The organism is Nocardia jejuensis NBRC 103114, from assembly GCF_001613145.1.
Lineage (GTDB): Bacteria > Actinomycetota > Actinomycetes > Mycobacteriales > Mycobacteriaceae > Nocardia > Nocardia jejuensis.
Map to the genome: position 1 here is coordinate 1 of NZ_BDBU01000043.1, position 56,660 is coordinate 56,660.

General features: G+C 68.4%; 56 protein-coding genes (1 of these 56 running past the window's edge). 26 read left to right on the forward strand and 30 right to left on the reverse strand.

Annotated features, from left to right (window positions below):
* Positions 1-251: 251 nt before the first annotated feature.
* Positions 252-554 carry a DUF4193 domain-containing protein gene (locus NJ1_RS28870; protein WP_067700165.1) on the reverse strand — a complete coding sequence of 101 codons (303 nt, stop codon included), beginning with the start codon at positions 552-554 and terminating at the stop codon, positions 252-254.
* A 391-nt stretch (positions 555-945) separates the two neighbouring features.
* On the opposite strand from NJ1_RS28870, the gene cei reads away from it, so the two are divergent.
* Positions 946-1,623, forward strand: coding sequence for an envelope integrity protein Cei (gene cei, locus NJ1_RS28875; protein ID WP_067700486.1), 678 nt, complete (start codon positions 946-948; stop codon positions 1,621-1,623).
* Positions 1,624-1,747: 124 nt separating this feature from the next.
* Here the strand turns inward: cei and NJ1_RS28880 are convergent, their stop codons facing one another.
* A complete protein-coding gene (locus tag NJ1_RS28880) occupies positions 1,748-2,770 on the reverse strand; it encodes an inositol monophosphatase family protein (RefSeq protein WP_067700168.1) in 1,023 nt (340 codons plus the stop codon).
* Between the two features lie 424 nt (positions 2,771-3,194).
* Between NJ1_RS28880 and ppgK the strand changes: the two genes are divergently transcribed.
* From ppgK to NJ1_RS28900, 4 genes are all read left to right on the forward strand, one after another.
* Positions 3,195-3,953 (forward strand): polyphosphate--glucose phosphotransferase, encoded by a 759-nt coding sequence (ppgK, locus tag NJ1_RS28885; RefSeq protein ID WP_067700489.1) that lies wholly within the window; start codon positions 3,195-3,197, stop codon positions 3,951-3,953.
* Positions 3,954-4,101: 148 nt separating this feature from the next.
* On the forward strand, positions 4,102-5,490 hold the full coding sequence (locus NJ1_RS28890; protein ID WP_067700170.1) for an RNA polymerase sigma factor: 1,389 nt from the start codon (positions 4,102-4,104) through the stop codon (positions 5,488-5,490).
* Positions 5,491-5,829: 339 nt separating this feature from the next.
* On the forward strand, positions 5,830-6,855 hold the full coding sequence (locus NJ1_RS28895; RefSeq protein WP_157574302.1) for an MHYT domain-containing protein: 1,026 nt from the start codon (positions 5,830-5,832) through the stop codon (positions 6,853-6,855).
* A gap of 83 nt (positions 6,856-6,938) precedes the next feature.
* Entirely contained in the window at positions 6,939-8,534 is a 1,596-nt protein-coding gene (locus NJ1_RS28900; protein ID WP_084478958.1) for a Na+/H+ antiporter, read from the forward strand.
* Positions 8,535-8,576: 42 nt separating this feature from the next.
* Here the strand turns inward: NJ1_RS28900 and NJ1_RS28905 are convergent, their stop codons facing one another.
* The 3 genes from NJ1_RS28905 to NJ1_RS28915 all read right to left on the reverse strand — a co-directional run bounded on the left by NJ1_RS28905 (position 8,577) and on the right by NJ1_RS28915 (position 12,734).
* A complete protein-coding gene (locus NJ1_RS28905) occupies positions 8,577-9,641 on the reverse strand; it encodes a YdcF family protein (protein WP_067700178.1) in 1,065 nt (354 codons plus the stop codon).
* 696 nt (positions 9,642-10,337) lie between these two features.
* A complete protein-coding gene (locus tag NJ1_RS28910; protein ID WP_084478959.1) occupies positions 10,338-11,267 on the reverse strand; it encodes an ethanolamine ammonia-lyase subunit EutC in 930 nt (309 codons plus the stop codon).
* A gap of 51 nt (positions 11,268-11,318) precedes the next feature.
* On the reverse strand, positions 11,319-12,734 hold the full coding sequence (locus tag NJ1_RS28915; RefSeq protein ID WP_067700181.1) for an ethanolamine ammonia-lyase subunit EutB: 1,416 nt from the start codon (positions 12,732-12,734) through the stop codon (positions 11,319-11,321).
* Positions 12,735-12,953: 219 nt separating this feature from the next.
* Here NJ1_RS28915 and NJ1_RS28920 point away from each other — a divergent pair, with 219 nt between their 5' ends.
* A complete protein-coding gene (locus tag NJ1_RS28920; RefSeq protein WP_067700184.1) occupies positions 12,954-13,817 on the forward strand; it encodes a rhomboid-like protein in 864 nt (287 codons plus the stop codon).
* Positions 13,818-13,839: 22 nt separating this feature from the next.
* Here the strand turns inward: NJ1_RS28920 and NJ1_RS28925 are convergent, their stop codons facing one another.
* The 4 genes from NJ1_RS28925 to NJ1_RS28940 form a co-directional block, all read right to left on the reverse strand.
* Positions 13,840-15,027, reverse strand: coding sequence for a cation:proton antiporter (locus NJ1_RS28925; protein ID WP_067700187.1), 1,188 nt, complete (start codon positions 15,025-15,027; stop codon positions 13,840-13,842).
* A gap of 4 nt (positions 15,028-15,031) precedes the next feature.
* Positions 15,032-15,514 (reverse strand): cation:proton antiporter regulatory subunit, encoded by a 483-nt coding sequence (locus tag NJ1_RS28930; RefSeq protein ID WP_067700497.1) that lies wholly within the window; start codon positions 15,512-15,514, stop codon positions 15,032-15,034.
* A 139-nt stretch (positions 15,515-15,653) separates the two neighbouring features.
* Positions 15,654-16,028 carry a DUF952 domain-containing protein gene (locus NJ1_RS28935; RefSeq protein WP_067700500.1) on the reverse strand — a complete coding sequence of 125 codons (375 nt, stop codon included), beginning with the start codon at positions 16,026-16,028 and terminating at the stop codon, positions 15,654-15,656.
* Between the two features lie 246 nt (positions 16,029-16,274).
* Positions 16,275-17,600, reverse strand: coding sequence for an aldehyde dehydrogenase family protein (locus tag NJ1_RS28940; protein WP_067700189.1), 1,326 nt, complete (start codon positions 17,598-17,600; stop codon positions 16,275-16,277).
* 134 nt (positions 17,601-17,734) lie between these two features.
* Here NJ1_RS28940 and NJ1_RS28945 point away from each other — a divergent pair, with 134 nt between their 5' ends.
* The 3 genes from NJ1_RS28945 (at position 17,735) to NJ1_RS28955 (ending at position 21,224) form a co-directional block, all read left to right on the forward strand.
* On the forward strand, positions 17,735-18,769 hold the full coding sequence (locus NJ1_RS28945) for an AraC family transcriptional regulator (RefSeq protein ID WP_084478960.1): 1,035 nt from the start codon (positions 17,735-17,737) through the stop codon (positions 18,767-18,769).
* Between the two features lie 119 nt (positions 18,770-18,888).
* The gene (locus tag NJ1_RS28950) at positions 18,889-20,694 is read left to right on the forward strand and encodes an acyl-CoA dehydrogenase (RefSeq protein ID WP_067700192.1); all 1,806 of its coding nucleotides are present in this window, start codon (positions 18,889-18,891) and stop codon (positions 20,692-20,694) included.
* 335 nt (positions 20,695-21,029) lie between these two features.
* Positions 21,030-21,224, forward strand: a complete 195-nt coding sequence (locus NJ1_RS28955; protein WP_067700195.1) for a DUF7455 domain-containing protein — start codon at positions 21,030-21,032, stop codon at positions 21,222-21,224.
* Positions 21,225-21,390: 166 nt separating this feature from the next.
* Here the strand turns inward: NJ1_RS28955 and NJ1_RS28960 are convergent, their stop codons facing one another.
* Positions 21,391-21,951 carry a class I SAM-dependent methyltransferase gene (locus NJ1_RS28960; RefSeq protein ID WP_067700506.1) on the reverse strand — a complete coding sequence of 187 codons (561 nt, stop codon included), beginning with the start codon at positions 21,949-21,951 and terminating at the stop codon, positions 21,391-21,393.
* A 62-nt stretch (positions 21,952-22,013) separates the two neighbouring features.
* On the opposite strand from NJ1_RS28960, the gene NJ1_RS28965 reads away from it, so the two are divergent.
* The 4 genes from NJ1_RS28965 (at position 22,014) to NJ1_RS28980 (ending at position 24,852) form a co-directional block, all read left to right on the forward strand.
* A complete protein-coding gene (locus NJ1_RS28965) occupies positions 22,014-22,781 on the forward strand; it encodes an AraC family transcriptional regulator (RefSeq protein ID WP_218025280.1) in 768 nt (255 codons plus the stop codon).
* Positions 22,782-23,004: 223 nt separating this feature from the next.
* Complete coding sequence (locus NJ1_RS28970) at positions 23,005-23,478, forward strand: excalibur calcium-binding domain-containing protein (protein ID WP_067700198.1); 474 nt, start codon at positions 23,005-23,007, stop codon at positions 23,476-23,478.
* A gap of 365 nt (positions 23,479-23,843) precedes the next feature.
* A complete protein-coding gene (locus NJ1_RS28975) occupies positions 23,844-24,185 on the forward strand; it encodes a PASTA domain-containing protein (RefSeq protein WP_245717626.1) in 342 nt (113 codons plus the stop codon).
* Positions 24,186-24,552: 367 nt separating this feature from the next.
* On the forward strand, positions 24,553-24,852 hold the full coding sequence (locus NJ1_RS28980) for a DUF1905 domain-containing protein (RefSeq protein ID WP_067700201.1): 300 nt from the start codon (positions 24,553-24,555) through the stop codon (positions 24,850-24,852).
* Between the two features lie 333 nt (positions 24,853-25,185).
* On the opposite strand, the gene NJ1_RS28990 is transcribed toward NJ1_RS28980, so the two are convergent.
* The gene (locus NJ1_RS28990; RefSeq protein WP_067700207.1) at positions 25,186-26,895 is read right to left on the reverse strand and encodes a DEAD/DEAH box helicase; all 1,710 of its coding nucleotides are present in this window, start codon (positions 26,893-26,895) and stop codon (positions 25,186-25,188) included.
* A gap of 122 nt (positions 26,896-27,017) precedes the next feature.
* Here NJ1_RS28990 and NJ1_RS28995 point away from each other — a divergent pair, with 122 nt between their 5' ends.
* Both NJ1_RS28995 and NJ1_RS29000 read left to right on the forward strand, forming a co-directional pair.
* Positions 27,018-28,241, forward strand: coding sequence for a YihY/virulence factor BrkB family protein (locus NJ1_RS28995; RefSeq protein ID WP_245717627.1), 1,224 nt, complete (start codon positions 27,018-27,020; stop codon positions 28,239-28,241).
* Between the two features lie 128 nt (positions 28,242-28,369).
* On the forward strand, positions 28,370-28,774 hold the full coding sequence (locus NJ1_RS29000) for an SgcJ/EcaC family oxidoreductase (RefSeq protein WP_067700210.1): 405 nt from the start codon (positions 28,370-28,372) through the stop codon (positions 28,772-28,774).
* 50 nt (positions 28,775-28,824) lie between these two features.
* Here NJ1_RS29000 and NJ1_RS29005 read toward each other — a convergent pair whose 3' ends face one another.
* Positions 28,825-30,063, reverse strand: coding sequence for an RNA polymerase sigma factor (locus tag NJ1_RS29005; protein ID WP_067700518.1), 1,239 nt, complete (start codon positions 30,061-30,063; stop codon positions 28,825-28,827).
* On the reverse strand, positions 30,053-30,403 hold the full coding sequence (locus NJ1_RS29010; RefSeq protein ID WP_067700213.1) for a YciI family protein: 351 nt from the start codon (positions 30,401-30,403) through the stop codon (positions 30,053-30,055). The genes NJ1_RS29005 and NJ1_RS29010 overlap by 11 nt, the downstream gene beginning before the upstream one ends.
* Before the next feature lie 209 nt (positions 30,404-30,612).
* Here NJ1_RS29010 and NJ1_RS29015 point away from each other — a divergent pair, with 209 nt between their 5' ends.
* A complete protein-coding gene (locus NJ1_RS29015; RefSeq protein ID WP_067700216.1) occupies positions 30,613-31,236 on the forward strand; it encodes a class I SAM-dependent methyltransferase in 624 nt (207 codons plus the stop codon).
* A gap of 125 nt (positions 31,237-31,361) precedes the next feature.
* Here NJ1_RS29015 and NJ1_RS29020 read toward each other — a convergent pair whose 3' ends face one another.
* The 3 genes from NJ1_RS29020 to NJ1_RS29030 form a co-directional block, all read right to left on the reverse strand.
* Entirely contained in the window at positions 31,362-31,994 is a 633-nt protein-coding gene (locus tag NJ1_RS29020) for a class F sortase (protein ID WP_245717628.1), read from the reverse strand.
* Positions 31,991-32,914 (reverse strand): hypothetical protein, encoded by a 924-nt coding sequence (locus NJ1_RS29025; RefSeq protein WP_157574305.1) that lies wholly within the window; start codon positions 32,912-32,914, stop codon positions 31,991-31,993. The genes NJ1_RS29020 and NJ1_RS29025 overlap by 4 nt, the downstream gene beginning before the upstream one ends.
* A gap of 223 nt (positions 32,915-33,137) precedes the next feature.
* The gene (locus tag NJ1_RS29030; protein WP_067700222.1) at positions 33,138-33,596 is read right to left on the reverse strand and encodes a MarR family winged helix-turn-helix transcriptional regulator; all 459 of its coding nucleotides are present in this window, start codon (positions 33,594-33,596) and stop codon (positions 33,138-33,140) included.
* A gap of 120 nt (positions 33,597-33,716) precedes the next feature.
* Here NJ1_RS29030 and NJ1_RS29035 point away from each other — a divergent pair, with 120 nt between their 5' ends.
* Together NJ1_RS29035 and NJ1_RS29040 are read left to right on the forward strand one after the other, a co-directional pair.
* On the forward strand, positions 33,717-34,088 hold the full coding sequence (locus NJ1_RS29035; RefSeq protein WP_067700225.1) for a VOC family protein: 372 nt from the start codon (positions 33,717-33,719) through the stop codon (positions 34,086-34,088).
* A gap of 255 nt (positions 34,089-34,343) precedes the next feature.
* Positions 34,344-34,712, forward strand: a complete 369-nt coding sequence (locus NJ1_RS29040; RefSeq protein WP_067700228.1) for an SH3 domain-containing protein — start codon at positions 34,344-34,346, stop codon at positions 34,710-34,712.
* Between the two features lie 112 nt (positions 34,713-34,824).
* Here NJ1_RS29040 and NJ1_RS29045 read toward each other — a convergent pair whose 3' ends face one another.
* Both NJ1_RS29045 and NJ1_RS29050 read right to left on the reverse strand, forming a co-directional pair.
* The gene (locus NJ1_RS29045) at positions 34,825-35,133 is read right to left on the reverse strand and encodes a hypothetical protein (RefSeq protein ID WP_169813221.1); all 309 of its coding nucleotides are present in this window, start codon (positions 35,131-35,133) and stop codon (positions 34,825-34,827) included.
* 172 nt (positions 35,134-35,305) lie between these two features.
* A complete protein-coding gene (locus NJ1_RS29050) occupies positions 35,306-35,548 on the reverse strand; it encodes a DUF3039 domain-containing protein (RefSeq protein WP_067700234.1) in 243 nt (80 codons plus the stop codon).
* 198 nt (positions 35,549-35,746) lie between these two features.
* On the opposite strand from NJ1_RS29050, the gene NJ1_RS29055 reads away from it, so the two are divergent.
* Positions 35,747-36,100: a DUF3099 domain-containing protein gene (locus NJ1_RS29055; protein ID WP_067700524.1), complete on the forward strand. Its 354-nt coding sequence runs from the start codon at positions 35,747-35,749 to the stop codon at positions 36,098-36,100.
* Here NJ1_RS29055 and NJ1_RS29060 read toward each other — a convergent pair.
* Positions 36,071-37,384 (reverse strand): MFS transporter, encoded by a 1,314-nt coding sequence (locus NJ1_RS29060; RefSeq protein ID WP_422615795.1) that lies wholly within the window; start codon positions 37,382-37,384, stop codon positions 36,071-36,073. The genes NJ1_RS29055 and NJ1_RS29060 overlap by 30 nt on opposite strands.
* Positions 37,385-37,608: 224 nt before the next feature.
* Here NJ1_RS29060 and NJ1_RS29065 point away from each other — a divergent pair, with 224 nt between their 5' ends.
* Positions 37,609-38,703 (forward strand): GlxA family transcriptional regulator, encoded by a 1,095-nt coding sequence (locus NJ1_RS29065; protein WP_422615792.1) that lies wholly within the window; start codon positions 37,609-37,611, stop codon positions 38,701-38,703.
* A gap of 159 nt (positions 38,704-38,862) precedes the next feature.
* The gene (locus NJ1_RS29070) at positions 38,863-39,588 is read left to right on the forward strand and encodes a VOC family protein (RefSeq protein ID WP_067700533.1); all 726 of its coding nucleotides are present in this window, start codon (positions 38,863-38,865) and stop codon (positions 39,586-39,588) included.
* A gap of 34 nt (positions 39,589-39,622) precedes the next feature.
* Here the strand turns inward: NJ1_RS29070 and NJ1_RS29075 are convergent, their stop codons facing one another.
* Genes NJ1_RS29075 through NJ1_RS29095 form a run of 5 tightly spaced genes read right to left on the reverse strand, consistent with a single transcriptional unit; the run spans position 39,623 to position 42,174 of the window.
* A complete protein-coding gene (locus NJ1_RS29075) occupies positions 39,623-40,198 on the reverse strand; it encodes a F0F1 ATP synthase subunit B family protein (RefSeq protein ID WP_067700236.1) in 576 nt (191 codons plus the stop codon).
* Positions 40,195-40,701, reverse strand: coding sequence for a F0F1 ATP synthase subunit B (locus NJ1_RS29080; protein ID WP_067700239.1), 507 nt, complete (start codon positions 40,699-40,701; stop codon positions 40,195-40,197). The genes NJ1_RS29075 and NJ1_RS29080 overlap by 4 nt, the downstream gene beginning before the upstream one ends.
* A gap of 7 nt (positions 40,702-40,708) precedes the next feature.
* Positions 40,709-40,960 carry a F0F1 ATP synthase subunit C gene (locus NJ1_RS29085; protein ID WP_067700242.1) on the reverse strand — a complete coding sequence of 84 codons (252 nt, stop codon included), beginning with the start codon at positions 40,958-40,960 and terminating at the stop codon, positions 40,709-40,711.
* A gap of 45 nt (positions 40,961-41,005) precedes the next feature.
* On the reverse strand, positions 41,006-41,767 hold the full coding sequence (gene atpB, locus NJ1_RS29090; protein ID WP_067700536.1) for a F0F1 ATP synthase subunit A: 762 nt from the start codon (positions 41,765-41,767) through the stop codon (positions 41,006-41,008).
* A 26-nt stretch (positions 41,768-41,793) separates the two neighbouring features.
* Complete coding sequence (locus NJ1_RS29095; protein WP_084478983.1) at positions 41,794-42,174, reverse strand: hypothetical protein; 381 nt, start codon at positions 42,172-42,174, stop codon at positions 41,794-41,796.
* Between the two features lie 581 nt (positions 42,175-42,755).
* On the opposite strand from NJ1_RS29095, the gene NJ1_RS29100 reads away from it, so the two are divergent.
* Positions 42,756-44,273: a DUF7782 domain-containing protein gene (locus tag NJ1_RS29100; RefSeq protein WP_067700247.1), complete on the forward strand. Its 1,518-nt coding sequence runs from the start codon at positions 42,756-42,758 to the stop codon at positions 44,271-44,273.
* Positions 44,274-44,768: 495 nt separating this feature from the next.
* Positions 44,769-45,737 (forward strand): sigma-70 family RNA polymerase sigma factor, encoded by a 969-nt coding sequence (locus NJ1_RS29105; protein WP_067700250.1) that lies wholly within the window; start codon positions 44,769-44,771, stop codon positions 45,735-45,737.
* Positions 45,738-46,049: 312 nt separating this feature from the next.
* Here the strand turns inward: NJ1_RS29105 and NJ1_RS29110 are convergent, their stop codons facing one another.
* Positions 46,050-46,502: a VOC family protein gene (locus NJ1_RS29110; protein ID WP_067700253.1), complete on the reverse strand. Its 453-nt coding sequence runs from the start codon at positions 46,500-46,502 to the stop codon at positions 46,050-46,052.
* A 352-nt stretch (positions 46,503-46,854) separates the two neighbouring features.
* Here NJ1_RS29110 and NJ1_RS29115 point away from each other — a divergent pair, with 352 nt between their 5' ends.
* Complete coding sequence (locus NJ1_RS29115) at positions 46,855-47,739, forward strand: helix-turn-helix domain-containing protein (protein WP_245717629.1); 885 nt, start codon at positions 46,855-46,857, stop codon at positions 47,737-47,739.
* Here the strand turns inward: NJ1_RS29115 and NJ1_RS29120 are convergent.
* Together NJ1_RS29120 and NJ1_RS29125 are read right to left on the reverse strand one after the other, a co-directional pair.
* Positions 47,736-48,179, reverse strand: a complete 444-nt coding sequence (locus NJ1_RS29120; RefSeq protein WP_067700259.1) for a TIGR03618 family F420-dependent PPOX class oxidoreductase — start codon at positions 48,177-48,179, stop codon at positions 47,736-47,738. The two genes, NJ1_RS29115 and NJ1_RS29120, sit on opposite strands and share 4 nt — an antisense overlap.
* Positions 48,180-48,381: 202 nt before the next feature.
* Complete coding sequence (locus NJ1_RS29125; RefSeq protein ID WP_067700539.1) at positions 48,382-49,194, reverse strand: helix-turn-helix domain-containing protein; 813 nt, start codon at positions 49,192-49,194, stop codon at positions 48,382-48,384.
* Positions 49,195-49,289: 95 nt separating this feature from the next.
* Here NJ1_RS29125 and NJ1_RS29130 point away from each other — a divergent pair, with 95 nt between their 5' ends.
* Positions 49,290-50,141, forward strand: coding sequence for an SDR family oxidoreductase (locus tag NJ1_RS29130; protein ID WP_067700262.1), 852 nt, complete (start codon positions 49,290-49,292; stop codon positions 50,139-50,141).
* Here the strand turns inward: NJ1_RS29130 and NJ1_RS29135 are convergent.
* On the reverse strand, positions 50,131-50,703 hold the full coding sequence (locus tag NJ1_RS29135) for a TetR/AcrR family transcriptional regulator (protein WP_067700265.1): 573 nt from the start codon (positions 50,701-50,703) through the stop codon (positions 50,131-50,133). The two genes, NJ1_RS29130 and NJ1_RS29135, sit on opposite strands and share 11 nt — an antisense overlap.
* 134 nt (positions 50,704-50,837) lie before the next feature.
* On the opposite strand from NJ1_RS29135, the gene NJ1_RS29140 reads away from it, so the two are divergent.
* Complete coding sequence (locus tag NJ1_RS29140) at positions 50,838-52,376, forward strand: MDR family MFS transporter (protein WP_067700268.1); 1,539 nt, start codon at positions 50,838-50,840, stop codon at positions 52,374-52,376.
* A 160-nt stretch (positions 52,377-52,536) separates the two neighbouring features.
* Here NJ1_RS29140 and ppc read toward each other — a convergent pair whose 3' ends face one another.
* Both ppc and NJ1_RS29150 read right to left on the reverse strand, forming a co-directional pair.
* Positions 52,537-55,299, reverse strand: coding sequence for a phosphoenolpyruvate carboxylase (ppc, locus tag NJ1_RS29145; RefSeq protein WP_084478985.1), 2,763 nt, complete (start codon positions 55,297-55,299; stop codon positions 52,537-52,539).
* A 103-nt stretch (positions 55,300-55,402) separates the two neighbouring features.
* A protein-coding gene (locus NJ1_RS29150) for a bifunctional acetate--CoA ligase family protein/GNAT family N-acetyltransferase (protein ID WP_067700542.1) crosses the window boundary here: on the reverse strand, positions 55,403-56,660 show its end. 1,421 nt of this gene lie beyond the right edge of the window; 1,258 of the gene's 2,679 nt are visible here — the last part of the coding sequence; its start codon lies beyond the right edge, outside the window; it ends in the stop codon at positions 55,403-55,405.

Below are 56,660 nucleotides of genomic sequence, written 5' to 3' on the forward strand. Positions count from 1 at the left end.
TCGCCGACCGCCCTCACCGTCGGGCAAGGTTGGCCGGGCAGGGTCGATGGGCCCGAACGAATCGGCCCGCGTCGGTGTCACCCGGCGCGCGCTGAAAGACTTACCGCGCCGGTGTGATCCGGCGCGGACGGTACTGCACTCCCGCGACGGGCTGATATGACGCGGGACGTGGACGTGCGGCTGTGCGAAGTCTGACCGCGCTCGGGGACACCGAGCGCGGGCTGACGGATTTCCTTATCGGAGACTGCGCCCTACGCGGCGCAGTCCATGCAGATCAACTGGCCGCCATGCTCATTGGCCAGTCGGCTGCGGTGGTGCACCAGGAAGCAGCTGGAACACGTGAACTCGTCGGCCTGCTTCGGGATGACCCGAACCGAGAGCACCTCCTCCGAAAGGTCCGCGCCGGGAAGCTCGAACGACTCCGCGGTATCGGATTCGTCGATATCCACGACGGCGGACGCGGCCTCGTTGCGACGAGCCTTCAGCTCCTCGAGCGAGTCCTCCGACACTTCGTCGGTTTCACTGCGCCGCGGTGCGTCATAGTCGGTTGCCATGTCGTCTTCCCCTCGTCCTTACTCCATAGATCCCGGACCGACGTCCCCTCCCGATCCCTGAGGAATCGGTCCGGTTCGCCGCCCCGCCCGTGGTGTACGTCACGTGTACACCGGTCACCGATCGGGCCGGATGCTCCTGATCCGCACCGGATCGCGCTGGGTCAACGCAGGACATGCCCTTGTTGTTCCCGAAATCGAACCCCCGATTCACCCCGGCGATTCGATCTGGGCCGCCAGACAATAGCGGACCCTAGAGCAAAAGTCGCAATCAAAACACACGTGATTCGAAACTGAGGGTCAATCGTCACCCGGCCGGGGACGCACCGAGACCTTGGGCGGACTTGCCGAGACCTTGCACGCGAGCTTCGCAACGTTTTCGTAGAGTATGGGCGTGGTTTCACTGATCACCCAAGGCTCACCGATCGACCCCAAGGGTCGTCCCTTCATTCGCCGACGCTGGGAACCGTGGGCTGCCATGGTGGGAATCGTCGCTCTGATCTGCGTCGGAGTGTGGTTCAAAGCACTCACCACCACCGAGAACGACCAGGGCGCCATGGCGTGCAACTCGCCGAGTCCGGCGGCTGCCAACTCCACGGTCAAGCCGACGTCGCTGGGCGAGCGGGTCTCACCCTCACGTCTGCGCGACGTGGAACCCGCGGCCCTGGCCGCGTCCAAGGTGCGCGTGTTCAACGCCAACGGCCAGCGTGGTCAGGCCGCCCATGTGGCCTCTCAGCTGGGCGATCTGGGTTTCGCCAGCGCACCGGACGTGCAGGCCGCCAACGACACGGTCTATGTGAACGGCGATCTCGAGTGCGCCGGGCAGATCCGGTTCGGCGTCAGCGGACGGCCCGCCGCCGCGGCGGTGCAGTTGGTCGCGCCGTGCGCGGAGCTGATCGAGGACCAGCGCACGGACGACACCGTCGACCTGGCACTGGGTTCGCTGTTCCGCGATCTGCGGCCGAGCACCGATGCCGAGGAGGTGTTGCGGTCGCTGAAGAATCCGGCGCCCGGCAGCGGCCCGGCCATCGATCCCAAGCTGCTCGACGCGGCCCGGCACGCCAAGTGCTGAATCGGAGGCGCCCGCCGCACTGCTGAGACGCGGTCCCGAGAAACACACCGGCCGAAGCACTTCCGTGAATCGCCGCGCCCGCCCGGGCGCGGCGATCGCCGTCTCAGGGGCGTATAGCCCGCTGTCAGGGGTTCGGGATAGGGGTGGTGACACCGATCCGCTCGAGCAGACCGGTCAGTTCCTCGCCGATGCCGGGCGCGGCGGCCATCACCAGCTCACCCGCGGCGCCGGTGGTTCCGGGCGCGGGCAGGATCACCCGTGCGCCCGCCTCGGCCGCGATGAGCGCGCCCGCGGCCCAGTCCCAGAGGTTGAGCCCGTGCTCGTAGTGCGCGTCCACCCGGCCCTCGGCCACCATGCACAGATCCAGTGCCGCGGAACCGATCCGGCGGATGTCGCGCACGTGCGGCAGCACCTGCGCGACCAGTTCGCCCTGCCGGGTGCGCCGCGCGGTGCCGTAGGCGAAGCCGGTGGCAACCAGCGCCATGCCCACCGAGTCGACCTCGTTGCAGCGCAACGGGATCAGCGAGTCGGCGGCCTCGGTGCGATCCGGGTCGGTGGCGACGCTCGGTTCGCCGGTGCCCACCGCGTCAGGGCCCACCGCGCCAGGCGCGTCCGTGCCCACCGTGCGATGCGCTCCCTGCCCGAGTCCCGCGCTGTAGGTCACGCCGTGCGCGACATCCGCGACCGCTCCCGCGACCGATCGCCCGCCGCGCACCGCAGCGACCGACACCGAGTAGGCCGGGATGCCGTAGACGAAGTTGACGGTCCCGTCGATCGGGTCGACCACCCAGTGCACGGTGTCCGGATCGTCCGCCAGACTGCCGCCGTCCTCCTCCCCCACCACGAGGTCACCCGGACGGATTTCGGCCAGCAGCTTGCGAATCAGCTGCTCCGTTTCGGTGTCCACGATCGTGACCGGGTCGGTCGGCGTGCTCTTGGACTGCACGGCGTCCGGCTGGGAGGCGCCGGGTCCGAAGACCTGCGGGCGGCGTTCGCGCACATGGGCTGCCGCGGTCTCGGCCAGCAGCACGGCCACTCGCCGGAGTTCGGCGATATCCGCCCGATTCTCGGAAGTGGTGTCGGGGTTCGTCGTCGGGGTCTGCGTCGAGGAGGTCACTCTGAATTCGGATTCCGGCACGAAGTCCATCGCAGCACAGATCCCGTGTCGCGCGCATTAGGCTTGTCGTGCACGACACAGCCCGCGCGAGTGCGGATACGGCTCGCGCAGGTGCGGATACGCCCCGGCGCGGGTGCCGGTACTCGGGTCGGCGTGGCGGGCCACGGAGCGCGGTTTCGGCACGGGTACTGTGCCGCGCACCGGATCCGTACTGTGCGCGCACCGCATCGGCACTGTGCCACGCACGGCATCGGCACTGTGCCACGCACCGCATCGGCACTGTGCCGCGCACCGCATCGGCACTGTGCCGCGCACCGCATCGGCACTGTGCCGCGCACCGCATCGGCACTGTGCCGCGCACCGCATCGGCACTGTGCCGCGCACCGGATCCAACGGCAGCATCGATGCGTCAGCATCCACCCACACGGCAGCACTGGGAGAACGAGGAGTCGTCATGTCCGCTCGGGGGCACGCGTTCGGTATCGACATCGGTGGCAGTGGCGTCAAGGGCGCCGAAGTGGATCTGTCCACCGGTGAATTGGTTCACGAGCGGATCAAGGTCGCCACACCGCATCCCTCCACACCGAACGCGGTGGCGGAAGCCGTCGCGAAAGTCGTCGCACAGGCCGGCTGGGACGGGCCGGTCGGCATCACCATGCCCAGCGTGGTGATCGGCGGGGTGATCCGCACGGCGGCCAATATCGACAAGTCCTGGATCGGGACCGATGCCCGCGCGCTGTTCGCCACGGCGCTCGGGGGTCGCGAGGTGACCGTCCTGAACGACGCCGACGCCGCCGGCATGGCCGAGGACCGCTACGGCGCGGCCAAGGATCTCGACGGCTTGGTCATGCTGCTCACCTTCGGGACCGGCATCGGGTCGGCGATCATGTACAACGGTGTCCTGATGCCCAACAGCGAGCTCGGGCACATGGAGATCGGCGGCAAGGAGGCCGAGCACCGCGCGGCGGCCTCGATCAAGGATCGCGACGGCCTGTCTTACCAGGAGTGGGCCGCGGAGGTCAGTACCGTGCTGATCGCGTTGGAAAATCTGTTCTGGCCGAACGTGTTCGTCGCGGGCGGTGGCATCAGTCGCGACTACCGTGAGTGGATTCCGTTGCTCACCAACAGAACCCCGGTGGTCGCGGCCGATTTGAGGAACTCGGCGGGCATCGTCGGAGCCGCCATGGCGGTCTCTAGCGGTATCGCACCGTGAGCACGCTGGTTCGATCGTTACAATGGAACAGTCCGGCGGTGAGCCGGTGAAACCAACCCGGCACTTGCGCCGGTAACCCCCGACAAACCGCTCCGCCGGATCACCCGTCTGGCGTGACGCCGCACGAGACCGTCACGAAAGGGCGTACGTGGTAGCCACGAATACCCAGGAGACCGCCGAATCGGCTGAACCGGCCGACTCCGCAGACACTGCCGCACGACCGGTCAAGAAGGCTGCCGCCAAGAAGGCTCCGGCCAAGAAGGCTGTAGCGAAGAAGGCCCCGGCGAAGAAAGCCGCAGCGAAGAAAGCCCCCGCCAAGAAGGCGGCGGGCAAGAAGGCCACCGGCCCCGACGGCGAAGTCGTCGAGGGCGGCGACGACGAGTCGGTGGAACTCGACGATCTCGGTGATATCGAGGTCGACGAGGTCGAACTGGTCGACGAGGAAGAGATCGTCGACGAGGTCGAGGACGAGGAGGAGGGCGCGCCCGCCGCCGAGGCGGAGGAGGCCGAAGAGGCCGAGGAGCCCACCGCCAAGGACAAGGCCTCCGGCGACTTCGTCTGGGACGAGGAGGAATCCGAGGCCCTGCGTCAGGCCCGCAAGGACGCCGAGCTCACCGCTTCGGCCGACTCGGTGCGCGCCTACCTCAAGCAGATCGGCAAGGTCGCGCTGCTGAACGCGGAGGAGGAGGTCGAACTCGCCAAGCGAATCGAGGCCGGCCTCTACGCCACCGAGAAGATGCGCGAGTTCGCCGAGAAGGGCGAGAAGCTACCGGTGCAGTCGCGCCGCGACTTCCAGTGGATCATGCGCGACGGCAACCGCGCCAAGAACCACCTGCTCGAGGCCAACCTGCGACTCGTCGTCTCGCTGGCCAAGCGCTACACCGGCCGCGGCATGGCGTTCCTGGACCTGATCCAGGAGGGCAACCTCGGTCTGATCCGCGCGGTCGAGAAGTTCGACTACACCAAGGGCTACAAGTTCTCCACGTACGCCACCTGGTGGATCCGTCAGGCGATCACCCGCGCGATGGCCGATCAGGCGCGCACCATCCGCATTCCGGTGCACATGGTCGAGGTCATCAACAAGCTGGGCCGTATCCAGCGTGAGCTGCTGCAGGACCTGGGCCGTGAGCCCACGCCCGAAGAGCTCGCCAAGGAAATGGACATCACTCCGGAGAAGGTCCTCGAGATCCAGCAGTACGCCCGCGAGCCGATCTCGCTGGATCAGACGATCGGTGACGAGGGCGATTCGCAACTCGGTGATTTCATCGAGGATTCCGAGGCCGTCGTCGCGGTCGACGCGGTGAGCTTCACCCTGCTGCAGGATCAGCTGCAGTCGGTGCTGGAAACGCTGTCCGAGCGCGAAGCCGGCGTGGTGCGCCTGCGCTTCGGCCTCACCGACGGCCAGCCCCGCACCCTGGACGAGATCGGTCAGGTCTACGGCGTGACGCGTGAGCGCATCCGTCAGATCGAGTCCAAGACCATGAGCAAGTTGCGGCACCCGAGCCGCTCGCAGGTCCTGCGGGATTACCTGGATTAGTCCGCCTTCGCGAACAGCCCTCGCGACTCGCGAAGCAGCCCTCGCGACAAGGCACACGACGAGCGCCGCCGAGATTTCTCGGCGGCGCTCGTCGTTTCTGGTTTCCGGGTGTGCATTGCACCGTTTGCCCGGATGTGACCGAGCACCGAATTCGAGTGAGTCGTGCATGACGGAAGACCCAATGTCATTGCACCGGAATCGAACCAGCCGCAGAGAAATTGTCGGCAAGATCATCCTTTCAATTTCCCAATCGGACAACTGCCCGGTACTGTTCGCTCGTCGCGGACCCAGAAGAGGTGTCCACGACCACGAAACCCCCCTTCTGGCAATGGAGTTCGAGTGCTGGAAATTCATCACTTTCAATACGGTTGGGTCACTCCGGTAGTGGCCTACACGATGTCCGTCGTCGGATCGCTGCTCGGTCTGCGCTGCACCGCTCGCGCCCGCTCGGGGGAAGGGCGCGAGGGCTGGCTGATCGCTGCGGCCGTCGCCATCGGCGGCACCGGCATCTGGGTCATGCATTTCGTTGCGATGCTCGGTTTCTCGATTCACGGCGCGAGCATTCGCTACAACGTGCCCTACACCCTGTTCAGTGCCGCCGTCGCCATCGTGGTGGTGTGGGCGGGCCTGTCCATCGTGGCGCGGGCGCACTGGGGCGGCTGGGAGCTGATCGCCGGTGGCACGGTCACCGGACTCGGTGTCGGCTCGATGCACTACGTCGGCATGTACGCCATGAAATCCGATGCGTCCATCGGCTATTCGTCCGGACTGGTGGCGCTGTCCATGGTGATCGCGGTGGTCGCTTCGATCGTGGCGCTGTGGTTCACGCTCAATATCGACCGGATCTTCGCCACCATCGGTGCGGCGTTGATCATGGGCGTGGCGGTGTGCGGCATGCATTACACCGGCATGGCCTCGATGAGCGCGCATCAGATGGATCACGCGAGCATGCCCGCGGGTGCGGGGGCGATGCAGTTGCTCGCGCCCCTGATGATCAGCGTGAGCATGGTGACCATGGTGCTGCTGATCCACGTCGGGCTCACCGAGGTGGACGACCGCAGCCGGGTCGCGGAGCCACAGCGTCCGACGGCGCCGCCGCAGCCGGAGGCCACCTGGTCGTTGCAGGCGAGTTCGGCAGCGGCACAGGACAATCACGCGCCGGCCAAGCATCCGGGTGGCCGGATGGGCAGCGCGCCGAGTGTGCCGAACAAACCTCAGAGCATCCTGGGCGCACCTGAGAACAATTACGGCTACGGCTCACCCGAGCGCGGAGCGCCCGATGCCGGCAACGGCTACAGCGACGGGCAATCGAGCAGTTCACCCGGGAATTTCGGGATGCCATCCGGCGGTCGCACCGCGTACTGAGTTCTGCCGAGGTTCTCCCGAACCGGCTGAGAAACCGGTTCGGGAGTTCGACTTTCCGGCACATCCACAGCAAACTGACTGATGTGGCGCACCACCAGTTCGAATTGATCTTCCTGGTCCTCTTCGCGACGATCCTGGCCCAACCGCTCGGCAAGCGGCTGGGCCAGGCTCCGGCGGTGCTCATGACCGCCTTCGGCGTGGTGCTGGCCTTGATACCGCAGGTCCCGGAGATTCGCCTGGACCCGCAGCTGATCCTGCCGCTGGTGCTGCCGCCGCTGCTCTACGCCTCGGCCCGGCGCACCTCGTGGCGGCAGTTCGCCGACAACTGGGGTGCGATCGTACTGCGGGCGGTGGTGCTGGTCATCGTGACGATCGCGGCCGTCGCCTGGGCCTTCCACGCCTGGTACCCGGCCGTTCCGATCGGTGCGGCGGTGGTGCTGGGGGCGGTGGTCGCCCCACCCGATCCGGTGGCGTTCTCGGCCCTGGCCGGGAAGCTCGGCCTGCCGCGCCGGCTGGTGTCGGTGATGGAGGGCGAGGGTCTGTTCAACGATGTGACCGCCATCGTGATCTATTCGGTCGCGGTGCAGGCGGTGGTGTCCGGACGGTTCTCCACGCTCGACGCGTTCGGGGAGTTCGCGCTCTCCGCGGTGGTCGGCGTGGCGGTGGGCCTGGTGCTCGGCTGGGCCGGCAGCAAGCTGATGGGGTGGCTGGACGAAGCGCCCTGGAAGGTCGCCCTGGGTTTGCTGCTGCCGTTCGCCGCGTACGGGATATCCGAATCTCGCGGCGGATCGGCCGTATTGGCGGTGCTGGTGTGCTCGCTGTACCTGACCGACGCCACCACCGATTTCAGCGACAGCGATTACCGGCTGGTCGGGGATTCCTTCTGGGAGATCACCGAAATGCTGGTCACCGGTTTCGCTTTCGGCCTGATCGGACTGGAACTGAGCACGGTGCTGCGCGACGCCGGGCCCGATTGGCCGCGCTACGTCGGCGGCGCGCTGATGGTGATCGCGGTCGTGGTGGGGCTGCGACTGATCTGGCTGCTCGCCACCACCTTGATCTTTCAGGGCTGGTGGCGACAGCGCGACGCGGACGAGCCGTACACCTGGCGCGAGACCATCGTCACCTGGTGGGCCGGTATGCGCGGCGTGGCGACCGTCGCGCTGGCCTTGGCCGTCCCGTTCACCACCGACTCCGGCGCGGAGTTCCCCGGCCGCACCGAAATCCTGTTCACCGCGTTCGCGGTCGTGCTGTTCACCCTGCTGCTGCAGGGCCCGACCCTGCCCGCGGTCGTGCGCGCCACCGGCGTGCACGCGGACACCGAACTCGAGCGCGCCATGGAGCGCCGGCTCTGGACCCGCGTTCTGCAGGCCGAACTCACCCAGCTCAAGACGATCGCCGACACCCAGCAACTTCCCGACGACGTCTACGAGCGCCTGCGCGACAACTTCGAACGCCGACTCGCCCAGGCGGACCCCGATGCCGCCGACCGCAATGCCCGCCTGTCCACCGATCGCACCCTGGCCTTCACCAAGAAGATGCGCGCCATCACCAACGAGGTGCTGGAAGCCGGTCGCGCCGAGGCCCTTTCGGCCCGCCGCGAACCCGGCATCGCGCCCGACGTGGTCGACCGGGTGATGCGCCGCCTGGACCTGCGCGCGAATTCGGGCCCGCCGTAAGAGATCCCGGCCCTACCGCGGGCGGGATTCCCCCGTCCACAGTCATTGCAGCAGTGCGAGTCCGACGGGCAGGTAAGCCGAGAGGCTGACCGTCACGACCGCCGTGAGCAGTACCGCGGCCGCCACGAGATTCGCTCTGCGGTGCCGCACCAGGATCGCGACGAACTCGCGCACGAACGCCGGGCGCACGAAGTAGCGCACGGTGCGGGCACCGGTGACCTGTGCGTCCAGGCCGAACCGGCGAGCCAGAGCGGCGGTGCGCAGGACGTGGAAGTCACTGGTCACCACCGTCATCGGCAGTCCGAGCGGGTCGAGGCCGCGGGCGCGCAACTCCTCGATGGTGAGGCGCAGGTTCTCCTCGGTATTGCGAGATCGGTTCTCGCGCACCAGCACATCGCCCGGTATTCCGGCGGCCTCGAGGTAGTCCGCCATGGCGTCGGCCTCGGCCACCACCTCCCCCGGACCCTGCCCGCCGGAGGTCACCAGCAGCGGCGTGCCGCCGTGCGCCACCTCGCCGCGATACACCTCCGCGGCTCGATTCAGCCGTTTGGCCAGCAGCTGCCCCACCTCGTGACCACGCAATCCGCAGCCGAGCACCACGATCACCTCGGCCCCGGGCCGCTGCGGCGCACGGGCGCACAGCACCGTGTATCCGACGAACGAGACCAGCTGTATCAGCACGAGCACTCCGAGCAGCGTCGCGACCGCGACCACCACGCGCACCCACACGGGCGTACCCGGATGCGGATCGATCACCTGAAACGCGATGAGCGGCAGCGTGATCACCCCGACCCCGATCACCGGAGCCACCGCGATCGACACCCGCAGTCCCTCCCGCCGGGTGAGCGCCACCCCGTTCGCGAGCAACCCGAGCCCGGCCGCGAGCAGTGACAGCGGTGGCAGCAGCAGGAACAGCAGCACCCCCGCCACAACCGAGGCCGCCGGAGCGAAGCGATGCAGCACCAGCACCGCCCACAGCGCCAGCGATCCCGTCGCACCCAGCAGGATCAGGCCCGTCAGGAGCCGCCGCCGACCCCGGATCACCCGCACCGTCCCCCACCCGGCCAACCCCGCACCGATCGCCAGAAGCACGTGCACCGCCGACATCACCACCGCCGTCCCTCTCCCTCGAGCCGAACAGTCGCCCGCCGCCACGCACGACCACACCACCGCCCGTCACATCACGGTCATCACCCGGCACCTACCCACTATGCCCGCGCTCACCCCCGTAACCCCTCGGCGAACCTCGGCCACCCCCGCTCGGACCCGTCCTCTGCCGCCCTCGACCACGCCCCGCCCACCGAACAGACGCCTTCGTGACCTCGCCCACTCGGCTCGGTCTCACCCTCCGAACCGGGGACGACACCGCGGCATCGCCTGACCACGCCCAACCGGGATCCCGTTCCACTCGGGCGCTGGCTGACGACCGGCAGACGCGAGAACTGGGTTGATCGCCGCGCCCACGAACACCAGGGGCGGTAGTTCTGGTCCTCGTTTCACCTCGACAGTCCGAGAAATGCCGACGGCCTCACCCGAATCCGGGTCGACCCAAGGCCGGAGTGTCCGCCGCCGCCAGGACCGGCGCGGAGGTGGCGCGGGTCTGATGGGTCGAGGTGTCCTCGACGTCGACAACCGAGCGGCCAGGCTGCGCTCGTCTAGGTGGCCGAGGTGACTTGGGCGTGGGTTCGTCCGCGCGCCCACGAAGGGCCTGGCAGGTAGCTCTGGTCCGGGCACTCCACCGCGACAATCCGAGGGGCGCGGTGGCCCACTCGCCGATGGCCGCACCCGAATCGGGGTCGATGCCTAGGCCGGGATATCCGCCGCTTCCAGAACCGGCGCGGAGGTCGTGAGGGTCTGGTGGGTCGAGGTGTCCTTGACGTCGACGCCCGAGCGGCCCAGGCGGCGCGCTCCTTCGAGGAGACCGAGGGTGACCTGGGCGGCGCGGGCGTAGGTGAGGCCCTCGGGTGGGTGGATGTTGGAGACGCAGTTGCGTTCTGAGTCGGCGCGGCCGGGGCGCGGGAGGTGGGTGAGGTAGATGCCCAGGCTGTCGGCCACCGACAGGCCGGGGCGTTCGCCGATGAGGACCAGGACCGTGCCGACGCCGAGGGCCTGGCCGATGTGGTCGCCCAGGGCGACACGGGCCTGCGTGGCGATGACCGGCGGAGCCAGCGTGTAGCGGTCCCCGAGCAGGTCGGACAGCGCGGCGAGCATGGGAACAGCGTGATCGGTCAGGGCTCGCGGGGAGAGACCGTCGGCCAGCACGACACCGATGTCCGCGCCCGCGGTGATCCCTTCGGCCAGGGATGAGAACTGCTGTGCGGCACCGTGTTCCCCCTCGCTCTCGGTCTGGATGTCCGCCGAGGCTCGCGGAGAAGACCGCGCGGTGGAGGTCTCCGATCCGGCGGGGAGTCTGCCCAGATCGGGGCGGCGCAGGTACTCGGCGCGGTCGGCGGCGCGGCTGCGTACGTGCACGGGGTGCCCGAGGCCGAGGTCGGCGACTCGACGGGCCAGCGCGTCGACGTCGAGTGGAGTGTGGACCGCGTCCCGGGCGGCGGCGTGCGCGGCCCGGAATCGAAGCACCTCGCGGGTGGGGAGCGCGTCACCGGTGCGTCCCAACCCGATCCGCGACTGGGTCGTACGCCGCAGCTCGGACCAGAAGTCCTCTGCCGCAGTGTTTTCCGTGCGATCGACGTCAGCGGCGAATTCGGCGGGGTGGTCGGCGCCGTTCAGCATCGGGGTTCCCTTTCCGGTAGCGCGCTGTTCACAGCGCATCTCTCACGCAGGTCACGGCGCACTCGTCAGGGCACGCAGCGGGGAGGACCGGGGTTCCACGGGCAGGACACGCCCGTCGGCGCCCATCATGCCCAGGCGGTCGAGCCAGGCCTCGAATTCGGGAGCAGGCCTGAGCCCCAGCACTTTTCGCACGTACAGCGCGTCGTGGTAGGCGAGGCTCTGATACCCGAGCATGACGTCGTCGGCTCCGGGCACCGCTATCACGAAGGCACATCCCGCCGCGCCCAGCAGGGTCAGCAGCGTGTCCATATCGTCCTGGTCGGCCTCGGCGTGATTGGTGTAGCAGACATCCACACCCATCGGCAGTCCGAGCAACTTGCCACAGAAGTGGTCCTCGAGCCCGGCGCGGACGATCTGCTTACCGTCGTACAGGTATTCGGGCCCGATGAATCCGACGACCGTATTGACCAGCAGCGGATCGAGGTCGCGCGCGACGGCGTAGGCGCGGGCCTCCAGCGTCTGCTGATCGACGGGCTTACCGCCCGCGCCCAGGTGCGCGCCCGCCGAAAGCGCCGATCCCTGACCGGTTTCCAGGTACATCACATTGTCCCCGACGGTCCCGCGCCGCAGCGACCGTCCGGCCTCATCGGCCTCGCGCAACAGCGAGATGTTCACCCCGAAACCACTGTTCGCGCCCTCGGTGCCCGCGATCGACTGGAACACCAGGTCCACCGGCGCACCGGCCTCGATCAATCCGATGGTCGTGGTGACATGCGAGAGCACGCACGACTGGGTCGGGATGTCGAAGCGCCGGCGCACCTCGTCGAGCAGTTTCAGCAGATCCCCTGTGGCGCGCGGCGAGTCGGTGGCCGGATTGATGCCGATCACCGCATCCCCGCATCCCAGCAGCAGCCCGTCGAGCACCGCGGCCGCGATTCCGCGCGGATCGTCGGTGGGATGGTTGGGCTGCAATCGGGTCGCCAGCGTGCCGGGCAGTCCGATGGTGCTGCGGAATCCGGCCCGCACCCGGACCGCCTTCGCCACCGCGATCAGATCCTGATTGCGCATGAGTTTGCTGACGGCGGCTACCATTTCGGGTGTCAGCCCGCGTGACACCGCCGCCAGAACGCCCGCGGCCGTGTCGGTGGCCGCGACCGCGAGCAGCCAGTCTCGCAGACCACCGACGGTGAGATGCGAAACCCGCTGGAACGCAACGCGATCGTGGGTGTCGATGATCAGCCGGGTGACCTCGTCGGTCTCGTACGGCACCACCGGGTCGTTCAGGAACGTGGTGAGCGGCACGTCGGCCAGCGCCCACTGGGCGGCGGCGCGTTCGGCGTCCGAATGGGCCGCGCATCCGGCGAGCTCGTCGCCGCTGCGCAGCGGTGTGGCCTTGGCCAGCAGGTCCACCAGCCCGTCGAAGGTGTAGCCGGTCCCGCCGATGCGCTGGTGATACAGGGTCGTCATGGGATGTCCGGTGCTCCTCGGGTGCTCGGGCCCGGCAGCTGTCCGGGGCACACCTCCGATCCTCCGGACCCATGTTGCTGCGGTGTAACCGATGGTTTCCGTGGACATTAATGCGCATCGAGCGCACCGGGACACCGCCGGATACCATGACCGGGACGCCCCGATGGGACGTCGGTTCACACGGCGACATCACACGCACGCGAGAACGGACACCATCACATGTCACTGGCCACCTATGAGCCGCCCTGGCTCCGCTCGATCGATCTCGGGGACGAGATCCGGGGTCTGGCGTCCTGGTGGCAACAACCGCATCGGGCGCGCCGGGCGATCGCCGCCTACCGTGATCTGCTGGCCGTCACGCCCGCGTCCATCGCGTACGCCTTCACCCTCTTCGTGACGTGGTGGACGCTGCGCGGCGCGAGCGATATGGTCGGCCGCCGCCTGATCCTGTCCGCGTCCACGAATCTCCGCAATATGCAACGAGATCCGATCCAGGTGCTGCTGGCCTCCGCGTTCTGGACCGATGGCGGCTTCCCGTGGCCGGACATCCTGATCCTGCTGACCCTGATGGCGCTCGCGGAGCGCTGGCTCGGTTCACTGCGCTGGATCGTGGTGGTGGCGTTCGGGCATATCGGCGCGACGCTGATCACCGTGGTCGGCATCGCGCACAAGGTGGATCAGGAGTTGATTCCGCTGCGGGTGACGATCGCCGCGGATGTGGGCCCCAGCTACGGCATCTCGGCCATGCTGGCGGTGCTGACCTACCGTCTGCGCGGCGTCCCGCGCCTGCTGTGGGCCCTGGGCCTGCTGCTCTGGTACGGCTGGAGCGTCTGGCAGAACCGCACCTTCACCGATTACGGCCACTTCTTCGCCCTGCTGATCGGATTCGCCATCGGCGGGCTCGCGCTGGTGCTGTCCCGGCGCTTCGTCGAGCGACGCGCTCGCAAGGCGCTCGCCGACCCCGAAAAGGCCTATTCCGCAGTCGAATCGGAGCCCGGCGACACCCCCGCACCGTTCTCCGGAGCGACCGGAACACCGGTTTCCGAGGGAATCGACGCGTCGGCTCAGGACCGGAAAGTCTGATCGCGCCCGGACCGCACCCGGCTCACCGCCCGATCGGATCGACCGCACCCCGATCGCGCTGCGCGAGCCGCACCGCCGGTTCCACGAGCCGGGCGGCGATCGGCCCCAGCACCGCCATCATCAGCACGTAGGCCGAGGCCAGCGCGGCCAGCCGCGGATCCACCCCGCCGACCGACACCGCGAGTCCCGCGATGACGATCGAGAACTCCCCGCGCGCCACCAGCGCCGCTCCCGCCCGCGCACGACCCATCCGGCGGATCCCCTGCCGGCGCGCCGCCCACCAGCCGGTGCCGATCTTGGTCAGCGCCGTGACGATCGCCAGCAGCACCGCCCAGCCCAGCACCGGCGGGATCGCCCGCGGATCGGTATTGAGACCGAACGCCACGAAGAAGATCGCCGCGAACAGATCCCGCAGCGGTTCCAGCAGTTTCGCGGCCTCCTGTGCGGTGGATCCCGAGATCGCGATGCCGAGCAGGAACGCGCCCACCGCCGCGGACACATTGAGCGCCGAGGCCGCACCGGCCACCAGCAGCGCCGCCCCGAGCAGCTTGAGCAGGAACACCTCCGGGTCGCTGCTGTCCACGAGCGCGGACACGTACCGGCCGTAGCGCAGCGCCACCACCAGCACGACGGTGATCGCGACGAGCGCGATCGCGAGCGATTCGAGCCCGGCCAGGAAGCTCATGCCCGCGAGCATCATGGTCAGGATCGGCAGGTACACCGCCATCGCCAGATCCTCGAATACCAGGATGGACAGGATGACCGGTGTCTCGCGGTTACCCAGCCGTCCGAGATCGTTGAGCACCTTGGCGACGATCCCGGACGAGGAGATGTAGGTGACGCCGGCCATGGTGACCGCGCCGACCGGACCCCACCCCAGCAGCAGGGCGACCAGAGCGCCCGGCGTGGCGTTGGCGACGATATCGAGCAGACCGGCCAGCCAGTCGCGACGCAGTCCGGTCACCAATTCCGCTGCGGTGTACTCCAATCCGAGCAGCAACAGCAGCAGCACCACGCCGATCTCACCGGCGAGGTGGCCGAATTCCGCAGCTGCCTTCATCTGCACGATGCCGCCCTCACCGAAGGCGAGCCCGCCGAGCAGATACAGCGGAATCGGTGACATGCCGAATCGACCGGCCACACGTCCCATCATTCCCAGCGCGAACAAGATCACGCCGAGCTGAAGCAGAGCTAGGCCGGTCGAGTCCACCGGCTCAGCCGTCGGCCAGGATGCGAGTGGCCGCGTCCAGCCCGTGCGGCGTTCCGACGACTACCAGCAGGTCACCGGAGTCCAGGACGAAGTCCGGGCCCGGCGACGGGTGCAACTGCCCGGCGCGCATGACCGCGACGATGGAGGACTTGGTGCGCGTGCGCATCCCGGTCTCGCCGAGCATCCGCCCGTGATACGGGGAATTGGTGCCGATCGGCAGCTGCCTGGTGGTGATCCCGGGTAGGTCGGCGTGCTCCTCCTTGAGCTGCTGTACCAGCTGTGGAGCACCCAGCAGATTGGCGAGCACGGCCGCCTCGTCCGTGGTCAGCGGCACCTGTGCCAGGCAGGCGTCCGGGTCGTCACGCTGCGAGACGATCAGGTCGATCCCGCCGTCCCGGTGTGCGACCACACCGATCCGACGGCCCGATCGGGCCTCGAAATCCTTCCGCACACCGATACCTGGCAAGGCAGTAACGTCGACGTTCACGCGTTCACAGTAGGCCAGATCGGCGCGATCACACCGCAACGGGCAAACCCGATCGAACAGCGTCTTTGCGACACGGCGGACGCGCGGGCTCGGCTCGTTCGGGGTGCGGTTCCACGGGCCGTATCGGCCCGGGTGGCTCTCACCCCTCCACGAGCGGGGCGAACACCCCGTCCGGCCCGGGAGCGAACTCGCGCACCTCGACGACCGCGGCCAACGGCAGCGGCCCGAAAAGGTGCGGAAACAGCATCGAGTCCGGATCGGTCGGCACGCCCGGCTCCCATTTCACGGGCGATCCGAGCCGCGCCGGGTCCAGCCACAGCAGCACCAGATCGGTCCTCCCCGCGAAGATCCGATTGGCGGGCAGATGCGCCTGATACGGCGCCGACAGATGAATGAACCCCGCCTCGTCCAGCGACGCCGCCCGATACTCCCCCGCCGCGCGCGCGTCCTCCCATTCCGCGCGCCCGCAGATGTGCACCAGCGCTTCGGAAGTCGCCCCGCTCTCGGTTCCCATATCGCCCACACCCTTCACCGTCGGATTCCACCTGAGCACCAAGTGTCGCGCAGAAAACGGTGCGGCCCCAGCCGTCCCGGCCCGCGTGGTCCGCCGCACGGCACCTGCCGACCGTGGATTCGCCGAGCAGAGCGGAACACGAGCGGGCCGGTCAGCCCGTGAGCCGAACAGCCCGTGACCGGGAACGAGGCACCGCGAGGTCGTGACCACCGGCGCGTTCGACCTCGAGCGAGCGACCGGGTGTGCTCAGTACGGGCGGGGCCGATCCAGGTGCACCGCAACATCATTGACGCCAACCCGAGCCGGCGCGAAGCGGCCCATCGCGCGTGCGCCCACCGAGGCGTCGGTCGTCCACACACTCACGCTGGGCCCGAGCGGGGTCTTCAGGGCGAGTTCGAACGCCTCCCCCGCGTCCGCGGCGCGCACGACCGGCAGTACCGGGCCGAGCGTCTGATGATTGAGCACCGCCATCGACGGATCCACGTCACCGAGCACCGTCGGCTCGAACAGGTGCCCGGCGCCGGTCCCGCCGCAGCGCAGCGTCGCCCCCTTCAACAGCGCGTCGCGCACCTGTTCACGCACGAGCTCGACCTGCGCGGCCGAGGTCATGACCCCGGTGTCCTCCTCGTCGCCGAGCATGGGCCCGAAGGCGGCCGTCTCGGCGGCCAGCTTCGTGAGAAAGGCGTCGTACACCGAACTTTCGACGTAGACGCGCTCGATGCTGTTGCAGCTCTGCCCGCCGTTCGCGAGTCCGCCGAGTGCGATGCAGGCGGCCGCCTGATCCAGATCGGCATCGGCCAGCACCACCGCCGCGGACTTCCCGCCCAGGTCCAGACAGCAGGGGATCAGCCGCGCGGCCGCGCGCAGCGCCACGATCTTGCCGGTTGCCACGCTCCCGGTGAAGCGGATGTGGTCGACGCTGTCGAGCAGCGCCGGGCCCGCCTCGGGTCCGGCGACCGACTCGAAAACGGCGGGCGCGCCGAGGCTCGTCCAGCCCGCGGTGACGGCGCGCATGGTCAGCGGCGTCTGCGAGGACGACTTCACGATCACCGCCGCACCCGACACCAGGGCGGGCACGGCGTCGAACATGGCCAGCGCCAACGGATATGTCCACGGTCCGATCACCCCGACCACCGCGCAGGCGTGATTGGCGACGGCGACCCGCAGCGTGGTCGTCGGGCGCACGAAGTCCTGTGCGTGCCGGCTGCCGAGGAATCCGGCGGCGTGCGCGCGGTGATAGTCGAGCGCTTCCACGGCCAGGGCGAATTCGGCGTCGGCCTCGGATTCGGTCTTGCCGGTTTCGCGCCGCAGCAGTCCGGCGATCGGATCGCGGTTGTCCAGCAACCAGTTCCGGAACTGGGTCAGCCAGTGCACGCGTCCGACGACGCCGAGCGAGCGCCACAGTGCGCCGTTGTCCCGGAGTCGATCGACGCGCTCGCGCACCTGCTCGGGCGACTTCGTCGAAATGGTGTCGATCACGTGGCCGTCGGCGGGCGCGATCACGGTCAGCATCGGCGGTCGGGCCTTTCCGGCTTCCGGCACCTGGGTCTGGGTTACCAGCGCTGTGCGCATGAAAACCACCGTAGGGCCGGTGATTTCGAGCGACCAGCTGGCAATCGGCCAGGAATCAGCGAATATAGGCCGGAACAGGCAACTTACCGGCCGGTATCGGCCCGCGAACGCCGAAAGTTTGCGAGTATGCCTGAGTGACGGAAGAGTTGGGTCAACTACGTTCCATCACCAGCACGGCCCTCTTGGCCGATTTCGCGCTGGGCCGGGGCCTGACCGTACGGTCGGTTCTGGAGGGAAGCGGTCTCCGCGAAGTCGATCTTCGTGATCCGTCCACGGAAATCACTCTGAGCCAAGAGTTCTCGGTGATGAGCAATGTGGTCACCGGCATCGAGGACGAGCCGGGCCTGGGCCTGCTCGCCGGCCTGCTGTGTCATCCCCCCGCCATGGGCGTGCTCGGTTTCGCGTTGATGAGCAGTGCCACGCTGCGCCACGCCATGGACATCGCGCTGCGCTACACCGACCTCTCGTTCACCGCCGCCTCGCATTCCATCGAGGAGAACGGTGACCAGGTCTGGGTGCTGCGCGACGACAGCATGCTGCCCGAGCACCTCCGCCGCTTCGCCCTCGAGCGCGACCTGGCCGCCATCGCTACCATGCAGCAGGACCTGCTGCCCATGCGCATCCCCGCCATCCGCGTCGAGTTGTTCGTGGAGGCGCATCCGATCTACGAGATGTTCGGCGCGGTGTTCGGGGTCGAGGACGTCGTCTTCTCCGCACCCAAGTCCCGGATCGCCTTCAAGGCCAGCACGCTGGAAACCCCGCTCCCCCAGTCGAACATCTCCACCGCCCGGTTCTACGAGCAGCAGTGCAACGATCTGATGGAGAGCAGGCACAGCCGCGGCGGCCTCAGCGGCCGCGTCCGTCAACTCTTGATCCGGCACGGCGGCTCGGCGGATCAGACCCGCATCGCCGCGGATCTGGACGTCAGCGTCCGCACCCTGCGCCGTCGCCTGGCGGAGGAGGGCACCACCTTCCGCGAGCTCAGCACCGAGACCGTCGGCCTGCTCGCGGAGGAGCTGCTGATCGCCGGCCTCACCGTCGAACAGGCCGCCGAGCGCCTCGGCTACTCCAGCGTGTCGGCGTTCGCCTCGGCCTTCCGGACCTGGAAGGGCCAGTCGCCCGGGCACTTCGGCCGCCTGCATCGCGGTCGCGCCACCGTGCGTTCCTGACTCGGCAGCCGCACCCGGCACGCCCGCGATCCACCCATGCCCGTGCCCCCTACCAGCGGCGCGGGGGCATCTGGTAGACCGACTGGGGTAGCCGAGAAGCCCCCGACGTTCGAGGAACCATGAACCCCTCCGTGATCATGTCCGCCCGCGATATCGAGTTCCTGCTGTACGACTGGCTCGATGTGGAGTCCCTGACCGGGCGCGACCGCTTCTCGGACCATTCGCGCGACACCTTCGATCAGGTGCTGCGCCTGTGCCAGGACCTGGCCACCACCTACTTCGCGCCGCACAATCGCGAGAACGATCTGCACGAGCCCACCTTCGACGGCGAGCGGGTGAGCATCATCCCCGCCGTCGGCAAGGCTCTACGCGCCTTCGCCGATTCCGGAATGATGGGCGCGGCAATGGATTACGAGGTCGGCGGCATGCAGCTGCCGTTCACCGTCTACAGCGCCTGCATGTCGTGGTTCCACGCCGCGAACCCCGGCACCGCCGCCTACGCCATGCTCACCACCGCGAACGCGAATCTGCTTGCCACACACGGCAGTCCGGAGCAGATCGCGCGCTACGTGCAGCCCATGCTGGAGGGCCGCGACTTCGGCACCATGGCGCTGTCGGAACCGCAGGCCGGTTCCAGTCTCGCCGACATCACCACCCGCGCGGTGCCGCAGGACGACGGAACCTATCGGGTGTTCGGCCGCAAGATGTGGATTTCCGGTGGGGACCACGACCTTTCGGAGAACATCAACCATCTGGTGCTGGCCCGCATCCCGGGCGCACCCGAGGGCACCCGCGGCATCTCGCTGTTCGTGGTGCCCAAGTTCCTGCCCGACGCGCAGGGTGCGCCGACCGTACGCAACGACGTGGTGCTGGCCGGGATCAACCACAAGATGGGCTGGCGCGGAACCGTCAACACCGCACCGGTTTTCGGAGACGGCAACTTCACTCCGGGCGATGCCCCGGGTGCGATCGGATATCTGGTCGGCGAGCCGAATCACGGTCTGGCGCAGATGTTCACGATGATGAACGAGGCCCGCATCGGGGTCGGACTGGCGGCCACGGCGCTCGGCTACACCGGTTTCCTCAAATCCACCGACTACGCGCGCACCCGCCCGCAGGGCCGTGAGATCGGCGCGCGCGGCGGCGCGCAGGTCCCGATCATCGATCACCCGGACGTGCGGCGCATGCTGCTGGCCCAGAAGTCCTACGCCGAAGGCGCTTTGGGACTGCTGCTGTACTGCGGCAAGCTGGTCGACGAGCAGCGCACCGCCCCCGACGCCGCCGCCCGTGAGCGCACCGCCACCCTGCTGCGCATCCTGACGCCCATCGCCAAGAGCTGGCCGAGCCAGTGGTGCCTGGCCGCCAACGATCTGGCGATTCAGGTGCACGGCGGCGCGGGGTACACCCGCGACTACGACGTCGAGCAGCACTACCGCGACAATCGCCTCAATCCGATCCACGAGGGCACCCACGGCATCCAGAGCCTCGACCTGCTGGGCCGGCAGGTGACCCTGGATCAGGGCGCCGCCCTCGCTGCCCTGCTCGAGGTGGTGTCCGCCACCGTCGTCGCGGCGGGCGCCGCGGGCGATGCCGAGCTCACCGAGTTCGCGGACGCTCTGCGGGCCGCAGCGGGCCGCCTGGGGGCCACCACGGCCCTGCTGTGGCGCGACGGCGACCCGGCCTCGGCACTGGCGAACTCTGCCGTCTACCTCGAGGCGTTCGGCCATGTGGTGCTGTCCTGGATCTGGCTGCAGCAGGCGCTGGCCGCGACCCCGCGCGCGAACGCCGGCGACGCCTTCGCGCTCGGCAAGCGCGCCGCGGCCCGGTACTTCTTCCGATGGGAATTACCGCGCACCGGACCGATGTTCGATCTCCTGGATTCGGGAGACCGCACCACGACCGACGCGGACCCGTCTTGGCTGTGAGCTTGCTACCCGTGTTCGGACGGTTATCGAATCGGAGTGTGGGTGTCGGGGCTCGCGGGTAGTCTCCCGGTAGACAACTCGATCAGCGTGTTCGGCGGGGTGCTTCGACTCCTCCACGGGTGGCGACCCGGCCTTGTTCGCTTTAAGCGAAACCCCAGGTCGTGTTAGGCAAAACACACGGGAAACTACACGGGAACAAAGACCGCCCCCCGAACGTCTGACAGAGTAGTCATCAACCACTGCTGGGAAGTAGCGGTAGCGAGCCCACAGAGTGGACTGTGGGCCCCACACCAGGCGAACGGCGCGCGAGCTCCGGGAGCCAGGACGGAGGAGTCATGCCAGGAACCCTGACAAGCACCCCACTGACCGCGGTCGATCGTTGTGACCGTTGCGGGGCGGCCGCGCGCGTGCGCGCCACCCTTCCCGCGGGTGGTGAGTTGCTCTTCTGCCAGCATCACGCCAACGAGCACATGGATCGTCTCCGTGCACTCGAGGCCGTGATCGAATCGGAGTCGGCACCGGCGCTGTAAAAGCTCCTCCACCTCGGAGGCTGGTCCACCAGCCGCACGAATTCCGAGGGGTCCGCTCGACAATTTCATCTTCCCAACAGAAAACCCGCAGCGGGCGACCATTCGGTCGCCCGCTGTGTTCGTCCCAGGGCTTTCGTACCGACCGCTCCGGACGTGAACCGCCCGGTCAGGGACGGCGTGCCCGGAACCGGAACATGGTTGGGCCGGTGCCGATTTCGATATCGGTGAAGCCGAGCCGGGCGAGCCGGTCGGTGAGTGTGCCGGGCGGTACCGGCACACAGGTGTCCCCGAGGTGCATGAGCCGGAACGCGAACGAGTCGAGCCCGTCGCTGCCGGCGAACATGCCGCCGGGCCGCAGTACCCGGAAGGCCTCGGCGAACAGCTCGTCCTGCCGCGCCGGTGCGGGCACGTGATGCAGCATGGTGAAGCAGAGCACCGAGCTGAATTCCCTGTCCGGCAAGGGCATCGCGGTGCCGTCGCCCTCGATCACCCGAACCTGTCCGCCCTGTTTCTCGCGCAGGCGGGTTGCCAGGGCCGGATCGATCTCCAGACCGGTGAGCGCGCCGGCTCGTTCACGCAGGGTGCGGACGTTCGCGCCGTAGCCGGGTCCGATCTCCAGGGCGTTGTCCCCCAGCGGAATCGACTCGACGGCCCACGGCACGATTCGGGTGGCGCTCGCGCGTTCCCAGGCGCTGGAACGGCAGAGGTATCGGTGAAAGATGTTCATGCCCATGACGGTCGAGACTAGGGAGCCCGCCGGGCGATCACGAGCGGCTAAGGTGACACCTCATGTCGCCGAACGGCCAATCTCTGGTCATCTCCGCACCGGCGGGGCCGACCGCCATGGTGTTCGGGGCGGGCGCGATTCCGGCCGGGCTGTGGTTCGACGAGCACGCGCATCCGCAGCATCAGATCGCCTGGGCCACACGCGGAGTCATCACGGTGGAGGTCGGCGAGGGGCACTGGGTGCTGCCACCCACGCGCGCGCTGTGGATTCCGGGGAACGTGCCGCACCGCACCGGCACCCTCGACGGCGCCACGCTGAGCGGCATCTTCCTCGATCCGCAGCGCTCGCCCGTGGCCTTCGCCGTGCCGACCATGTTGCGGGTCACGCCCCTGCTGCACGAGTTGTTCGTGCACCTCATCGCCGAGGACACCGCGCCTGGGCAGCGCCGGCACGCGGAGGCGGTGGTCTTCGACCTGCTGGATCCGGTCGAGGTCGTGCCGATCGGAGCACGCATGCCCGAGCTGGCGCCCGCGCGACCGGTCGCCGACCTGCTCACCGCCAATCCCGCCGACACGCGCACCCTGGCGGAACTCGCGACCACCGTCGCGGTCAGCCCGCGCACCCTGGCCCGGGCATTCCAAGCCGAAACCGGAATCACCTTCGGCCAGTGGCGAACCCAGGTCCGCCTGGCCGCCTCTCTGCCGCTGCTGGCCACCGGCCTCCCCCTCGCCGGAATCGCCACCCGGATCGGCTACACCACCCCCAGCGCCTATGTCGCCGCCTTCCGCCGCGAGGTCGGCGTCTCCCCCGGCCGCTACTTCACCCGCTGAACCCGGCCACCCCGCCAACCGTTCCGGCCACTCCTGCTCCCGCGAGCGGGTCGGGGGACGGTACGAAACGTACCGACCGCCAGAGCCTGACGAATCGTGCCGAGTTCCCCGAATCGTGTGTGCCGAAACATTTTCCCTGGCAGCGTTCTGCCCGCGCGGCCGGTGGCAAACACGGGGCACCATCCCGGCGGCGGCCGCACCAACTCTCGAACCGGGGACTCGCATGACAGCACGGCATCGCACCTTCACCAGCACTTTCCTGTTCGCGGGCGCCTGCCTGCTGACCACCGCCCTACTATCGGGATGCGGCTCGAGCACCTCGTCCGAGCGCTCGACCACCACTGCGGCAACCACATCGACGGCCAACCCGATGCGGGCCGCCACCACCACGTCCGCGGCGGCGACCACCACCACGTCCGCGATCCCGACCGCGCCCGCGCCGACCACCGAGGCTCCCGCTCCAGCGCCCGAGATCGTGCTGCCGACCACCACGGTCCGCGTCACCGTCCCGCCCGCGGCCATCCCACCGCCCGCCGCCGTCGCCCCGGCCCCCGCCCCCGCGACCACCCCCGCTGCCAGCGCCTACTACGGCAGCTGCGCCCAGGCGCGAGCCGCCGGGGCCGCGCCGCTGCACCGCGGCGACCCCGGCTACCGAGCCGGGCTGGACCGCGACAACGACGGCACGGCATGCGAATGACGACCACCCCGCAGTCCGCGACCCACCACCCCGCCGGACATCACCCCCGAGCGAGATATCCGCACCCGACAGGCGAGCAAGGGCAAGGGGGACAGCGCGTTTCGGCAGGACAGCACGGCCCGGCTGCCGAGCGCGGTTCGGCGGCAGAGCGCGGTTCGGCCGGACAGCATGGTCGAGCGGCAGATCGGGGCCCGGCGGGGCGGCTCGATCCGGAAGCAGATCGCTGCTCGGCGGGAACGCGTGGCCGAGCGGGAGGGCCGCTCCTCGTCGCGCTCACCGCACTGCTCACCATCGCCGTCCTGACCGGCTGTGGCGTCAGCACCCAATCGCCCGGGACGACCAGCACGAAACCGGCTGTCACGACAGTGAATTCGCCGCTCACGACGCAGGTGCCGACCGCGGCACCGGCACCGCAGACGAATCCGCCGCTCACCTCGGCGCCGCCCGCCACGACAACGGCTACCGCCGCGCCCGCGGCGATCATGCCGGATGTCGTCTGCGCGAACCTGCAGGACGCCCAGAACACCATCCAGAAGGCGGGCGTCTTCTACTCCCGCTCCAAGGACGCGACCGGCGCGGGTCGCATGCAGGTCATGGACCGCAACTGGATCGTCGTCGCCCAGTCCCCCGCTCCCGGAACACCTTTCACCGAGGGCGAGGCGGTCCTGTCGGTCGTCAAATACGGCGAACCCAACCAGTGCCGCTAGCCCCGGCCGGTGCATCCGGCGACGCCTCGACCGCACCCGGGATCGAGGCGCCGCCACCACGCGGTCAGTGATGGCCGCGGCGCGAGCCTCGGCTGTCGAGTCGAGGCCGTGCGGGCGTCGCGGCGTCCACGATCCACCGCGTACGGCAGCCGCTGCCGAGTCGGCTCGACCGGTTCGCCGGCGGTCGTCGAATGCGCTGCTCCCATCCCTGGGCGCGGCGTCCCGTGCGCGCGCTGTCTCGAACCCGGGTCTGCGTCCGAGGTTCGCTGCGCGGGTCCGTGGCGCGAAGGCCGTAGGCGAGGCGGTCACCCGGCCTCGTGGGATATCGAGCCCTGCGGCTGTCGGTCCTGTTCGCTACGGTCGGCGGATGGCTATGTCTCGGTACTCGTTCTCCGCCGAACTGTGGGTGTGGGAGGCACAGGCGGCGTGGCATTTCGTGAGCTTGCCCGAGGAGATCGCGGACGAGATCGAGGAGAGGTACGGGCAGCTCGCCGGTGGGTTCGGGTCCGTGCGCGTGCAGGTCGAGGTGGGCGGGAGCCGGTGGGCGACCTCGCTCTTTCCCGCGAAGAAGGAGGGTACCTACATCCTTCCGATGAAGAAGCCGGTGCGCGTCGCGGAAGGACTCGAAGCGGGAGACTCGGTGCGGATCGATCTGACGGTCGCGTGAGCCGGAGTGCTCGGTGCTGCCGCGGTCACGCGGCGCGAGAGGGGCCACGACCGAATGCGCGAGGAGGGCACGGGCACCGCCCCGGACGTTCGCAGCGGGGATGACGAATGCCCGGACGTTTCCGACACAACTCGCGACCGGATATCCCGATGCGGCTCGGCCATCGGGTATCCCCGGCCCGACTTACTGATCAGGGCAGCCGTCGACACCTCGCCCAGCCGGTTGGCGACCCGCTGCTGAGCTAGATCGTGCTGCTGATCTGCCACCGATCGTGGTCGGACCGGTAACCGACTCGGCGGCGGCGAGCGCCGCGCCGAGTTCTCCGGTGTCGGATCACATGCGGCGCAGGGCCGCGATCCGCTGGGATAGTTGGTCCGCCGTCGCGAGAGCGGTTGGCGGGCCGCCGCATTCGCGGCGTAGATCCCCGTGGATGACGCCGTGCGCCTTGCCGGTGCGGTGGTGGTGCATGGCGACCAGGCTGTTGAGTTCACGGCGCAGTTCACCGAGCCGATCGGCGGTGGCGGCGCGCTCGACGGCCATGGCCGCGACCGGATGATGACTCGCCTCGACCGCGGCGGTGCGATCCTGCAGCTGACGGGTCTGGCGATCGTGCAGCAGCGCGCGCATCTGCGCGGCGTCGAGCAGGCCCGGAATACCGAGATAGTCCGCTTCCTCGTCACTGCCGGAGAAAGTGGCGGTGCCGAACGAGTCACCGTCGTAGATGACCTGATCGAGTTCGGCGTCCGCGGCCAGGGCGATGAACTTCTTCTCCTCCTCGCCCGGCTCGTCCTTCTGCTTGTTGGCCTCGATCAGGAGTTCGTCGTCCAGGTCGTTCTGCTCGCGATGCGGCTTGCCGATCACGTGATCGCGCTGCAGTTCCAGCTGCGCGGCCAGATCCAGCAGCACCGGCACCGAGGGCACGAACACGCTCGCGGTCTCCCCGGCCTTGCGGGCACGCACGAACCGCCCGATGGCCTGCGCGAAATACAGCGGCGTCGAGGCGCTGGTGGCGTACACGCCCACCGCCAGGCGCGGCACGTCGACGCCCTCGGACACCATGCGCACGGCCACCATCCACGGATCGGTGCTGTTGCTGAATTCGGTGATGCGGTCCGAGGAGGACGGGTCGTCCGACAACACGATCGACGGCTTGGTGCCCGAGATGTGTTGCAGCAGTTCGGCGTAATCGCGCGCCTTGTCCTGATCGGTGGCGATCACCAGCCCGCCCGCGTCCGGCATACCGGTGGCCCGCAGCTGCCGCAGCCGGGTGTCGGCGGCGGTCAGCACCTTGGACATCCAGTCGCCGGCCGGGTCCAGGGCGGTGCGCCAGGCACGCGCGGTCTGCTCGGCGTTCAGCGGCTCACCCAGACGGGCGGAATACTCCTCGCCCGCGCTGTCGCGCCAGTGCGCCTCACCCGAGTACGCCAGGAACACGACCGGCCGGACCACGCCGTCGGCGAGCGCCTCTGAGTACCCGTAGGTGTGATCGGCGCGGGACTTCTCGAAACCCGATTCGTCCCGCTCGTAGGTGATGAAGGGGATCTTCGAATCGTCCGAGCGGAACGGCGTACCGGTCAGCGCCAGGCGGCGGGTGGCGGGCCCGAATGCCTCCTCGGTCGCCTCGCCCCAGCTCTTGGCATCGCCCGCGTGGTGGATCTCGTCGAGAATCACCAGCGTGCGTCTGTTCTCGGTGCGGACCCGATGCTTGAACGGATGCGACGCCACCTGCGCGTACGTGACCACCACACCGTGATAGTCCGAGGAGGTGGAACCGGTGGAGTTGGAGAAGTTGGAGTCGAGCTGCAGGCCGATGCGCTGCGCCGAACCCGCCCACTGATGCTTGAGGTGCTCGGTCGGGGCCACCACCGTCACCTGATCGACCGTGCGATCACGCAGCAGTTCCGCCGCCACCCGGAGCGCGAAAGTGGTCTTACCCGCACCTGGCGTGGCTACGGCGAGGAAGTCTCGAGGCTTGGTCGCCAAGTACTTGGTGAGAGCCCTGCGCTGCCATGCACGTAATGAACCGCCACCACCCGAAGTCACTCGGAAGAGATTAGCGCGGTTGACCGACTCCTAACCAATCCGACACAGCCTCGGATAGTGCGGCAGGACACATCGCGGGTCAGCGCACATCCGAAACCCTCGTGCGCGATGCTGTAGCCACGATGAACGAGCACGACGATCCACCGCAACGCTCCGGCGCATCCGCGCTGGACCGGACCGTTGCGGACGAGTCACGGCCGGTCGCGGCCGAGGATTCGCGAGCAAGCCCGGCGCGGGACCCGCGAGCCGATGCGGGTGATAGGTCCCTTTCCGCCGAGAGTGATGATTCACAACTCGCCGAAACGACACCCGAGCCGGAGCACGCCGCCACGCGACTGGGCCGCGCGCGGGAACTGATCGTGCACGTGGCGGTCAAGGCGTGGAACGATTCCATCTTCGCCAAATCCGCGGCCGCGGCGTTCTGGCAGACCCTGTCCCTGGCTCCGCTGCTGCTGGGACTGCTCGGCAGCCTCGGCTATGTCGGGCACTGGTTCGGTCCCGACACGGTCGAGATCGTGGAGAACAAGATCATTGCGTTCGCGCGGAAGCTGTTCAGCCCCAGCGTGGTCGACGACCTGGTCACACCCACGGTCACCGATGTGCTGCAGCGCGGTCACGGCGGCGTCGTGTCGGTGGGTTTCGTGCTGTCGCTGTGGGCCGGTTCCTCCGCCATGGCGACCTTCGTGGACGCCATCACCGCCGCGCACGGACAGGGCTCGGCCCGTCACCCCGTGTGGCAGCGGATCTTCGCCCTGCTGCTGTACGTCGGCTTCCTGATCGTGTCGGTCATGATCCTGCCCGTGGTGGCCCTGGGACCGTCGCTGATCGGACGGGTCCTGCCGCACGGATGGCGCGAACCCGGTCTGCGCCTGATCGACGCCTTCTATTACCCCGGCGCGGGCCTGCTGCTCATCGTCGGGCTGACCACCCTCTACAAACTGGCGCTGCACCGCACCCTGCCGTGGCATCGACTGTTCGGCGGGGCACTGGTCGCGGGCGTCTTCTTCATGGGAGCGAGCGAGGGCCTGCGCCGCTATCTGTCCTGGGTCACCCGCACCGGCATCAGCTACGGCGCGCTGGCCACCCCGATCGCCTTCCTGCTCTTCACGTTCTTCCTGGGCTTCGCGGTCATCCTCGGGGCCGAGTTCAATGCCAGCGTCCAGGAATTCTGGCCCGCCCGGGCGACCCGGCTGTCCCAGATCCACCGGTGGTGGGACCGCCGCAAGAAGCGGCACGCCACCGAACCTGCTGACGCCGAACCCGCTGACGCCAAACCGGCTGACACGGAACCGAATCCGCCCTCTCCCCCACCGGCGAGCGGACAGTCGCTGCCCATCGTCTCCTGAGCGCGGTGACGCGCCGCCGAACCCCGCGAACAAGTTCCGTCCACGCTGTCGATCGGCGCCGAGCTCGCGCGTCGTTCCAGGAGACGGCCCACAGCAGTGAGCCGCGTTCATCCAGCGAAGGACACGCCATGACCTCTACCCGAACAGACGACTCCGCCGCTATCTCGAAGGTCTTCGCCGACCAGTACGAGGCGTGGGCGGCGGGCGACGCGGACCGGTTCGTCGCGGATTATTGCGAGCACGCCACCGTGATCATGCCCGGCGCCTATCGGCGCAGCCGGGAGGAGATCCGCCAGGGTATGGCCGCCGGTTTCGCCGGGCCCCTGAAGGATTCGTCGGTCATCGACACGATCGAAGACCTGCGCTTCCTCGACGCCGATCACGCGATCGCGGTGAGCAAGGCCGGTATTCGCTTCGCGGGTGAAACCGATGTGCCCGCCGATCGTCTCGTCCACGCGACCTGGGTGTTGCAGCGGCAGAACGACAGGTGGCTGGTCGCCGCCTACCACAACAGCCCCGCCACTTCGCACTAGCGGACGTCGCGGTGTCGTCGGGCGTACTGCCCGGCGACCCCGCCGAGATTTCACACGGTGTCGCGCTTGCGGGCGAGGAACTCGCGTTCGATGTCGTTGCCGGTCAACAAGATCGCCTCGTCGTAGGCGGCGCGGGCCTCGTCGACGCGGCCGAGTTCGGCGAGGAAATGGGCGCGGGCGGCGGGGAGGTATTCGTAGGTCGCGAGTTGCGGGTGCGCCGCCAGATCGTCCAGCGCCGCCAGGGCGGGAGCGGGGCCGTCCGCGTAACCGAGGGCCACCGCACGATTGAGGGCGACCACGGGCGACGGCCAGCGACGGCCCAATTCGTCGTAGAGGCCGACGATTTGATGCCAGTCGGTGGCGTCGTAGTCCAGGGCCTCCGCGTGCACGGCCGCGATCGCGGCCTGTAGCGCGTACTTCCCGGGCTGTCGCAGCGAATCCTTCACCAGGGCAAGCCCTTCGGTGATCTGCGGGCGATTCCACCGGGTCCGGTCCTGTCGTTCCAGTGGAACCATCGCGCCCTCGGCGTCCACCCGCGCGTCCCGGCGCGCCTCGGTGAGCAGCATGAGCGCCAGCAGCCCGGACACCTCGGCGTGCTCGCGCACCAGCGTGCACAGCATCCGGGCGATGTCGACGGCGCGTTCGGTGAGCTCGCGCCGCACCAGTTCGGCGCCGTAGGGCGCGGTGTGCCCGGTCGTGAAGAGCAGATGCACCACGGTCAGGACGGCGTCGACGCGGTCGGGCAGTTCCGCGGGCGCGGGCACCCGGTAGGGAATGCGCGCGGCGGCGATCTTCTTCTTGGCGCGGGTGATTCGGGCCGCCATGGTGGACTCCGACACCAGGAACGCCCGCGCGACCTCCGCGGTGGTCAGCCCGCACACCAGCCGCAAAGTGAGCGCGACCTGGGCCTCGAGCGACAGGGCCGGGTGGCAGCAGGTACAGATCAGCCGCAACCGGTCGTCGTCGAAATGCGGATCCGCGGCGTCCACCGCCTGGTCCGCGACGTCGGCGTCGTACTCGTCGGAGACCAGCATCGGCAGGGCCCGTTTCCGAGTGGCATTGCGCCGCAACAGATCCAGCGCGCGATTGCGTGCCACCGTGGTGAGCCAGGCTCCCGGTCGCGCGGGCACTCCCTGCCTCGCCCACACCGTGAGCGCCTGGGCGTACGCCTCCTGCACGCACTCCTCACCCAGGTCGATATCGCGCGTGACGCGCACCGTCGCGGCGAGCACGAAGGCCCACTCGCTGCGATGCGCGTCCTCGACCGCCGAGGCGATATCAGCCGACAGCACCCGGCACCGCCCAGATCGGCCGGACCTCCACCCCACCGGCGGGCATCGGCACCTGCTTGGCCACCGCGATAGCCGCGTCCAGATCGGCCGCCTCGATCAGGTAGTAGCCGCCCAACTGCTCCTTGGTCTCCGCGAACGGCCCATCGGTGATCACGAACCCGTCCGCGCCGTCGGGCCGCACGGTGGTGGCGGTTCCGGACCGCTCCAGTGCGTTCCCACCCCGCAGCGCCTCCCCGTTCGCCCCGATGAACACCTGATGCGCGGCCCCCATCTCGGCACTGGCCGCCTCGTCGACCTGCTGCTCGTCCTGATAGATCAACACCAGATACTGCGTCATGATCCCTGTCCCTTCAGGTGGTGGACCCGTCTATCGGACCCCTCGATACCTTCGACGCGCAACCCCGACCCGAATCGACAGTCGCGGCGACATTCTTTTCGGCGGACGCCGCACCCCCTCTGAGAGGCCGGGTGAGCGGCCCGTGCGCTGAGGATTCGCCGCGCGGTGGCACAGTGGACCGGGGGCAGGGCGAACGAGGAGGAGAGACCGTGGGCGCACGCATTCCGAGCCAGTGGGAAGAACTCACCGCTGCCGATCCGGCGCATTCGACGTGGTACGTGGAGCGGTTTCGCGCGCTGGCGGCCGAGGGAACCGATATCGTCGGCGAGGCGCGGCTGATCGACGCGATGCTGGGGCGGGGTGGCCGGGTGCTGGACGCGGGCTGCGGACCGGGGCGAGTGGGTGGCTATCTGCACCGCGCCGGACATGCCGTGGTGGGGGTGGATGTGGATCCGGTGCTCATCGCGGCCGCGGAGCAGGACCATCCGGGGCCGACGTGGCTGGTGGGAGATCTCGCGGAGCTGGATCTGCCCGGACGGGGTGTTGCCGCGGACTTCGATGCGATCGTGTGCGCCGGGAACGTGGTGACCTTCCTGGCCCCGTCGACCCGCGCGGCCGTGCTGGCCGGATTCGCGCGGCATCTGGCTCCCACGGGACGGCTGGTCGTCGGCTTCGGCGCCGATCGGGGGTACGAGTTCTCGGAGTTCTTCTCCGACGCCGAAAAGGCCGGTCTCACAGTGGATCTGCGCCTCTCGACATGGGATCTGCGCCCCTTCGCCGACGGCTCCGACTTCCTGGTCGCGGTGTTCTCGCGTGCGGGTCACCGCGAATGAGGTAGCGCCCGGGACACGCGAGCTCGGCACCATCTCGGCCGTCGCCCCGCCCTCGGCGACGACACAGCCGAAAGCGCCCGCACACAACGCTGTGCGGGCGCTTTCGGGTCGCGTCGACGGGCCCGCTAGGTCACCGAATCGAGCGAGGAGAACACGACCACGTTCGACAGATAGCTCTTGGCGTTCTGGTCGAACTGCCCGCCGCAGGTGACCACCTGCAGTGTCGCGCCGCCACGTGAGCCGTAGACGAGCTGGTCGGGGAACTCGGATTTGGAGTACATCCGGACGTCGGTGACCTTGAAGTGCGCGGTCTTTCCGTCCGCCCGGGCCACGTCGATCATGTCGCCGGGCTTGACCTTCTTGAGCGAGAAGAAGATTCCCTCGCCCTGATAGGAGTCCACGTGGCCGAGGATGACCGCCGACCCCTGCTCACCGGGCGCCGGACCCTGCTGGTACCAGCCGGCCTGGCGATAGTCCGCCGGGACCTGGACCGTGCCATCGGCATTGAGCCCCAGCGAGATCAGCGATCCCGAGGCGTTGATCGAGGAGATAGTGAATGCCGTCGGCGTCGATCTGGCCACCCCCGGGGCTGTCTTCACCGCCGAGGTCGACGACGCCGCGGCATTCGATGCGGCCGGGGCGTCGGACGAACACCCGGACAGCAGAACCGACACCAGCGCTGCCACGACGACGAGGACCGTGACGACGGTGCGCCGGATTCCACCTACCCCCAGCGCACTTCGGCTGCCGATCGTCACTGCGCGCTCACCTGTGCCGCCATGCCACCCGCCCCGGTCTCGGGGGCGCCCTTGGGAATCACGTACCCGCCCTGCGGAACTCGGTCCGTGACCGTCGGCCCACCGGCCATGCCGACCGTCGCGGCGGCCGGAATCGCCATACCCATCACCGTGTCCGGACCTGCCGCTCCGGCTCCCGCGGCCACCAGATCGACGCCGCCGAGACCGCCGCCCTGCGCCGCGCCTCCGGCAGTCACGCCACCACCGACGGCGCCACCGCCACCGGCGTTCCCACCGACCTGCACGCCACCACCGACAGTGCCACCGCCACCGGCATTTCCACCGACCTGCACGCCACCGCCGACAGTGCCACCGCCACCGAGGTTCCCGCCGGTCTGCACATCACCACCGACGGTGCCGCCACCGCCGACAGCGCCTCCGGTCTGCGCATCACCGCCGACCTGCACACCGCCACCGAGGTTCCCGCCGGTCTGCACATCACCACCGACGGTGCCGCCACCGCCGACAGCGCCTCCGGTCTGCGCATCACCGCCGACCTGCACACCACCGCCGAGGTTCCCGCCGGTCTGCACATCACCACCGACCGTGCCACCACCCCCGGCATTACCGCCCGTCTGCGCGCCGCCGCCGCCGGTCCCGCCGCCACCGGCATTCCCACCGGCCTGCGCACCGCCACCGACCTGCACGCCCCCACCGGCATTTCCACCGGCCTGCACGCCGCCCCCACCGACCTGAACGCCGCCTCCGGCATTCGCCCCGCCGCCACCGGCGCCGGCATTCGCATCGACGCCGACCTTGACCCCTCCGGGCCCGACGCCCACGTCCACACCCAGTCCGACCCCGGGTTCGGGACTCGTGGTCGTGGCGGGATCCGCCGCGGCCGTTGCCGCGCTGAGAACCATCGCGGTCGCAACGGCCACCGCAGCCGAAAATGTTCTTGCCGACATTGTCCAACCGCTTCCAGAAGATGTATCCCGACACCCTTCCGTCGATCGAACGTGCTCGAGCGTTAGCCGGTTTCGCCCCTATTCCGAAAACTCCCAGCAAATTGGGAGTAAAAGAAACCGGACGCCCGTAAAGTTCCCCAGAGGTCCGCCGCCACTCCCGCCCAGGCAGGCGTCTCCCAAGTTCGCGGCGATCGATTCACCGGATGGTTTCGTCGGCGAGGCGTTGCAGGTAGCCGGCGAATCGGCGCCGGTCGCGCTCGCTCCACGCCGCGGTGAGCTGGTCGAAGCACTGGCGTTGCCAGTCGTGCGACGCGATCAGCAGATCGTGTCCGCTGTCGGTGAGTCGAACGACGACGCGGCGACGATCGCGAACGGAGTCGCCACGGACCAGGTAACCGGCATCGACGGCGTCACGCACCATGCGGCTGGCGCCGGAGTGGTCGAGACCGAGCTGCTCGGCGACATCGGTGACAGCTGCCTGCTCACCCGTCCGCAGCGCGGCGGCAACGGCCTCTACGACCTGAATGTGCTGCACCCGCCGCTGATCCGTGTCCGGTTCCTGGACGACTCGGGTGAGTGCCTGGATGCTCCAGCGACGCGACCAGAAACGGACCAGCCGGAACAGGGCCGGTCCACCATCGACCGTGTCGGCCATGGCCGAAGTGTTTCGAGCCTCGTGCGTATCCACCCTCGACATCGTATGCGATACGCATCTATATTTTTATGCGTATCGCATACAAATACTTTTTCGGGACCCACGAAACAGGAGGAAGCGATGTCTATCGTTCTCAATCACACGATCGTCCCGGCGGCCGACAAGCTCGCCGCGGCAACGTTTTTCGCCGAACTGATGGGGCTGACGGTGTCCGCTGTCGCCGGACCGTTCGCGCCCGTGCCGGTCAACGGCGATCTGACACTCGACTTCGACGACCGCCGGCGAGTCGAGCCCGGCCATTACGCCTTCCTCGTCGATGACGACACCTTCGACGCCGTACTGGGGAGGCTGGCGACCTGGCCTGCCGTGGAGTACGGCTCCGGCCCGGAACACGGGTGGGACCGGCAGGTCAACCACCTGGCCGGCGGGCGCGGGGTCTACGTGCACGCCCCCGACGGTCACAGCTACGAGCTGTTCACCGCCGTTCCCTGAGCCACAGGGTCGACGCCGGGCCGCTCCCGGCGCCGGTCATCGACCATCGGGAGACACTCCCTGGCAAGGTATTGCCGGCACCTGAGCAGCGCAGACCCCTGGTCATTCGTTCAGTTCACATCCCGGGCCGTCGCTTCGTCGCGAATTCCGCTGGCAACTAATTGCCAACGCACCTCTGTTGCCCAAACTTCTTGTGCCCCTTACGTTCTCCAGACCCGGCGACGTCAGATCCGCTGGGAGAGGAAAGGGATCCACATGAAGTCGAGAATTCTGCTCGCGGCCGCACTGACCTTCGGTTCGACCGGCCTGTCGCTGCTCACCGGCACGCCCGCCGCCCAGGCACAGCAGGCGTGCAACTGGTATCCGAGCACTTCGGGGCACGCGACCTGGGGTGACGCGACCATGGACGGCCCGTACAACTCGTACAACCTCTACACCGGAAACGCCTCGACCTGCGACAGAACCGGATACACCGTCGCCGAGGGCGCGGCCGTCAAGGTGATCTGCCACGAGAAGAACAACGCGGGCAACGAGTGGGCCTACATCCAGAACGGTGCGGGCCACCGCGGCTGGGTCTCGCGATCGAACATCAGCTCCTGGTGGCCGACCGTTTCCAACTGCTGACCCCGCCGCGCACCGCTGAGCCGGAGCCTTCCGGTACCGGCTGAACCTTCTTCATCGTGTCGCCGACGTGTGTGAACTCCGGAGTGCACGGGCGAGCCGGGCTCGGCGCACCTCACCGAGCCCGGCGAACCAGCGGCACGCGGAGTCGGCGGCGAGTGCCGCGCGGCGGCCGCGGTGCGCGGCGCGGGCGGGCGTAGCGCAGGACCTCCATCACTCGGTCCTCTGCGATGCGGAACTGTTGAAGATCGACCCGCAGACGCCAGGCGATCTCCGGATCACCGGCCTCGAGGACCGTCGCGCGCACCGGCAGGACGTAGCCCGCGATCCGCGCGTCCGAGAGCGCGAAAAGCACGCGGTAGACCTGTGATTCGTCCAGGTCCGCGAGCACTCCCCAGGTGCGGGCATCGAGCCCGTTACTCAAGCCGCGAGACGGAATCCACTGCGGAGCGACGCGTCGGCGCGCCCACGGATCGGGGACTTCCTGCGTTATCTCGAACTGGTCTCTCACAGTCCCCACATCCCATCCGGACCGGTCTACACGGCACCGGACCGAGTCCGGTGCCTGTCCCAGCGCGAGAACCTGCCGTCTCGAGCTAGTCCTTCTTCATCGTCTCGTAGATGCGTTTGCAGTCCGGGCATACCGGCGAGCCGGGCTTGGCCGACTTCGTCACAGGGAAGACCTCGCCGCAGAGGGCCACGACATGGGTGCCCATGACGGCGCTCTCGGCGATCTTGTTCTTCTTGACGTAGTGGAAGACCTTGGGGGCGTCGTCGTCGGTCTTCTCGTCGGAGGTGATTTCCGGACGTACCAGGGTGTCTGCGCTCACCCGATCCATGATGCCAGGATCGTGGCCGACAGGATGCGGGGAGGTGGGTTCGGAGCGTCGAGCGATACCGGCCAGATCAGGGCATGTGCATTAGACCGGCGTGAGTGCAAGACTCGAGGTATGCAGCGTGACGGCGAATCCCAGGCCGAGTCGAGTGCCGGCGGTGATCGCCCCGACGTCGAGATCCACCCCGCCGGCTCGATTCCGATGCCGCCGCGGCCGTCGGCGGGCTGCTTCCCCGGTGAGCAGGACCATCCCGCGCTGATCACCGAGGCCGCGACGTCGCTGGATCAGCAGCATCGCAACCGGGTGCGCCGGTACACGATCATCATGGCCTTCCGCATTCCGTGCCTGGTGCTCTCGGCGGTGGCCTACAGCCTGTGGGGCAACTGGGTGATCTCGCTGCTGATCATCGGAGTCTCGATTCCGCTACCGTGGGTCGCGGTGCTGATCGCCAACGACCGCCCGCCGCGCAGCAAGGAGGAGCCCAGTCGCTGGGACGGCCGCGAGGACGATCGCAAGGCACTCGAGTCACGCCCGCACAACTCCATCGACGGCTGAGGGCATCCGCCGGATACTCGCCGACAGCAATGCCGCGATCGCGCACAGCCCGCCCGCGATGAACCAGGCCGTGGTGTAGCTGCCCTGCACATCGCGGATCACGCCCGCGCCGAACGCGGCCAGCGCCGCACCGATCTGATGCGAGGCGAACACCCAGCCGAACGCGACCGGGCCGTCCGCACCGAAATGCTCGCGGCACAGCGCGACGGTCGGCGGCACGGTGGCGATCCAGTCCAGGCCGTAGAAGACGATGAACGCCCACATGCTCGGCTCCACATCCGGCGCGAAAAGCAGCGGCAACACCAGCAGCGACAGCCCACGCAGCGAGTAGTAGCCGACCAGCAGGTAGCGCGAATCCATCCGGTCGGTGAGCCAGCCCGAGGCGATGGTGCCCGCCACATCGAAGATTCCCACCAGCGCCAGCAGTCCGGCCGCCGTGGTCGCGGGCATGCCGTGATCGTGCGCGGCACTGACGAAGTGCGTGCCGATGAGCCCGTTGGTCGATGCGCCGCAGATCGCGAAACCGCCTGCCAACAGCCAGAACACGGGCTTGCGGACGATGGTGGCCAGCACGGTGAGCGCCCGCGACGCCCCGCCCGCGGCCTCGGTCCGAACCCCGACGGTGCTGCCGGGTTCGGCGCCGTACGCGGTGACGCCGATATCGCTCGGGAAGTCCCGGATGAACAGCAGCACCAGCGGCACGACGGCCAGGGCGGCTCCCGCGACCAGCAGCGCGGGCACCCGCCAGCCGTGATCGATGGCGAGCCGGGCGATCAGCGGCAGGAAGATCAGCTGACCGGTCGCTCCCGCCGCGGTGAGCACACCGGTGACGAGCCCGCGCTGCCCGACGAACCAGCGACCGGTGATGGTGGCCACGAACGGCATGGACATCGAGCCCACGCCGACGCCGACCAGCAGCCCCCAGGTCGCCATCAACTGCCACGGCTGGGTCATGAACACCGTCAGCCCACTGCCCGCCGCGATCAGCAGCAACGCGCAGGCGACCACCCGCCGGATGCCGAACCGATCCATCAGCGCCGCCGCGAACGGCGAAATCAGGCCGTACAGCAGCACATTCACCGATACGGCCGCACCGATCGTGCCGTGTGACCACCCGAACTCGGTGTGCAGCGGATCCATCAGCACGCCCGGCACCGACCGGAACGCGGCCGCACCCAGCAGCGCCACGAATCCGACCGCCGCCACGATCCACGCCGGATGCAGCTTGCGCGCCCGGCGCCCGGGACCGGGTATCCCGGTGCGCGGCAGGCCCGATTCCGACAGCGGCGCGGAGAGCACCGAGGCGGAGGCATCCGATGCCGCATCTCGCGGCGCGGATGCGGCTGTCGCCTCCGAGTGCTGCGGGGAACCCGTTGCGTCGGGCCGTGATCCGGAGATCGGATCGCTCGTCAGTTCGCTCACCGATCGAGCGTGACGGAAATCCGGCTCGCGTACGAGTGGCCTGAATGACACAATGCGTAAAGATCAAGCCAATCTTGGAGAGACCCATGCCCGTACCGGAGCAGACCATGCCGATCGAGAACTCCGACATATCGGGACAGCGCACCCGGCAGGACCGGACAGCCGCGCCCGGACCACATCTGGTGGCCGTCCTCGCGCTCGCCCCGCTCGTCGGGTTCGATATGACGATTCCGCCGACCGTGCTGGGCTCGGCCCGCGACGAGGACGGGAATCGGCTGTACGACGTGCGGGTGTGCGGGCTGAGCACCGAGGGGATCGCGACCACCAACGGGTACACGATCGTGCCGGAGTTCGGACCGGAGTTGCTTTCTCGGGCGGACACCGTGATCGTGCCGGGCACCCAGATTCCCGGACCGCGTACCCAGGGCGTCCTGCCCCGGGAGGTGGCCGCCGCCATGGCGAGTATCCGGCCCGATGCCCGGATCGTCTCGATCTGCACCGGTGCGTTCGTGCTCGCCGCGGCGGGAATGCTGGATGGCCGCAGAGCGACCACGCACTGGAACTTCGCGGACGCCTTCCGCGCCCTGTACCCCCGGGTCCGGCTCGACGAGAATCTGCTGTTCGTGAACGACGGAAACATCTGGAGCGCAGCGGGTCTCGCCGCGGGCATCGATCTGTGCCTGCACATCATCCGCACCGATCACGGCAGTGCGGCCGCCAACGGGGCCGCCCGGTACTGCGTGGTGCCGCCGTGGCGCGAAGGCGGGCAATCGCAGTTCATCGAACGGAACATCCCCGAGCCGGGCGCGGACGGCACCGCGCCCACCCGACTGTGGGCGCTGCGCCACCTCGGCCACGAGCTGGACCTCAATTCCCTTGCCGCCCACGCGCGGATGAGCGTGCGCACGTTCACCCGGCGGTTCAAGGCCGAGACCGGAATGGCGCCGGGCGCGTGGATCCTGCAGCAGCGGCTGCGGCACGCGCGGCACCTGCTCGAGACCACCGATCTGCCGATCGACGAGGTCGCGCGCGCGGCGGGCATGGGCACCGCCGCCTCGCTGCGCCACCACATGCGGACGGAGCTCGGCGTGCCGCCGCTGACCTACCGCAAGACTTTTCGCGCGAGTCCGGGTCGGCGAACGGGAGCGCTCACCGCGGCGCGCCCCGGGCTCGACGACTGACCTCGCGCAGCGTCCACGACCGCCCTCGACCCGCCCTCCACGACCGACCTCGACCGCGCTGCACGACCGATCACACGCGGCGTCCACGACAAACCTCCACACTGAACCCACGGGTGAGTACCGCGAGGAACAGTGTGTCCGCGAATGATGGGAGACAGCATGACGATTCGATGGATCTGGGCGTTCCTGGACCGTCCCACGGCGCAGTTCGAGCGATGCCTCGAGTTCTGGACGGCGGTCACCGGCACCACACCCTCGCCCCGGCGCGGTGAATTCGACGAATTCCTCACGCTGCTACCGGAATCGGGCGATCCGACTGTCAAGATGCAGGCGATCGGCGGCCCGCCGCGCGTTCATCTGGACCTGGACGTGGACGATGTGACGGCCGCGACCGAGCAGGCGGTGCGATTCGGGGCGACGATCGTGTTCGATCACCCCGACTACACCGTGCTCCGATCGCCGCACGGACTGATCTTCTGCTTCACCCCCGCGGGCGAGCACGGCACGCTCTCGCCCGTCATCACCGGCCCCGAAGGCGACCGGAGCCGACTCGACCAGATCTGCCTCGACATCGGCGCGGCGGATCACGAGAGCGAGGTCCGGTTCTGGACCGCCCTGACCGGGTGGACCTGGCGTCCCGGCACACTGCCGGAATACTCACGGCTGCAGCCGAATTCGCCACTGCCGATCAGCCTGCTACTGCAACGCCTGCGGGAGGATCGACCGACCTCGGCGCATATCGACCTGGCCTGCACGGATATCGAGGCGACGGCCGCATGGCACGAGAAGCTCGGTGCGCGCCGTCTCACCCGCGGCCAGGAGTGGCTGGTCATGGCTGATCCGACCGGTCAGCCATACTGCCTGACCGGCCGGATCCCGGCCTGAATTCAGTTCACCGCCACTGGTTTCCAGCGAGGCCTCACGGCCACTTCTGCTTCGGCTGCGGCCGAGCCTCCGAGGAGGAGTTGGCCAGCGCCTCGAGGTCCGCGAGGAACTTCTCGATGCTGTCCGAGCGCGCCTCGGGCGTGCTGACGTGCTCGCGCAGCTTTTCCTCGGTGAGGGCGAGCATGGCCGCGGACAGGTCGTTCTCCAGATCGCGAATCATCTGCCTGCGGTACTGCAGGATCTGATCGCGGCCCTGTTTACGGACCCGCTCGACCTCCATGGCGGCGGCCTCACGCATCTGCGCGATGATGCGGTCGGCATCCTCCCGGGCCTCCTCGCGCATGCGCTGGAGTTCGGCCTGGGCCTCGGCAACCGCACTGTCGTAGGAGGCCTTGGCTTCGCTGAGCCGGTCGGCGGCCAGCTCGCTCTCCTCCAATTGCCGCCGGACGGTGTCCTGCGCCTTGGTCATGATCTTCTTCACCGGGGGCACAACGTATTTGACGATGAACCAGACGATGACAGCGAAGCCGAACAGCTGGCTGAAGAACACCGGCCAATCGAAGGTGATGTCGTAGACGCCCTCGGCCAGAATGCTGTCGGTGAGGATCATTCGGACCCCCGTCCTCTCTGCTGGCCGGCACTGGACCGGGGTCGATCTTTCACACCGAGCATTCGATCCGCCAGATCTTGCGCGAGCGGTTCGACGGATTCCCGGAGTTCGGCGGATACCTGGTCGGCTTCGGCGCGAAGGTGTGCCGTGGATTCGGCCACTATGTGGTCGGCTTCGCTCTGCGCCTGACCGCGCATCTGTTCGAGAATGGTCCGACCTTCCGCGCGTGCCTCATTGCGGATTTCGGCCGCTTCCGCGCGTGCCTTCTCCATCGCCGACTCGTACCGCGATTTGGCCTCGGCGAATACCTCGCCTGCCTGCTTCGCGGTCGCGGTCGTCTCGTCGACCCGCGCTTCGCGTTCCGCCAGCACCTGCCGGATCGGCGGAACGACGAAGAACCAGATGACTCCGAGCACGATCAGGAAGATCGATAGCTCGACGAAGAAGGTTCCGTTGGGAATCAGGAAATTCCCAGCGGCCTCCACATCAGTTCTCGGAGACATGATCTCGTCACTGACCGGGAGTGGCGAATACGAAAAGCGCCATGAACGCTAGATTGATGAAGTACGCGGCCTCGACCAAACCGACGGTGAGGAAGAAGCTACCGCGCAGACGACCTTCCGCCTCGGGCTGCCGCGTGATGCCTTCGATCAGCGCGGCGCCGGCGAGACCGTCACCGATTCCCGCGCCGATCGCACCGCCCGCCATAATGATGCCGCCGCCGATGAGGGCGCCCTGGACGATACTCGGATCTGCTGCCATTATTTCACTTCCTCTTGAAGAGATATCCCCGAACGGCAGTGCCGATCAGTGCTTTTCATGCTCCAGCGACATCGACTGGCTGAAGTACAGGACGGTCAGCAGAGAGAAGATGAATGCCTGAATTCCACCGACGAAGAGGTCGAACAGTTTCCAGATGGCATTCGGACCCCAGCTGATCCAGAACGGGAACAATGTGATCACCGCGATCATGACGCCGCCGGCGAACATGTTGCCGAAGAGTCGCAACGCGAGGGAGAGCGGTTTCGCGATTTCCTCGATCACATTGATGAAAACCATGGGGCCCCAACCGGTGTGACCCTTGAGTAATTGCTTGACGTGTCCCAGCGGGCCGCGCCGCCAGACACCCGCGGCCTGATAGGCGAACAATACGAACAACGCCAGCGCGAAGGTGAAGTTGACGTCCGAGGCGGGCGGTGCGATCAATTCCCCGGAGCCGTATTGCACCGGCAGGATGGACAGCCAGTTCGACAGCAGGATGAAGGTGAAGAGCGTCACCGCCAGCGGCAGCGCGAACGGCGCGACCTTCATGCCGATCGCCGTCTCCACCTGGGTGCGCATCTGCACGGTGACGGCCTCGAAGAACAGCTGAACACCGTTGGGCACCCCGGAGGTGATCTTTATCCGCAGGTAGAAGGCCAGTCCGAGGACGATGAGCGCCGCGACGGTCGTCGAGACGATGGTGTCGACGTTGAAGTCGAGACCCCACAGGTGTGCGACCGCGTGATCACCGACGTGGATCTTCGGTTCCGACTTCTCCTCCGCGAGCAGGGAAATCGGTCCGGACATCGGCGGAAGCGAAGTGATGGGAATGCTCATGATTGTTGGCGGAGCCCTTTCACTTCGGGCAGCACGGTCAAGAGAACGATAATGACTTGGAACATGGCCAGTCCGAAGAAGATCCCGATGCCATCGGGTCGGGTGAGGATGGCCACGACAATCGACAGACCCGTCAGGATGCCCAATCGACCCGCCGAGGAAAGAGCCAGTTTTTGTTTGCTGGGAGTTTCCGAATCGGTGATGTGGACGATGTACATCCACGTGAGTCGGGCGTTGCCCCAACCGAGTACGAGACCGGCGTCGATGAAAACACCCAGTAACAATCGATCGAGCGCCCCGGTGGTCATCAGAGCCAGTACACCGAACACGGTGGCAATTGCCGCCGCACGGCGCATTTGGAGCCTGTTGACGTCCACTTGCGACACCGCCTTGCAGTCATCCCACCTCGTAGTGGGGCCTAACATGATCAATAGCATACACAGACGACTCTCGTTGCATGACAACAATTCTGATCTTCAAAATCTTTGATCTTGATGCTCCGAAACGTCTTTCAGCGACATTTCAGCGACGGCGATTCGATGCGGTTGCCGCACAGTCCTTTCCGCTCCAGCGCCGGTCAGGGCACATGCGGTATAGTTGATCTTGTGCGAGAGCGAACAATCCGCACCCCTGGACAGCGCAGAGCGAACGTTAGCGGGCATCGACACACTATTCGTAAGTCGCGCACCGAATTTCGCTTATGGATGTCCCATTGGATGTTAATGGCATTGCAAGCCAAAGTAATTCGCAGGTAAAAGTAGTAATTGTTCGGTAAAGATAGGCTTCGCGTTGGACCATGAGTCCCGGTGCCTCGAGGGTCCGTCCCACACCGGCGAACCGGTCACTGGAGCGAGCTCCCCCGCGGCACCGGAGCCCGTCGGCCACACCGCAGTGACCGACCTCGGGAACCGAGCCCGCCGACGAACGCCCGAGAGTTGCGGTGGCAGAGTTCCGGTCCATGCCGACGAATCAAAGGACCGCCTCGTCCCTGCTCGCCGACCTCGCACCGGACCTGCGCGCCGCTCTGATCCGTGTCGGATACGACGCCGACACCCTGTTGGAAGCACTCGGCGATCCGGCCCACAGCGCGCTGGGCCGCTCGGAACCGGTTCCGGTCCGCCGCGCCGCCGCCGACCTGGGAGAGCTGGGCACCCTGGTTCGGCTGCTGCTGCTGGGCGACCCGCTCCCCGAACCCGACGTGGCCGCCGCACTCGCCCCCGTGGACCCGGAACGAGCGATCGCGGCCGGGCTGCTCCACCGAGACGGCGAACTGCTGCGCGCCGCACTCGATCTGCGCCCGCTGGATCTGGGGCACGGCGCGCGCTGGGTGCTGTCGGATCTCGACGACTCGATGCGGCGTCGCGCACTGGACGCCGATCACGTACTCGGCGTGGGCCAGGCATCGCTGTCACTGCTGCGTGCCACCCCGACCCGGCACACCGGCTCCGTGCTCGACCTCGGCACCGGCTGCGGCATCCAGGCCGTACATGCGGCGGGCTACGCCGACACGATCACCGGCACCGACGTGAACGCGCGAGCGCTGTGGCTGGCCGAGGCCACCGCCGCACTCAACGAACTCGAGTTCGAACTACTGGAGGGGTCCTGGTTCGAACCGGTCGCGGGCAGGCGCTTCGATCAGATCGTGGCCAATCCCCCGTTCGTGGTCGGGCCCGCCCGCGTGGAGCACACCTATCGGGACTCCGGACTGGCGCTGGACGGCGCCAGCGAACTCGTCGTCTCCCGCATTCCGGAACTGCTGAACCCCGGCGGCACCGCGGCCATGCTGGCGTCCTGGGTGCACGTGGTGGGCGAGGACTGGCGCGCCCGGGTGTCGAGCTGGCTTCCGGACCACGGTGTGGACGCCTGGATCGTGCAGCGTGATGTCGCCGATCCCGCCCTCTATGTCGGAACCTGGCTGCGGGACGCAGGATTGGATCCGCGCGAGGACGACGCCCAGGCCAAGGCGCAGCGATGGCTGGAGGCCTTCGAGGCGGCCGAGGTCACCGGCATCGGCTTCGGTTTCGTCTATCTCCGTGCGATCGACGGACCGACCGAATTGCTGGCCGAAGATCTCACCCACGGTTTCGACGATCCGCTGGGTGAGGAGGCGCTGCGCTACTTCGAGCGCTCCGCGTGGCTGCGGGCCGCGGCCGCGGATCCTTCGAGCATCCGGTCCGCGCGGTTCGAGGTCGATCCGGCGACCGCGCTCGAGCGCGTGTACCTGCCGGGGCACGAGGGCTGGGATCAGCGCGTGGCCCGGCTGCATCGCGGGGACGGACCGCGCTGGCAGCACGAGGTGGACGACACCACCGCCGCGCTGCTGGCCGGCATGCGGCCCGACGGACTGCCGCTGAGCGAACTGGTGGAACTGCTCGCCTACAGCGAGACGGGGGATGCGGCGACGCCGGAGTTCGAGAGCGCGGTGCTCGGCGTCGTGGTGGGACTGGTCCGGCACGGGTTGATTCATCCGCGCTGAGGTCCTCCGCTCCGACTTTCTCCGCACCCACTTTCTGCGCGCCGACCTTCTCCGCGGCGGCACATTTCCCTCTCGATCACATCGGCCGCCGGATGATCCGCTCATCCGGCGGCCGGTTGTCTGTCCGGTCACATCCCGATAGCGATCATGCATGATCCACATCACAATCGGCGTGGTGCGGTGTTTCCCCGGGGAATGCCTACGACCTGCGCATCGTTGCACCGAACGCTCCGAAAAACCGCCTTCGCGCCTGGCCCGTTCGCTCGTATTCGATTGCCGCGCTCGGAAGTTCGAGTTATAGACGGCAACCAATGGGAAACCGGACGTCAGCCCGCCGGAGACATGCGTTCCCCGGAGCGCGCCCTTCTCAGGAACTTCTCAGACGGATGCCGTGAAAACCGCAGCTCAGATACGGTTTACGAACGGCACGGCGGGGAACTTTCTTGATGTCGGGTCCGTTGAACGGAGCGAGACACCACCGACAGGAGGCAAGTCATGACCAGCCCCGCCACCACTTACGTGCGCCCCAGCGAACAGGACCTCGACGCCCAGAGCCCCGCCGCCGACCTGGTACGCGTGTACCTGAACGGAATCGGCAAGACTGCACTGCTCACGGCCGCCGACGAGGTCGAGCTGGCCAAGCGCATCGAGGCGGGCCTCTACGCGCAGCACCTGCTGGAAACGGGTAAGCGGTTGTCCGCACCCAAGAAGAAGGATCTCGCGATCCTGATTCGTGAGGGCCAAGCGGCCCGCCAGCACCTGCTCGAAGCGAACCTGCGCCTCGTGGTCTCTCTGGCAAAGCGTTATACCGGCCGCGGCATGCCGCTGCTGGACCTGATCCAGGAGGGCAACCTGGGTCTCATCCGCGCGATGGAGAAGTTCGACTACACCAAGGGCTTCAAGTTCTCGACCTACGCCACGTGGTGGATCCGTCAGGCCATCACCCGCGGCATGGCCGATCAGAGCCGCACGATCCGCCTCCCCGTCCATCTGGTGGAGCAGGTCAACAAGCTGGCCCGGATCAAGCGGGAACTGCATCAGCAGCTGGGTCGCGAGGCCACCGACGCCGAACTCGCCAATGAATCCGGCATTCCGGTCGAGAAGATCGCCGATCTGCTCGATCACAGCCGCGATCCGGTGAGCCTGGACATGCCGGTCGGCAACGACGAAGAGGCGCCGCTGGGCGACTTCATCGAGGACTCCGAGGCCACCTCCGCCGAGAGCGCGGTCATCGCCGGTCTGCTGCACCGCGACGTCCGCGTCGTACTGGCCACCCTCGACGAGCGGGAACAGCAGGTCATCCGCCTGCGCTACGGCCTGGACGACGGCCAGCCCCGCACTCTCGATCAGATCGGCAAGCTGTTCGGCCTCTCGCGCGAACGCGTCCGCCAGATCGAGCGCGAGGTCATGACCAAGCTCCGCAAGGGTGAGCGCGCGGACCGCCTCCGCGCCTACGCCAGCTGATCCGACTCCCGGCCGCACGCTTGTCGCGCGCGATCGGGCTGAAGACCCCTGAGTTCCCGCCGGAACTTCGGGCCGTCCCTCGAGGCGCCGGCCCGATACGCGCCGGTCGGTTCCGCTACCCGTACGTCCCCCTCCGGGTAGCTCGGACCGGCCGGCGTTCTTGCGCGCCAAGCACTCTCGCGCCAGTAACCTCGGCCCTCCCCCGAGAACCACGGCCCTCTCACGACAGTACGCTCGCGGGAGCGCTCTCGCATTCGTGCGGGCACCGTCCGGAAGACGTTGCGCGACTTCGAGAATCGAAAGCCCTGCGCTCTAGGCCGCGCAGAACTCGTTGCCCTCCGGATCCTTCATGACCCACCAGTGCCCGGCCGGGCCGTTGTCGAACTCCTCGACACGCGTCGCCCCCAGCCCCTCGAGCCGCGCGACCAACTCCGCGAGATCCGCTGTCCCCCGGTGGATATCGATGTGCAGGCGGTTCTTCACCGTCTTGCCCTCCGGCACATCTTGAAACAGCAGCCGCCGCCCCTGCCCGACTCCGCTGACGGGATCGAACGGATCTTCCGGATGCCGGACCCCGGCATAGCCTCGGAAGATCGTGCGCCCACCGTGCTCGGTGACCGCGTCCGCCGGAAGATGCCCAGCGGCGAGCAGCTGCTCGATGAGTGCGCTCGGATCCTCCACCTCGTACTCCAGCGCCGCCGCCCAGAAATCCGCGAGCGCTGCCGCGTTACGGCTGTCGATAACCAGCTTCCAGTTCAATGCCACACCCGGAACCTATACCCCGGCACCGGTGTCGGTCGATCAGCAACACCGGTCAGGAGCGACTGCGGGTCCCACAGGCCGCCGGGGTCTTGCGCACACTCGAAAAGGGTCGAAGTGCCTGCGGGTCCGTCCGCCCGCACGGTGCGGCAGCGGGGCGGCACCCTCGCGTCGAGCAGAGCCGCATCGGCTGTGCTGGACGAGGGCCGGGTGAACGCCGCCGGGAAACCCGACAATCCACGGCTGCGCATGATCGACGACCCGGTCGCCGCGTGGCCGCGCGCGTCCGCGATCGCCGAGCCCCCCCCGGGGGGGGAGTGGTTCGGCGACGACACTCTCGGCGAGGTGGGCCGTCGGGGTGAATACGCCGTCGACCGCGCCTACGATCGAAGAGGTGGAGGCGACCGGCGGGGCGGGTGCGATCAGCGGATGGGAGATCGCGCGGCCGGGCGCGGGCCGGGGGCTACCGGGAATCGATATGGCGGGGTTCATGATTCGTGCGGGTGCGGCCACCGAGATTCGGGCTGTTCCGCATCCGGCGGTGACGGTGATCGTGGAGTTCGGGGGACACGCGTTTTCGGTGGACGATGGGCGTGGCGGCGGCATGTCGGAGAGTCTCGCGCTCGGATTGGCGTCGAGCTCGTTTCACGCGCGGGCCGACGGGATCGGGTGTGTGCAGATTCGGTTGTCGCCGATCGCGACTCGGGCGGTGCTCGGGGTGCCTGCCGGGGAGTTGGGCGGCGGGCTCGTCGCGCTGGAGGATTTGTGGGGCGGGGAGGCGGCAGCGCTGCGCGAGCGACTTCATCACGCGCGCACCTGGTCCGCCCGGTTCGCGGTCATGGACGACGTCCTGCGCGGGAGGATGCGGGTCGAGTCCGCTGTCGATCCGGAGGTGGCGTGGGTGTGGCGGCAGATCCTTCGCGGCCGGGGGCGTGCACGCATCGCCGAGCTGGCCGCCGAGACCGGGTGGAGCCGGCAGCGCCTCTGGTCCCGGTTCGATGCGCAGATCGGGCTCACGCCCAAGCGCGCGGCCATGCTGATCCGCTTCGATCACGCGGTCCACCGGTTGGCACGCGGTCAGTCGCCCGCGCGGGTGGCGGCGGACAGCGGTTACGCCGACCAGTCACATCTGCACCGTGACATCCGCGCGTTCACGGGTACGTCACCGGCCGCCTCGGCGCGGGAGCCTTGGTTGGCCGCCGATGACACCGCATGGCCCGCAGGCACTTCGGCGCGGCTCTAGGCGTTCCCGTAGACGCGCTCCGGGTGAACGAACACCACAGCCCGGCGATCCTCGGCCATGACGCGGTCGTATTCGTCCCAGTCGTCGTGGGTTCCCCCGGCCGCGGTGAACACCTCGCGCAGCAGCAGCCGTAGGCGTTCGGCGTCGATGCCGGGAACCTCGTCATCGGGACCGGCGATCCACACCGTCCCCTCCACGGTCACCCAGTGCCAGCCGGCCCGGCCGACAACGGTCATGCGGGGCCGCGCGCGCAGGTTGGCCAGTTTGCGCGTGCCGCCGCGAATCACCATGCACACGACGTCCGCACCGGTCTCGGGGTGTTTCATCACACCCGCATTGACCACGGAGGATTGGATCGTGCCGTCCGCCCGCTGGGTCGACACGACACAGAGCCCATGATCACCGGCGATCAGCCGGGCGAAATCCGCGAGTTCACTCACCGCTGAAGTCTATGACCCGCGGCCACCATCGGGCACCCACGAGGAGGACTCGCACGGACCGTGGGGCGCCCGGCTCCCCGACACCCCGGCCGGCCATCCGGATCTGCCGACGACGACCGCGATGTCGCGTCATCGACACACCGCGCCGAGCGATGTGTAACCACACCGGATCTATCCCGAAGCGAGGCAACGGGTTTCACACCTACCCGGGAAACTCGCTCAGTGGGGCGCATGGGGTGGGGACGGGCAGGTGTCCCTTGACGAAGCCCGCGGGCGGCACGCCCATGAGGGAGCGAAAGTCCGAGGTCAGGTGGGATTGGTCGAAATAGCCTGTTGCCACGGCTATATCGGACCATGGGGTGTTGCCCGCGGCGGCCAGAACGCGGCGCAGGCGCAGGATGCGGGCGTAGTGCTTGGGCGAGAGGCCGGTGCCCACGGTGAAGAGCGCGCGGAGTTGGCGTTCGCTGACGGCGAGGGTCGCGGCCAGGGTGGTCAGCGAAGCGGAGCCGGTCGCCATGGCGTCAACGGCGGCGGTCAGCAGGCGACGGTGCGCGAGGCGCGTGGCGTTCTCCGTAAGACGCTGCGGGAGTGCGGATTCCAGGAATGGAACGATCTCGTGCGGAGCCAGTTCCGCCAGGGTGTCGGCCAGATCGGCGGCGGGACCGGGTACCTCGCGCAGCCGGAAGGCGCGGTCGGTGAGGTCCGCGGCGGAAAGTCCGAGCAGCGGGCGGGCGGCGCCGGGAGCCAAGCGCAGCCGAGTACACCCGGCCGGTTTGTCGGCGTCGGCATAAACAGCCTTCGTGCGCGAGCCGAGCACGAAGGCATCGCGACGGCCGGATTCCTGCGTGCGGAGCACCAGCGTGATCGCGGTCTGGGGAACGTGCGCGAGCGGGCCGATCGGTTCCCGCACGGTCGGGATGTGGCCGATCTCGGAGATCCAGGGGCGCAACGATTCCGGAGTCACGACGGCTCGCTCGAATCCCTCTGCCGTCACGACGGGGCTCGGGTGCAGCATCGTGGTCACGTGATCGACTCTAGACGGGCTCGATGCCGCAGATCGTGCCGATTTTTCCTATAGCGCGGCACGGTCGCCGGGGCACCGTTGTTGCCATGATCGTGATTACCGGTGCCACGGGCACCATCGGCAGTGAGATCGTCCGACAGCTGATCGAGCGGGGCGTGAAAGTACGTGCGGTGACTCGCGATCCGGACCGGGCACGGTTTCCCGGCGGCGTGGAGGTGGTGCGCGGCGACTATGCGGACACCGCCTCGATGGCCGCCGCCATGACCGGCGCGGAGGCGGCGTTCCTGGTCGGGCTGCTCGGCCCGGACTATGTCGAGCTCGATCGCGCTCTGGTCGCGGCGGCCCGGGACGCGGGCGTACGGCGCGTGGTGAAGTTGTCGGCGATCGGCACCGGCGACGCCGCGCTCGGCCGGGTCGGCACCTGGCATCTACCGGGCGAGCAGGCGGTCCGGGACAGCGGTGTGGCGTGGACGATCCTGCGGCCCAGCAGTTTCGCCTCGAACACCTTCAGCTGGATCGACCCCGTCCGCGCGGGCGGGCCGGTGCCGAACCTCACCGGTTCGGGTGCGCAGGGGGTGATCGATCCGCGCGATGTGGCGGCGGTGGCGGTCGCGGCGCTGCTGTCGCCGGACCACGACGGACGCGTCTACACCCTCACCGGTCCGCGGGCGCTCACCGCGCACGAGCAGGCCGCCGCCCTGTCCGAGGCGCTCGGCCGACCGATCGAGGTGATCGACGTCCCGCTCGAGACCGCACGCGAACACATGCTCGCGGCCGGTATGTCCGCGGAGTTCGCCGACGGGGCGATGGCGGGGCAGGCGTATGTGCGCGAGGGCGGGAACGCGCGCGTCACCGGCGATGTGGAAGCGGTGCTCGGCCGTCCCCCGCGCGGTTACGCGGAGTGGGCTCGCGACCACGCGGCGGCGTTCACCGGGTGAGCGCCGCACCCCAGCCGTTCTCGAGAAGATCGAAGATCCGCTCGAGGTCTCCGGCGGGGTCCGCGCTGCGGCGGGACACCTCCACGGCGCCGAGGACGAAGTGGGCCAGTGCGATCAGTGCGATGTCGTCCGGATCGCGCCCGACGTCCTCGGCGATCGCCCGCGCGAAGGCGCCCTCGTGGCGCTGCCACATGCGCCGGAAGTAGTCCGCGAGCACCGGGGTGTCCCGGATGAGCCGCATGAACGCGTGCATCTGCTCGGTATCGGCGGGCCTGGGCCGGGACAGGAACGCGTCGCGCAATCCCTGCAGCACGGTTCGCCCGGGTGCGCGATCGCGGACGGCCGCGACCAGTTCCGCCTCACGATCGGCGTCGAGGTCGAACACGAGCGATTCCTTGCCGTCCGGGAAGTGCGCGAACAGCGTCGGCACCGAGACGTCGGCGGCCTCGGCGATCTCCTTCACACTCACCGCGTCGTAGCCGCGGTCCAGGAACAGCCGCAGGGCGGCATCGGCCAGCGCCTGCCGGGTCAGGGCCTTCTTTCGCTCGCGGAGTCCACTCATGAACCCACCTTAGCGGGGTTGTCTTAGTCATACAATTTTTTAATTGGTTGAATTTCTTTAGTCGTTATGGTTTTCTGAAATCGGATGCCGACCGGCGTCACGGAGAACTCGAACGAATGAAGGGAGGGACCGCTATGACCGGATTTCCCGCCGCTGTGGCGGCCCCGCGCAATGCGCGCTGGATCCTGCTCGGCGTCATGCTCGCGATGCTGCTGGGCATGCTCGACAACATGATCATCGGCACGGCCATGCCGACGATCGTCGGCGAACTGGGCGGCCTCGAACACCTGTCCTGGGTGGTCTCGGCGTACGCGCTGGCCACCGCCGCATCCACGCCCATCTGGGCCAAACTCGGCGACATCTTCGGCCGCAAGCCGAACTTCCTGACCTCGATCGTGGTCTTCCTGATCGGCTCGGGACTGTCCGGCGCGGCCCAGACCATGGAGCAGCTCATCGGCTTCCGCGTGCTGCAGGGCATCGGCGCGGGCGGGCTGGCCGCGGGCGCGTTCGCCATCATCGGCGAACTGATCCCGCCGCGCGAACGCGCCAGGTACATGGGCATGACCGCCTCGGTGATGGCCCTGGCCACCATCGGCGGGCCACTGGTGGGCGGATTCGTCACCGACCACCTCGGCTGGCGCTGGGCGTTCTACCTGAACCTGCCGCTGGGGCTGATCGCCCTGGTGTGGTGCCACGCCATGCTGCACCTGAACGCGAAGCGCCCCAACGTCAGAATCGACTATCTCGGCGCCGCACTGCTGACCGTCACCATCTCCGCGATCGTGCTGGTGACCACGTGGGGCGGCACCCAATACGCCTGGGGCTCACCGCAGGTGCTCGCCGCCCTCACCGTCGCGCTGCTCGGAATTCCCGCGTTCATCTGGTCCCAGCGACGCGCGAGTGAGCCGATCATCCCGCTGAGCCTGTTCGCCAGCCGCAATTTCGTTCTGACATCGGTGCTTTCGGTGGTCGCCGGGGTGGCCATGTTCGGCGCGGTCAGTTTCCTGCCGCTGTTCCAGCAGACCGTGCAGGGCGCGTCGGCCTCCAACTCGGGACTGTTGCTGCTGCCGATGATGGTGCCGATCATCGTGGTCTCGCAGATCGCGGGCCGAGTCATGGGCAAGACCGGGCGATACAAGGTGTTCCCGATACTGGGCGGCGTGTTCCTGACCGCGGGCAGCATCGCGCTGGCCACCATGGGAACCGACACCAGCCGCCTGATGTCCGGAATCTACATGGCGCTGCTGGGCGCGGGCATGGGCTTCCTCATGCAGATGACCGTGCTGATCGCGCAGAACAGCGTGGAGATGAAGGACATCGGCGCGGCCTCGGGCACCTCGACGCTGTTCCGGACGCTCGGCGGTTCCTTCGGTGTGGCGCTGTTCGGCGCCCTGTTCAACCGACAGGTGAACGCGGCGATGTCCGGACAGGCCGGGGGCGAGGCGGTGCACGGATCGCAGTTGGATCCGACAATGCTCGCAAAGCTGCCCGCCACCGTGCGCGACGCGTATCTGCACGGCGTGGCCTCGGGGATGCACAGCATCTTCCTCTGGGCGGCCGTGCTGTGCGGGCTCGGACTGGTGGCCGCGCTGTTCATCGTGGAGGTACCGCTGCGACAGGCCGGTCCGCCACAGTCGGCCGCACCGGCGAAGGAGCCGGTCAGCCAGGCATGACCGCTCCGTGAACGACTGCCGCACCGGCGTTTTCGGCCCGCACCCGCGAGGTGCGGGCCGATGTCGGCTCCGCACACCCCACCGGTTCCGGTCGGACGGCCCGAGCGCCACGAGGGCGGCCGACGGGTTCCGGTGCGGTGACAGCGCGTGGGGTCTCGGCCTACCCGGAGTTGCGCAGGGCCGTGGCCAGACCGTTCATGGTCAGCAGGATCCCACGTTCGACGAGCTCGGACGCGTCTCCCGCGCGGCGGCGGCGCAGCAGTTCGACCTGGAGCTGATTGAGCGGCTCGAGGTAGGGGAAGCGGTTGTGGATGGATTCCGCCAGCGCCGGATTGTCCGCGAGCAGTTCGTCGGAACCGGTGATGGCGGCGTATACCCGCCGGGTGCGGGCGAACTCGTCGCAGATCATGCCGAAGACGTTGTGGCGCAACGCTTCATCGGGCACCAGTTCGGAGTAGATGGCCGCGATGTCCATATCGGCCTTCGCCATGACCTGAGCCAGATTCGACAGCACGGTCTGGAAGAACGGCCAGCGCTGATACAGATCGCGCAGCGTGGCCAGCCGGGCCGGGTCCTCGCCGATCCATTCCTCGAACGCCGAACCGGTGCCGTACCAGCCGGGCAGCATGACGCGGGACTGGCTCCACGCCATCACCCAGGGAATCGCCCGCAGATCCGATACCGAACTGGTGGGCTTGCGCGAGGCGGGGCGGCTGCCCAGATTGAGATCGGCCACCTCGGCGATCGGGGTCGAGGCCCGGAAGTAGTCGACGAAACCGGGAGTGTCGTGCACCAGCCGCGCATAAGCCCGGCGAGCCAGCTCGGCGAGCTCGTCCAGCACCTCGTAGGCGGGCTCGGCCTCGTCGCCCAGCCCCTCGACGTCGAGCAGCGTGGATTCGAGCGTGCCCGCGACCAGCGCCTCGAGATTGCGGTAGGCGGTGCCGGATTCGGCGTACTTGGTGGAGATGACCTCACCCTGCTCGGTCAATCGCAGCGAACCGCGCACCGCACCGGCGGGTTGGGCCAGGATGGCGTCGTAGCTGCGGCCGCCACCGCGACCGACGGTGCCGCCGCGACCGTGGAAGAGCCGCAACCGGATTCCGGTCTTGCGCGCGGTATCGACCAGATCCAGTTCGGCCCGGTACAGGGCCCAGTTCGCGGCCAGATACCCGCCGTCCTTGTTGGAATCGGAATAACCCAGCATCACCTCCTGCCGCATCCCGCGCGCCGCCACCAGGCGCGCATAGGCGGGCACCTCCAGTGCGGCGGAAAGGATTTCGGCGCCGTGCCGCAGATCCTCGATGGTCTCGAACAGCGGCACCACACCGACCGGGCTCACCGGCCCGGAGTCGGCGTCGCCCGGGTCGAGGATGCCGGCCTCCTTCAGCAGCAGCGCCGCCTCAAGCATGTCGCTGACCGAGGTGCACATGCTGATGATGTAGTTGGGCACCGTATCCGGGCCCAGATCCTCGAGCGCGGTCCGGGCGGCGCGCACCACCGCCAGTTCCTTGGTCGCCAGCTCACTGAGTTCGGCGTGCGGCCCGACCAGCGGACGGCGGGTGGTCAATTCGGCGGCGAGCAGTTCCACCCGCTGCGCCTCGTCCAGCGACGCATAGTCCGAATGCACTCCGGCCCAGGCGAACAGCTCCGCGACCACCTGCTCGTGCATCTCGGAGTTCTGCCGCATGTCCAGGCCCTGCAGATGAAAACCGAAGGTCTGCACGGCGGCTCGCAGCGCGGCGAGCTGATCGTCGGCCAGCAGACCGTCGCCCGAGGCGCGCATGGCGGTATCGACCGTGTCCAGATCGGCCAGGAGCCCCTCCGGTCCGGCGTAGGGTTCGGCGGCGACATCTATTCCGTCGGCGGGGATTTCGCCCAGGGACCGGCGGGCCGAGGAGCTCAGCCGCGCCCGGATCGCGCGTATGGCACGGCGGTACGGCTCGTCCGCGCGCTGGGGGGAATCGTCGAAATCGGCGTCCGCGAGTGCGGCGAGCTCCGGGGTCACCGGCACCAGCCGGGCCGACTGCGACAGCGACTTCTCCAGCTCCACCAGCGAGGTCAGGTATCGCTCGAAGACGACCGTACCCGCGCGATGGGTGGCGCGGTGCACCACGTCGGCGGTGACGTTCGGATTGCCGTCGCGGTCGCCGCCGATCCAGGAGCCGGGCCGCAGGATCGGCCGGGACAGCAGCTCGTGCTCGGGGTAGCGGGCGCGCAGCGCGTCGCGCACCTGCTCGTTGATGCGCGGGATGACCTCGAACAGAGTCAGGTCGTAGTATCGCAGCCCGACCTCGATCTCGTCCTGAATCCGCAAGCGTGCCAAGCGAATCAGCGCAGCACGCCACAGTTGCAGCACCTGGCGGCGGATATCGGTCTCGATCAGCGCGTACTGCGGCTCGTGCTCGCTGTAGCGCTGGCGGCGGCGCATCAGCTCGGTGATGCGGGCCTGCACGTCGAAGATGGTGCGCCGCCGGGTCTCGGTCGGATGCGCGGTGATGACCGGGGACACCAGGGCATCGGTCAGCAGGTCGGCGACCGTGTCGCCGTCCGGTGCGGCCGCGTCCAGCTTGTCGTAGGTGGCGGCCAGGCTGGAATCCTGCGGCCGCTCCCCCGCGCCGACGTGCACCGCGCGCCGCCGATCGCGCTGCAGGTCCTCGGCGAGATTGGCCAGCAGCAAAAAGTGGCTGAAGGCGCGGATCACCGGGATGGCGGTGGTGATCTCCACATCGCGCAGCATGTCCGCGACCGCGTCGCGGTCCACCTCCGAACGCCGGATCTTGAAGGCCTCCACCCGGACCCGCTCGATGAGGTCGAACACCTCGGCGCCCTCGTGGTCGCGAATGATGTCGCCGAGGATCCCGCCCAGGAACCGGATATCGTCGCGCAGTGGCGCGGTGGCGGTCTCGATCTGGTCTTCCCGCACAGTGATCACCTCTCCATACCTTCGAATCCCTACCTGTGAATCTTGGGGTGTACGTGGGCCGTTCGGCCCGGCGTGTGTCCCACACCATTCGATACCGTGTGTCTCACACCATTCGGCGCGGCCCGATGTCGAACCGATTGGGTTCGGGCCCGATTCGCACCCGGCCGTAGAGCACCGCCGCCCCCTCCGGAGAGGCCAGCACCGGTTCGCACTGCAGCTCCCGCACCTCCGGCAGGTCGTCGCACAGCGCCGAAATCCGTTGCGCCAGTTCGGCCAGCGCGCCGCGGTCCACCGGTTTGCCGATATCCCGGCCGCGCACGGTGCCCGAGAGCAGCGGGGCCGCGCGGGGCGCGTCGATGAGCTCGGCCGATTCGGCCTCGGTCAGCGGCAGTGCCCGGTACACGCGATCACCGAGCAGATCGATGATGGTGCCGGACAGGCCGAATCCGATCACCGAGCCGAAGGACGGGTCGTCCTGCACCCGGAAGGTGCATCCGACGCCCTTGGTGGCCATGCGCTGAATGTGCACCGGATTGCCGGAGATCTCGGCCAGATCGGTGTACGCGCGCCGCACCGCGTCCGGGCGCCACAGGTCCAGGCGCACCCCGGTCAGATCCGGCCGATTGCGCCACATCTCCCCGGTGGCCTTCGCCGCGACCGGGAATCCGAGTTCCTCGGCGGCGGCCACGGCGGATTCGGCGTCCTTGACCTCCCGGAACTCCTCGATGCGAATTCCGTAGCAGCCCAGCAGTTCCGCTGCCTGCAGATCGCTGAGCCAGTGATCCACCTCCGGGGACATCCACTCGGCCACCAGTTCCCGGGCCCGCGCGGTCCCGAGGCCCTCGGGCCGCGAGATCGGTGAGATCGGGCGGGTGCGCCAGTCGGCGTAGCGGCGCACCCGCGCCAGCGCCCGGGCGGCGCGCTCGGGATCGCCGAACGACGGGATGGAGCCGCGCTCCAGAATGCCGCCGGGACCACGGGTGGCGAGCAGGTTGGGCATGCCCTGATCGGCGACGAAGGTGGTGAGAACCGGTGTCTCGGGTCCGGATCGAGCTCCGGAGAGAATCGCCTCGGCGAACGAGGCGACCGCCATGGGGACCGGCGGCGAGTAGATCACGATCACCGCGTCGACGATCGGATCGATGACCGCGGCCGCCACCGCGGCCAGGTAGTCCGACGGACTCGCCTGCGGTCCCAGATCGATGGGTTCGCCGACCTCGAGCCCCTCGCCGCGCGCCGCGTCCACGGCCAGCCAGCTCAGCGCGGCGCTGTTGCCGATCACCGCGAGCCGGGGCCCGGCCGGGAGCGGCTGATAGGCCAGCAGCATGGCGCAGTCGAACAGCTCGGTGATCGAGTCGACC

Excerpts from the sequence above, each read along its gene's own strand:
- NJ1_RS28870 (WP_067700165.1), bottom strand. The coding sequence starts at position 554 with ATGGCAACCGACTATGACGCACCGCGGCGCAGTGAAACCGACGAAGTG.
- NJ1_RS28880 (WP_067700168.1), bottom strand. The coding sequence starts at position 2,770 with ATGGACTTCGTGCCGGAATCCGAATTCAGAGTGACCTCCTCGACGCAG.
- ppgK (WP_067700489.1), top strand. The coding sequence starts at position 3,195 with ATGTCCGCTCGGGGGCACGCGTTCGGTATCGACATCGGTGGCAGTGGC.
- NJ1_RS28905 (WP_067700178.1), bottom strand. The coding sequence starts at position 9,641 with ATGTCGGCGGTGCACGTGCTTCTGGCGATCGGTGCGGGGTTGGCCGGG.
- NJ1_RS28910 (WP_084478959.1), bottom strand. The coding sequence starts at position 11,267 with ATGCTGAACGGCGCCGACCACCCCGCCGAATTCGCCGCTGACGTCGAT.
- NJ1_RS28915 (WP_067700181.1), bottom strand. The coding sequence starts at position 12,734 with ATGACGACCCTGTATCACCAGCGCATCGGCGGGACCGGCTACACCTTC.
- NJ1_RS28920 (WP_067700184.1), top strand. The coding sequence starts at position 12,954 with ATGTCACTGGCCACCTATGAGCCGCCCTGGCTCCGCTCGATCGATCTC.
- NJ1_RS28935 (WP_067700500.1), bottom strand. The coding sequence starts at position 16,028 with ATGGGAACCGAGAGCGGGGCGACTTCCGAAGCGCTGGTGCACATCTGC.
- NJ1_RS28940 (WP_067700189.1), bottom strand. The coding sequence starts at position 17,600 with ATGCGCACAGCGCTGGTAACCCAGACCCAGGTGCCGGAAGCCGGAAAG.
- NJ1_RS28950 (WP_067700192.1), top strand. The coding sequence starts at position 18,889 with ATGAACCCCTCCGTGATCATGTCCGCCCGCGATATCGAGTTCCTGCTG.
- NJ1_RS28955 (WP_067700195.1), top strand. The coding sequence starts at position 21,030 with ATGCCAGGAACCCTGACAAGCACCCCACTGACCGCGGTCGATCGTTGT.
- NJ1_RS28960 (WP_067700506.1), bottom strand. The coding sequence starts at position 21,951 with ATGAACATCTTTCACCGATACCTCTGCCGTTCCAGCGCCTGGGAACGC.
- NJ1_RS28965 (WP_218025280.1), top strand. The coding sequence starts at position 22,014 with ATGTCGCCGAACGGCCAATCTCTGGTCATCTCCGCACCGGCGGGGCCG.
- NJ1_RS28970 (WP_067700198.1), top strand. The coding sequence starts at position 23,005 with ATGACAGCACGGCATCGCACCTTCACCAGCACTTTCCTGTTCGCGGGC.
- NJ1_RS28980 (WP_067700201.1), top strand. The coding sequence starts at position 24,553 with ATGGCTATGTCTCGGTACTCGTTCTCCGCCGAACTGTGGGTGTGGGAG.
- NJ1_RS28995 (WP_245717627.1), top strand. The coding sequence starts at position 27,018 with ATGAACGAGCACGACGATCCACCGCAACGCTCCGGCGCATCCGCGCTG.
- NJ1_RS29000 (WP_067700210.1), top strand. The coding sequence starts at position 28,370 with ATGACCTCTACCCGAACAGACGACTCCGCCGCTATCTCGAAGGTCTTC.
- NJ1_RS29010 (WP_067700213.1), bottom strand. The coding sequence starts at position 30,403 with ATGACGCAGTATCTGGTGTTGATCTATCAGGACGAGCAGCAGGTCGAC.
- NJ1_RS29030 (WP_067700222.1), bottom strand. The coding sequence starts at position 33,596 with ATGGCCGACACGGTCGATGGTGGACCGGCCCTGTTCCGGCTGGTCCGT.
- NJ1_RS29035 (WP_067700225.1), top strand. The coding sequence starts at position 33,717 with ATGTCTATCGTTCTCAATCACACGATCGTCCCGGCGGCCGACAAGCTC.
- NJ1_RS29040 (WP_067700228.1), top strand. The coding sequence starts at position 34,344 with ATGAAGTCGAGAATTCTGCTCGCGGCCGCACTGACCTTCGGTTCGACC.
- NJ1_RS29050 (WP_067700234.1), bottom strand. The coding sequence starts at position 35,548 with ATGGATCGGGTGAGCGCAGACACCCTGGTACGTCCGGAAATCACCTCC.
- NJ1_RS29055 (WP_067700524.1), top strand. The coding sequence starts at position 35,747 with ATGCCGCCGCGGCCGTCGGCGGGCTGCTTCCCCGGTGAGCAGGACCAT.
- NJ1_RS29065 (WP_422615792.1), top strand. The coding sequence starts at position 37,609 with ATGCCCGTACCGGAGCAGACCATGCCGATCGAGAACTCCGACATATCG.
- NJ1_RS29070 (WP_067700533.1), top strand. The coding sequence starts at position 38,863 with ATGACGATTCGATGGATCTGGGCGTTCCTGGACCGTCCCACGGCGCAG.
- NJ1_RS29075 (WP_067700236.1), bottom strand. The coding sequence starts at position 40,198 with ATGATCCTCACCGACAGCATTCTGGCCGAGGGCGTCTACGACATCACC.
- NJ1_RS29080 (WP_067700239.1), bottom strand. The coding sequence starts at position 40,701 with ATGTCTCCGAGAACTGATGTGGAGGCCGCTGGGAATTTCCTGATTCCC.
- NJ1_RS29085 (WP_067700242.1), bottom strand. The coding sequence starts at position 40,960 with ATGGCAGCAGATCCGAGTATCGTCCAGGGCGCCCTCATCGGCGGCGGC.
- atpB (WP_067700536.1), bottom strand. The coding sequence starts at position 41,767 with ATGTCCGGACCGATTTCCCTGCTCGCGGAGGAGAAGTCGGAACCGAAG.
- NJ1_RS29100 (WP_067700247.1), top strand. The coding sequence starts at position 42,756 with ATGCCGACGAATCAAAGGACCGCCTCGTCCCTGCTCGCCGACCTCGCA.
- NJ1_RS29105 (WP_067700250.1), top strand. The coding sequence starts at position 44,769 with ATGACCAGCCCCGCCACCACTTACGTGCGCCCCAGCGAACAGGACCTC.
- NJ1_RS29125 (WP_067700539.1), bottom strand. The coding sequence starts at position 49,194 with ATGCTGCACCCGAGCCCCGTCGTGACGGCAGAGGGATTCGAGCGAGCC.
- NJ1_RS29130 (WP_067700262.1), top strand. The coding sequence starts at position 49,290 with ATGATCGTGATTACCGGTGCCACGGGCACCATCGGCAGTGAGATCGTC.
- NJ1_RS29135 (WP_067700265.1), bottom strand. The coding sequence starts at position 50,703 with ATGAGTGGACTCCGCGAGCGAAAGAAGGCCCTGACCCGGCAGGCGCTG.
- NJ1_RS29140 (WP_067700268.1), top strand. The coding sequence starts at position 50,838 with ATGACCGGATTTCCCGCCGCTGTGGCGGCCCCGCGCAATGCGCGCTGG.